Genomic DNA, 55040 nt, shown 5'->3' with positions numbered 1-55040 from the left:
CTGCATATCCTTGATGTTCATCTTCATGCCGCCCGGCATGATGATGTCGCCGGGCTTCTGGTCGCTCTTGCAGGCGCCGAGCCATTTCGCCTCGACGGTCGTGGTGGCGTCGCGGGGGCCTGAGGGGCGGCCTTCGGAATGCGAGGTGCTCTTGACCGTATAGGCCGAATTGAAGTCGCCGGTGATCTCGGTATGCGACGTCACCGACACGCCCGCCACGCCACAGACGCTATCGCCGACATAACCGGTCGCGGTCTTCTGGATATCCTGCTTCGAGCAGATCTCCTTCGCCAATGGCGAGGCCGCCGTGCTCATGTCCTTGTCGGTGGTCTCGTCGGTGCAATGCTGCATGGTGATTTCCGGCATTGGGCCGCCGGTCCTGACCATCTTCATTTCCCACAGGCCCGGCTTGCGGATCGGCAGGTCGACCGCACTGGCAGCGCCGGCCGACAACACGAGGCAAACGGCCGAACCAAGCAAAGCAAGCTGTCGCGTCATGGCGATTGGCTCCCGGCTGAACGATTGCAGGATTCGAGACCGCTCTCAGTAGAGCGTGCGCAAGGGCCGGCCTGCGGCGCCGTAGGGGACCCAGCGACAGGCAAACGAGATGTAACCGCCCGGATAGGCCTGCACGGCGAGGAATTTCACCACCTTGCCGTAGGAGGCGCAATGGTCGACGGCAAGCTGCCGTGCATCGCTCTGGACCGCCAGCGTATAGGCGATGATCCCGCCGGTATCATTGGCCTTGAACGGTGGCACCGGCTGCAGCCAGTCGGCCCGTGCCGGGGCAACGGCCAGCATCCCGCAAACGGCAACCAGGCACGCGGCCAATTTCCTTCGCATCGCAGACTCCATTTCGCTTGACGCCAACATAGAGTGCGCCGCCGGCCATGGAAAGAACGAGCCACCTCCGAAAGTGGACTTCTCTGCAGGTGTTGCCGCGCTGCACTTGACCTCGCCCGGGCTTCACGGCACCGTTCGCCGCATCAGACCATCGGGCGGATTCCCATGCGCAACCTGTTCATCTCTCCCAAGAAACTCGGCGTTGGTGCCGCGCTCATGTTCGGCCTGCTGGCTTTTGGGGGCACGGCGCAGGCCGCAAATCCGCTTGAGCTGAACTTCTGGCTGTCCGGTCCGCGCTATGACGGCCGCGTGCCCGACTGCGAGACGGCCTTGCCCACCATCAGCTCGCAGTTCCACGAGAAGGAAGCCACCTTCTGGAATTCGCCGCTGGAGATCACCGGCTACGACCGGATTCACGAGACCGCATTCCGTCCCTGGCAGTCAGACAATATTCCGCGCCGCTATTGTGCCGGCGACGTGATGCTGAGCGACGGCAAGAAGCGCTCCGTACATTATTCGATCATCGAGGATGGCGGCTTCGCCGGCTTCGGCAAGGGCGTCGAATGGTGCGTCACGGGCCTCGACCGCAACTGGGCCTACAACCCTTCCTGTAGGGCCGCGCGACCCTGATCTGATCTCCTGCTAGACTGGCGAGCCGTCGTTTGCGCCCTGCCCTCCGAAGCGGGGCAGGCGGCATTTTTGTTCTCGAAATGTTCCAACCTCCTGCTAGGTTCGCCATGGTCAAGTTAGGGAGCGTTTGATGCCTCGGTTGGTCACAATTTCCCGATTTCTGATTTCTCTTGCAGCTTTGGTTCTGGTTTCCGGCGGCTTGGCGTCAGCCCAGGACCAGCGGCAGAACGCGCCGGGCGAGTTCGATTTCTATGTGCTGTCGCTGTCTTGGTCGCCCTCCTTCTGCGAGTCGGCGAGCGAACGCGGCAACAACGGCCGTGGCACGCAGGCACAGTGCGGCGGACGGCCGTTCTCCTTCGTGGTGCACGGCCTGTGGCCGCAATATGAACGTGGCTTCCCGGAATACTGCCAGCGGCCTTCGCCGCGCCTTGCCCGCAACATCATGACCTCGATGCTCGATCTGATGCCGGCGCCCGGGCTGATCTTCAATGAATGGGACAAGCACGGCACCTGCTCCGGCCTCGGCGAGCGCGCCTATTTCGAAGCCATCCGCAAGGCACGCGCCGCGGTGAAGATCCCTGAGGAATTCCTGCAATTGTCGGAGCCGAAGACGATCGCGCCCAACGACCTGGAAGCGGCGTTCATCAAGGCCAATCCGGGGCTCAGCAGCACAGCCATCTCGGTCACCTGCGACCGCAATCGGCTCAGCGAGGTGCGGATCTGCCTCTCCAAGGACCTGCAATTCCGCTCCTGCGAGGAGATCGACCGTCGCGCCTGCCGCCGCGACGAGGTGGTAATGCCGCCGATGCGCGGCGGATAGGTCTCGCTTCGGCGTTGTCGCGAGGGGCGCGAGCGACGACCGGGTTCGCTGAAGCTCCATGAGCGAAGCTGGACAGGTCGCTACGCGCGCAATGACGTGGTAACTGCTACCTGATGAACTACCGTCACGCCTTTCATGCCGGCAGCTTCGCCGATGTCATCAAACACATCGTGCTGGTGCGCATGCTCAGCTACCTGCAGGAAAAGCAGGCGCCGTTCCGCGTCATCGACACCCATGCCGGCGCCGGGCTCTACGATCTGGCATCGAACGAAGCGCAGCGCAGCGGCGAATGGCTCACCGGCATCGCCCGGGTCATGCAGGCGCGACTCTCCGACAAGGCGTTGCCGCTGATCGCGCCCTATCTCGATATCGTCAGAGCGTTCAATCCGAAGGCCGAGTTGAAAGCCTATCCGGGCTCGCCCTTGATCGCGCGGGCGCTGTTGCGACCGCAGGATCGCCTCACTGCCTGCGAGATCGAACAGACCGCGCGCAAGCAACTGATCGACGCGCTGCGGCGCGACACCCAGGCCCGCGTTGTCGATCTTGATGGCTGGACGGCGCTGCCGGCCTTCGTGCCGCCGAACGAGCGGCGCGGTCTGGTGCTGATCGATCCGCCGTTCGAGGCGAAGAATGAGTTCGAGCGGCTGGCCAAGGGTTTTTCGGAAGCGTTCGCAAAATGGCCGACCGGCATGTACTTGATCTGGTATCCCGTAAAAACACGGAGGGCCACCGAGGAACTCGCGCGCAGCGTGGCCGCCACAGCAGCAACGAGTCGGCCGCCTGGCAAATGTTTGCGTTTGGAATTCAGTGTGGCGCCGCAAGAAACCGGCAGCGGCCTCGTTTCCACCGGCCTTTTGATAGTGAATCCGCCGTGGACGCTTGCCAACGAGCTGAAGATCATCCTGCCCGAACTGGAGAAGCCGCTGGGCCAGGGCGGAGCCGCCCGCTTCAGACTCGATACTCCCAAACCCTAATCCGGCGCGCCCACTGAAAAGTTCGATTGAAGCGTAGGCAATCCGCGCGGAACCGTATTATGCTCATCCTGTTACGACTGGCTTTACGTTCCGCTTCCGCGAATGGTTGCGGCGGAGTGACGAGGCCGAAATAAAATCCAGGCAAACCGGCGGCGTGACGCCGGCCTGCTCAGGTGGCCAGGCTCCCGACAAGCGAATGTCGGTCAACTGCTACGCGGCGTGCGCGTAGCGGTGGAGCAATACGGGGGAGGAGTTTCCCGATGGCCATGACTGGGACCGTCAAGTTCTTCAATGGAGAGCGCGGCTACGGCTTCATCAAACCTGATGATGGCGGCCGCGACGTGTTCGTTCACATCACCGCCGTCGAGCGGGCAGGATTGAAGGACTTGACTGAAGGACAGCGCATTACGTTCGAGGTCGAGCCGGACAAGAAGGGCAAGGGCCCCAAGGCGGTCAACCTGGTGATTTCTTCGTGAGTGCGCGCGTGATCCGGACAACCGGAAGCCGGGTTTCCGAATGGATCATGCGCGAATGAAGAACCTGAGGCTGTGTCGCGGTTGCTTGCGATCGCGTCATGACCCCGGGCTCACGGCGAAAGCGGAATGAAGCGTTTCGTGTAAGCCGCCTGCCGAGCGCTTGATGCGTGCTCGCTGCGTGATCGGCTGCATGATGTGGTCGCCAACTGGCTAATTCCGCAGAGTTGCAATGTGCGGCCGATTGAACAATCGCTCCAAGCCGTCAGCACAAAAAGAAACCCGGCCGCGCGAGGCGCAGCCGGGAGTTGGTGGTCGAAATTTTCTTGTTCTCAGAAGTGATAGTTGACGCCGGCGCGAACCAGGCCGAAGCTGTAGCCGTTCGCCGCACCACCGGTGAGCGCGAAGTTGCTGTTGGCGAGATCGACGTAGAGATATTCGATCTTGGCGCTCCAGTTCGGGGCAAAGCCCATTTCGGCGCCGACGCCGACGGTCCAGCCCGCATTGGTGTGCGACTCCGACACACCGAAGGTCTCGCCGCGCAGTTCGCCGAAGGCCAGACCGCCGGTCCCGTAGAACAGCACGTTGTTGAAGGCATAACCGACGCGGCCGCGCAGGGTGCCGAACCAGGGATTGGAGAACTTCCAGGGCGCGAACGTATCGTCCGCGGCCGAGGCCTGGATATCGGCCTCGATGCCGAACACCCAGGGGGTGCCGTTCTGGAAGTTGTAGCCGGCCTGGGCGCCGCCGGCGAAACCGGAGGGCTTGGTCGGATTGTTGGCGACCGAGCCCCAATTGTAGCCGATATTGCCGCCGAGATAGGGGCCGGCCCAGCTATAGGCATTGAGCGGCTGGGGGACGGTGTAGGGCGATCCATAATTGAGGTCGGCGGCCGCCGCCGAGGTCGTCCAGGCTGCCGCGATCAGTGCCAGCGCACGCAAAACCAACCGGGTCATCGGTACTCTCCACCACGCAACTGCCGTGACCGGCCGGCTCGCGGCCGGCATGGTTACGGATTTCCACTTTATTTCGCTAAGGTTTATCGAGAGTTTTAAGTTAAAGGGCTGTTAAGACCGGTTACCGCCCCGCTCATCAGTCTTAACAATGTGTTACCTGTCCTCCCCGGCGGCTGCGTGGGGCCGGAAACCGCCTGCAATCGCCCCCTCTTCCCGGCGTCGCCGACGCTGGCGACCGCCGCGTCCAACGCTTAATTTACAGCCATGGTTCACGATTCTCCCGAGCGTCCAACGCCGCCCCCGCGACCGGCCCGGCGCGGTTCAAAATCCGATCTGCCGCAAGACGACCTGACGCTCGACGCGGGCGACGTCGATCCCGCAAGCTCTGTCACCGACGAGGATGACGAGGCGCGCCTGCCCGATGCGACGGAGGACGCGGCCGAGACGATCGCTGAAGGGCGGCTGGCAAGCGGGCACGCCACGATCGAGAACGCGGTCCGCCTCGCGCCGACGTCGCCCGGCGTTTACCGCATGCTCAACGCCGCCAACGACGTGCTCTATGTCGGCAAGGCGAAGAACGTCCGCAAACGGCTGTCGTCCTATGCGCGGGCGAACGCGCCCTTACCGGCGCGCATCCTGCGCATGATCGCGGCGACCACGCATGTCGAGATCATCTCGACCACGACCGAGACCGAGGCGCTGCTGCTCGAAGCCAATCTGATCAAGCAGTTGCGCCCGCGCTTCAACGTGCAGCTGCGCGACGACAAGTCGTTTCCCTATATCCTGATATCAGGTGATCATTGGGCACCGCAGATCCTCAAGCATCGCGGCGCGCAGTCGCGGCCTGGACGCTATTTCGGTCCGTTCGCCAACGCGGGCGCCGTCAACCGCACCATCACGGCGCTGCAGCGCGCGTTCCTGATCCGCTCATGCACCGACGGATTCTTCGAGAGCCGGACGCGGCCCTGCCTGCTCTACCAGATCCGGCGCTGCGCCGGTCCCTGCACGCGCGAGATCGATTTCCCCGGCTACACCGAGCTGGTGCGCGAGGCGACCGAATTCCTGTCGGGCCGCAGCCACGCCGTGAAGCAATTGCTCGCCACCGAGATGGAGAAAGCGTCCGGCGAACTGGAATTCGAGACCGCAGCGCTCTACCGCGACCGTCTCGCGGCGCTGTCGGCGATCCAGTCGCAGCAGGGCATCAATCCGCGCACGGTCGAAGAGGCCGACGTGTTCGCGATCCACCAGGACGGCGGCTATTCCTGCGTCGAAGTGTTCTTCTTCCGCACCGGCCAGAACTGGGGCAACCGCGCCTATTTCCCGAAGGCGGAGAAGACCTTCACACCCGAGGAGGTGCTGTCCTCGTTCCTCGCGCAATTCTACGACGACAAGCCGCCGCCGAAACTGATCCTGCTGTCGCACGAGATCGAGGAGAGCACGCTGCTCGCCGACGCACTCTCGGTCAAGGCCGGGTACAAGGTCGAAGTCTCCGTGCCGAAGCGCGGCGAGAAGAAGGAGCTGGTCGGCCACGCGCTCACCAATGCGCGCGAGGCGCTCGGCCGCAAGCTCGCCGATACAGCGACCCAGAGCCGGCTGCTGCAGGCCATGGTCAGCACGCTCGGCCTGCCGCACACGCCAAAGCGCGTCGAGGTCTACGACAACAGCCACATCCAGGGCACCAACGCGGTCGGTGCGATGATCGTTGCCGGGGCCGACGGGTTCATGAAGAACCAGTACCGCAAGTTCAACATCAAGTCCGAGGGGCTGACGCCCGGCGACGATTACGGGATGATGCGCGAGATGCTGGAACGGCGTTTCAAGCGCCTGCTGAAGCCTCCCGAGGGCGATGCTGCCAAGGACGGCGCCAAGGAGAGCTTGAAGCCCAAGCCGGATGACGATTCGTTCCCGCAATGGCCCGACCTCGTGATCATCGACGGCGGCCGCGGCCAGCTCAACGCCGTCAGGGATATCTTCCAGACCCTCGGGCTGACCCAGGTCTCGCTGATGGCGGTCGCCAAGGGACCGGACCGCGACGCCGGCCGCGAAACCCTGTTCATGCCGGATCGCGAGGCCATCAAACTCGAGCCGCGAGACCCGGTGCTCTATTTCATCCAGCGGCTGCGCGACGAGGCCCACCGCTTCGTCATCGGCTCGCACCGCAAGCTGCGCAAAAAGGACATAAGGGAGGCCGGCTTGCAGGAGATTCCGGGCATCGGCCCGTCGCGCAAACGTGCATTGCTGCATCATTTCGGAACGCTCAAGGAGATCGAGCGGGCCTCAATCGCCGACCTCGGCAAGGTTCCCGGCGTCAGCGCCGAGAGTGCCCGCAAGATTTTCGAGTTTTTCCACGCCCAGCCGGGTTAAAGGGAAAATCGAGTCATCACGGCGTTGCCTGCGACGGGCCATCTTGGGTACGCATAGTTGACCTTCTCGCCTCAGCGGTATTGGTAAGACGGATGAACATCGCCACGACCCGGGGACAGGGCAAGACCCTGTCCCTCCCGAATATCCTGACCTACGCCCGGATCGCCGCCATCCCGGTGGTGATCGGCTGTGTTTACTGGCAGTCGATCCTCGACGGCCCGTTGTGGCTGCGCTGGGTGGCACTGGCCGTGTTCATCGCGGCCGGGGTGACCGATTACCTCGACGGCTACTACGCGCGGATTTGGGACCAGCAATCCGCCTTCGGCCGGATGCTCGACCCGATCGCCGACAAGCTTCTGGTCGCCTCCTGCCTTTTGATGCTGGCTGCCGACAACTCAATCCATGGCTGGACGCTGTGGGCCGCGATCGTGATCCTGTGCCGCGAGATCCTGGTCTCGGGCTTGCGCGAATATCTCGCGGGCTTAAGGGTCAGCGTTCCCGTTACCAAGCTGGCGAAATGGAAGACCACGATCCAGCTGGTGGCGATCGGCTTCCTAATCGCGGGCGAAGCCGGCGAGCAGATTTTTTCGCCGACCACCATGATCGGCATCGTGCTGTTGTGGATGTCGGCGATCTTCACGATCTACACTGGCTGGGACTATTTCCGCGCCGGCATCCATCACCTCATCAAGGAGGATGAGGGATGAAGGTGAAGTATTTCGCCTGGGTCCGCGAGCGGGTCGGCAAAGCCGAGGAGACCGTCGAGCCGCCGGCCGAGGTGCGCACCGTCGGCGACCTGATCGGCTGGCTCGCCGCGCGCGGCGAGACGTATGCCTACGCCTTCGAAAAACCCAAGGTGATCCGCGCCGCGATCGACCAGACCCATGTCAAGGCGGACGCGGCGATCTCGGGCGCCCGCGAGATCGCATTTTTTCCGCCGATGACCGGCGGCTGAATCCTTAGCATGACCGTTGCTGCGACCATTCGTATCCAGGACGCCGACTTCGATGTCGCGCGGGAAATCGCTGACCTGAGCAAGGGCCGCATCGACATCGGTGCAGTCGTCAGCTTCAGCGGAATCTGCCGCGGCAGCGAACAAGGCGAACCGATCGCGGCGCTGACGCTCGAACACTACCCGGGCATGGCGGAAGCCGAGATCCAGCGCCACGCCGACGAGGCGCTGTCGCGCTGGCCGCTGCAGGGCCTCACCGTGATCCATCGCGTCGGGCGCATCGCGCCGGGCGAGAACATCGTGCTGGTCGTGACCGCGTCAGCGCACCGGCAGGCCGCGTTCGAGGCCGCCGAATTCCTGATGGACTATCTGAAATCCAGCGCGCCGTTCTGGAAGCGCGAGGAAAGCGCGCGCGGCACGAGCTGGATCGAGGCGCGCGGGCATGACGACGCGGCTGCCGCGCGCTGGACCAAATCCTGATGGCCAAACGCAGCAAAGTGCCGGCAAAGCGCAGCCCCGCCGTGCCGAAGGTTGCAAAGGCCGCGCCCGGCGAACTCCAGACCTTGTTCGATTTCGTGCGTTATGCGGTCAGCCGCTTCAACGCCGCAAAACTCGTGTTCGCGCACGGCACCACCGATCCGGTGGCGGAGGCCGCCTTCCTGGTCAGCGAGACACTGCATCTGCATCCCGACCAGTTCGAGACCTTTGCGACCGCGCGGGTGACCGTGGCCGAGCGCAAGCAGATCCTCGATCTGATCGAGCGCCGCATCGCGACGCGAAAACCGGCCGCCTATCTCGTCAACAAGGTCTATATGCGCGGACTGCCGTTCTATGTCGACGAGCGCACCATCGTGCCGCGCTCCTTCATCGGCGAGTTGCTGGATTCGCATTTCAGCGGCGACGAAGATAGCACCTCGCTGATCGGCGATCCCGCCGAGGTCGAACGCGTGCTCGATCTCTGCACGGGCTCCGGCTGCCTCGCGATCCTGGCCAGCCGGAATTTTCCCAACGCCGCGGTCGATGCGGTGGACATTTCAAAAGACGCGCTCGCGGTCGCCGCGCGCAACGTCGCCGACCACGGCCTCGAAGATCGCCTGACGCTGCATCGCGGCGACCTGTTCAGGCCGCTCGGCGGGACGCGTTACGACCTCATTATCTCCAACCCGCCCTATGTCGACGCTGAGGGCATGGCGGCGCTGCCGCGCGAGTGCCGCGCCGAGCCCAAGCTCGCCTTCGACGGCGGCGCCGACGGGCTCGATATCGTCCGCCGCATCATCGATCAAGCCAGGCAACATCTGACCCCGCAGGGCGGATTGCTCTGCGAGATCGGCCGCGGCCGCGACCATCTCGAGGCCGCCTATCCGAACCTGCCGCTGCTCTGGCTCGACACCGAGGCGTCCGAGGGCGAGGTGTTCTGGATCGCTGCCGCGGATCTCTGATCCGGCGCCGTCCGGGCCCAGCCCCGACGAATACGGGCAGGACTCGAGACGAGGCGAAAATCGTGTGCAGTTCCAGCCGGTTCCAAAGAACGCTGGCCCGTCGAATCAACATTGATGCTAAGATTGTGCGGCTTGGAGGGCATAGCGCGCGACATGATTCGCATTTCGACGATTTTCATCGCCATCTGCATGGTGCTGGTCGCAGCCTCGCTCGGCTTCGTCCTGTATTCGGTGGCGGGTATCAGCGGATCGGAATCGGCGATCGTGGCGCTCACCGCCCTCACCTTCCTGATCCTCTACAACGCGGTCTCGATGCGGCTGCGCGACCGCAGCGACGTCGGCGGCCAGATCGCGGATCTGTCGCGCGGCACCGCCGACCTCGCCCGTCAGGTCGCCGAATTCGGCCGCCGGCTGGCTGCCGTCGAGGGCCGCGTGACGTCGGCCAATTCCACTGGCGCCGACCGGATGCAGGCGATGGCCGGCGAGATCAACGAGCTTGGCGTGCTGGTCAAGCAGCTCGCGGCCTCCGTGGCCAGTCAGGAAGACCAGCTCGCGGCAAGCCCAGTGGTAGCGGCCCCCGCATTGCCGCGGGACGACCTGCTGCAGGCGGCCGCGCCGATCCCGACCGTCACTGCGGCACCTCAGCCGGTGCCGGTCGCCGCGATCGCACGCAACGGGAGCCAGCTCCTGGGCGCGGTGAAGGCCGCCATCGAGGACAACCGTCTCGACATCTACCTGCAGCCGATGGTGACGCTGCCGCAGCGCAAGGTGCGCTACTACGAGGCGGTGACGCGGTTGCGCGACGAGCGCGACCAGATCCTCGCCGCCGACGACTTCATCGGCGTCGCCGAGGCCGGCGGCTTGATCGGCCGCATCGACCACATGGTGATGCTGCGTTGTATCCAGGTGCTGCGCCGCCTGATGGTGCGCAACAAGGACGTCGGCGTGTTCTGCAACGTCTCGGCCGCGACGCTCGCAAGTCCGGCGAATTTCACCCAGTGCCTGGATTTCCTCGAAGCCAACCGCGCGCTGGCGCCCTCCTTCGTGCTCGAGTTCAAGCAGGCGACGTTCCGCAATCTTGGCCCCACCGAGAGCGACAATCTCGCCGCGCTGACGCAGCGCGGTTACCGCTTCTCGATCGACCATGTCAGCGATCTTCGTATCGAGCCGCGCGAGCTCGCCGACCGCGGCGTCCGCTTCATCAAGGTGCCCGCGTCGCTTTTGCTCGATCCCAGGCAGAGCGCGGCCACCGACATCCACCCGTCCGACCTCTCCGACCTGCTCGGCCGCTACGGCATCGACCTGATCGCCGAAAAGATCGAGGGCGAGCGTGCCGTGGTCGACCTGCTCGACTACGATGTCCGGTTCGGCCAGGGCTTCCTGTTCGCGCCGCCGCGGCCGTTGCGGCCGGAGGGGGCATCTGCTACCGCCGAGGTTCCCCAGACCAAGCCGCAGGACCTCAATGGCGCCAGCAATCCAGCCCCTGTCCCCAGCTCCGCAATGGAGCAGCCGACGCGCACAACCGGCAATGCCGCACTGGCGCGCCGCGCCGTCGGTCCGAGCTAACGGGCGTTTCCAGTCATGACCTCGCTTCGATTTGTGGAGCGGTTGCGCGATCTCGTCGACGGCGTCGACGTCGTGCTGTCGGACATTTGGGGCGTCGTGCATAACGGGCTGGAATCCTTCCCGGAGGCCTGCGAGGCGCTGCACACATTCCGTCAACAGGGCGGCACCGTCATCCTGATCACCAATGCGCCGCGGCCGGCCGATTCCGTGCAGCGGCAGCTGCGCAAGCTCGGCGTCGCCAACGAGACCTATGACGCCATCGTCTCGTCGGGCGACCTGACCCGTCATTTCGTGGCCGATCATCCCGGCCAGAAAATCTTCTGGGTCGGCCCGGAGCGCGACAGCTCGATCCATCGCGGCCTCGATGCGACGATGGTGCCGCTGGAGCAGGCGGACTACATCATCTGCACCGGCCTGTTCGACGACGAGACCGAATCCGCCGAAGACTATCGCGACATGCTGATGAAGGCACTCGCGCGCAAGCTTCCGCTGGTCTGCGCCAATCCGGACATCGTGGTCGAGCGCGGCGACCGGCTGATCTATTGCGCCGGCGCGATCGCCGAACTCTATCGTGAGCTCGGCGGCGAGGTGATCTTCTACGGCAAGCCGCACCGGCCGATCTATCAGCGCGCCATGGCGCTGGCCACCGAACGCCGCGGCCGACCGGCCGAGCTGAGCCGCGTGCTGGCGATCGGCGATTCCGTGCGGACCGATCTCGCCGGCGCCCATGGCTTCGGCATCGACCTCCTGTTCATCACCCGAGGCATCCATTCCGAGGAATTCGAGGGCATCGACCAGCTCGACCCGGCTTCGGTGAAGGAATTGTTCGGCCACCCGCCCCGCGCGCTAATGCGCGAGCTGAAGTGGTAGAGACAAGCGCTACCGCGCTCCGCAAGCCGACCGTCGCAGGGGCGCGCTGCCAAAATATCGAAAACAACCCCATGCAAAGTAGCCGGCAGCAGCCGACGTCCGACCAGGCAACTTGACACGTCGGGCAACTCAGGAATATTCTTCCAATATTCCGAAATTGTGCGCACGCCCCCTCGCCGTACCCCAAAGACGCGTATGCCCGGGACAACCCCGGGCATGAGGAGAATTTCTGTCGATGTGAGGGGCGCGTTACGCCGTCGCCATGTCCGGGAACACTGCCTCGATCTTGGTCTTCAGCGTCGCCGCGTTGAACGGCTTGACGATGTAGTTGTTCACACCGGCCTTCTTGGCCGCGATCACGTTCTCGGTCTTGGATTCCGCCGTGATCATGATGAAGGGCGTGGTGGCGAGATTGGGATCGGCGCGGACTTCCTTGAGCAGGTCGTAGCCGGTCATCGGCTCCATATTCCAGTCGGAAATCACCAGGCCATACTTCTTGACGCGCATCTTGTTCAGCGCCGCCGAGCCGTCGGAGGCGTCATCGATGTTCTCGAAGCCAAGCTGCTTGAGAAGATTCCGGATGATGCGGATCATGGTGCTGTAGTCATCAACCACCAGAACCGACATGGACAAATCAACCGCCATCTTCTTCCCCCACACGACACTAACGCAATTACGCTTCTGCGCGACCCGCAGCTCTCCGCCAAGGACTAACAGCAGGCGTTAAACAGCGCGTTAACCGGCGGGAACCGGATTGTTACGGATTTGACGCGATTTTGGCCCGCTTGACTTCCAAGCCGTCGACACGTCACCGTCCGACCGCAACAATCATGCTTAAGAATCCTTGAAGAACCCCTGACATGAGCACTGGTTTTACCGTTATCCGCGACAACACCCCCGCGAGTGCGATCCCGAAAGGCGCCGTGGTCGCGATGGGCAATTTCGACGGCGTCCATCTCGGCCACCGCGCCGTGATCGGCGCAGCCCTGGCGATGGGCAACGCGCGTGGCAGGCCCGCGCTGGCAGTCACCTTCGAGCCGCATCCGCGCAGCTTCTTCAGCCCGAACAGCCCGCAATTCCGGCTGACGGACGAGAGCAACAAGCTGCGGCTTCTCGCGGCCACCGGGCTCGCCGGTGCCGTGGTCATGACCTTCGACAAGGCGCGTGCCGGCACCACGGCGCAGGATTTCATTCATCATGATCTGATCGGCCGGCTCGGCATCAGCGGGATCGCGGTCGGCTACGACTTCCATTTCGGCAAGGGCAGGGTCGGCTCGCCGAGCCTCCTCGTCAGCGAAGCGCCGCGGCTTGGCATCGAGGTCGACGTGCAGGCCCATGTCGACATCGAAGAGCGACCGGTGTCCTCCAGCGCGATCCGCATGGCGCTCGCCGAAGGCCAGATCGCCGATGCCACCACCATGCTGGGTGGGCCGTGGTTCGCCACCGGCGAGGTGATCCACGGCGAGAAGCGCGGCCGCGATCTCGGCTATCCCACCGCCAATATGCGGCTCGAGAAGACTTGCGGGCTGAAGCACGGCATCTATGCGGTGCGGGTCGGTCTCGGCCAGGGAAGCGACCAAATGCGGGTCGACGGTGTCGCAAGCTTCGGCCGCCGCCCGACCTTCGACAACGGCGCGCCGCTGCTCGAGGTGTTCCTGTTCGATTTCAAGGGCGACCTCTACGGCAAGGTCCTCGACGTCGCCTTCATCAGCTTCATTCGCGACGAGCTGAAATTCGACGCCATCGAGGCGTTGATACGCCAGATGGATGACGACAGCGCCACCGCGCGTGCGGCACTGGCCGCGGCGCCGGACGCGTTCCCGAGGCTCGGAGTGATTGGTTGAACAAGACCGAGAAGCAGAAGATGCTCGCGGGCGAACTCTATCGCCCGGATGCCGAGCTCGCCGCCGACCACACGGCGGCAGAACAATGGATGGCGCGCTACAACAGATCGGGCGCAGCTCGGGCGAGCGAATTGCACGCGCTGCTCGGCGAGCGCTTCCGCCGGGTCGGCAAGGATGCCGTGATACGGCCGCCATTCTTCTGTGATTACGGCAGCAATATCAGCCTCGGCGACGGCGTCTTCCTCAACTTCAATTGCGTGATCCTCGACGTCGTCGAGGTCACGATCGGCGATCGCACCCAGATCGGACCCGCCGTGCAGATCTATACCGCCGACCATCCCCGCGATGCCGAAACCCGGCGAGCCGGGCTGGAATTCGGCCGTCCGATCCGGATCGGCAGCGACGTCTGGATCGGCGGCGGTGCCATCATCCTGCCCGGCGTCAGCATTGGTGACGGCGCACTGATCGGCGCCGGCAGCGTGGTCACGCGGGACGTCGCGTCAGGTGTGACCGTAACGGGAAATCCGGCCCGGCCACGCCCGGGTTAACGGGTGCCGCGGGGCCGGCCTGCGGGCAGCCGGAGGGCTTTGCGATTTCCCCGTCCGGCTGCTATGGAAACCCCATGTTTTCGCGGCGCATCATACGGATTAGCGGCCCGGCTTCCGCCTGAGCCTCACGGCTCGGCGCAAGACCGGGATGTCCTCGTTTCACCGCGTTTGATCGCGTTTCTGCGCCCTCACCTGCCAAAATCAGAGCATTTATGTCCGACAAGCCGCAAAAGACCGACGCCAGCGACTATTCCAAGACCCTTTACCTGCCGCAGACGGATTTCCCGATGCGCGCCGGCCTGCCCCAGCGCGAGCCGGAAATCCTGAAGCACTGGACCGAGATCGACCTCTACGGGAAGCTGCGCCAGTCCGCCGAGGGCCGCGCCAAATTCGTGCTGCATGACGGCCCGCCCTACGCCAACGGCCATATCCATATCGGGCATGCGCTGAACAAGATCCTCAAGGACGTCGTGACCAAGAGCCAGCAGATGCTGGGCTTCGACTCCAACTACGTGCCGGGCTGGGACTGCCACGGCCTGCCGATCGAATGGAAGATCGAGGAGGAGAATTACCGGTCCAAGGGCAAGCAGAAGCCCGACTTCCGCGACTCCGCCGCGATGGTGGCGTTCCGCAAGGAGTGTCGCGCCTATGCGACGCACTGGATCAACGTGCAGCGCGAGGAGTTCAAGCGGCTCGGCATCATCGGCGACTGGGACCATCCCTACGAGACGATGAGCTATCCGGCGGAGGCCCAGATCGCGCGGGAACTGATGAAGTTCGCGGCCAACGGCACGCTCTATCGCGGCTCCAAGCCGGTGATGTGGAGCGTGGTCGAGAAGACCGCGCTCGCCGAGGCCGAGGTCGAGTATGAGGATTACACCTCCGATACGGTATGGGTGAAATTCCCGGTCACCTCGCCGGCGCATGGCGTGCTCGCCAATGCCTCGGTGGTGATCTGGACCACCACGCCGTGGACGCTGCCCGGTAACCGCGCCATCTCCTTCTCGCCGAAGATCGCCTATGGCCTCTACAAGGTCACCGACGCGCCCGCCGACAATTGGGCCCGCAACGGCGATCTTCTGATCCTCGCCGACGCGCTGGCGGAGAGCGTGTTCAAGCAGGCACGCGTCACCGCTTACGAGAAGGTGCGCGATATCCCGGGAGACACCTTGGATGCGGTCGAATGCGCGCATCCATTGAAGGGTCTCGCGGGCTATGAATTCACCGTACCGCTGCTGGCCGGTGACCACGTCACCGACGACACCGGTACCGGCTTCGTGCACACCGCGCCCGGTCATGGCCGCGAAGACTTTGACGTCTGGATGGCGAACGCGCGCGAGCTGGAGAGCCGCGGCATCAACACCACGATCCCCTACACCGTCGATGAGAATGGCGCCTTCACCGATCACGCGCCCGGCTTCACCGGAAAGCGCGTGATCAACGACAAGGGCGAAAAGGGCGATGCCAACGAGGCCGTAATCAAGGCGCTGGTCGAGCGTGGCATGCTGCTCGCGCGCGGCCGCCTCAAGCATCAGTATCCGCACTCCTGGCGCTCCAAGAAGCCGGTGATCTTCCGCAACACGCCGCAATGGTTCATCGCGATGGACAAGCCCATCGTCGATGATGGCCACGCCAAGAAGGGCGACACGCTGCGCGCCCGCGCGCTGCATGCGATCTCGGTGGCGCAATGGGTGCCGCCGGCAGGCAAGAACCGCATCAACGGCATGATCGACAGCAAGCCCGATTGGGTGATCTCGCGCCAGCGCGCCTGGGGCGTGCCGATCGCGGTATTCGTGCGCGAGAAGAGCGACGGCTCGGCCGAGATCCTGCAGGACGAAATCGTCAATCAGCGCATCGCCGAGGCGTTCATGGAGGAAGGCGCCGACGCCTGGTACATGGACGGCGCGCGCGAACGCTTTCTGGGTTCGCGCTCGGCCGAGGACTGGAAGAAAGTCGACGATATCTGCGACGTCTGGTTCGATTCCGGCTCGACCCACGCCTTCGTGCTGGAGGACCGCCAGCATTTTCCGCAACTCGGCCATATCGTCCGCAAGGTCGATGGCGGCCTGGACACGGTGATGTATCTGGAAGGAAGCGACCAGCATCGTGGCTGGTTCCAATCCTCCCTGCTGGAGAGCAGCGGCACGCGCGGCCGCGCACCGTTCGACATCGTGCTCACCCACGGTTTCACGCTCGACGAAAACGGCCGCAAGATGTCGAAATCGGTCGGCAACACCGTCGAGCCGCAAAAGGTGATGAAGGATTCCGGCGCAGATATTTTGCGGCTGTGGGTCTGCGCCACCGACTATGCCGACGACCAGCGCATCGGGTCGGAGATCCTGAAGAACACCATCGAGACCTATCGCAAGCTGCGCAACTCGATCCGCTGGATGCTCGGGACGCTGCACCACTTCAAACCGAGCGATAAGGTCGCCACGGCCGACATGCCCGAACTCGAGCGGCTGATGCTGCACGGGCTTGCCGGACAGGCCGAGACCATCCGCAAGGCCTACGCCGAATTCGACTACAAGACCGTGGTCGCAAGCCTCTCCGCCTTCATGAACACCGAGCTGTCGGCGTTCTACTTCGATATCCGCAAGGACACGCTGTATTGCGACCCGCCGTCCTCGGTGGCGCGCAAGGCGGCGCTGACCACGATCGACATGGTGTGCGACGCGATCCTGCGCTGGCTCGCGCCGGTGCTGAGCTTCACCACCGACGAGGCATGGCGGATGTACCGGCCGGACGCCGAGCCGTCGGTGCACCTGACGCTGTTCCTGGACGGGCTCGAGCAGTTCCGCGACGACGCCCTCGCCGCGAAATGGGAGACGATCCGCAACGTGCGCCGCGTCGTCACCGGCGCGCTCGAGCTCGAACGTGCCGCCAAGAACATCGGCTCGTCGCTGGAGGCCTCGCCGGTCATCTACATCGCTGACAGGGACACATTGGCTGTTTTGTTCGACGTCGACCTCGCCGAGGTCTGCATCACCTCGAACTACGAGGTGCGTGAGGGCGCAGCGCCCGCCAATGCATTCCGTCTGGATGCCGTGCCCGGAGTGGCCGTGGTGGTCGAGAAGGCGCTCGGGACGAAATGCGCACGCTCGTGGAAAATCCTGCCCACGGTCGGCGCGGACCCGGAATATCCCGACGTCTCGCCGCGCGACGCGCAGGCGCTGCGCGAGTGGAAGGCGCTGGGGGGCACCGCTTGACGACGTCGTCCCGGCGCAGGCCGGGACCCATAGCCACCGCTGTTCAGAGTGGGCAAAGGCAGATGACCACCGGTCGTTCAAACAACATCCAACACGGCGTATGGGTCCCGGCCTTCGCCGGGACGACACCGCTGGTGCCCTGCCGATGACCTCACCGCTCCGCGCCGGCGTGCTCGCCGCCATCGCGACGCTGATCGTCGATCAGGCCTCCAAGCTGTGGCTGCTGTACGTCTTCGATATCGTCCGTCGTGGCGCGGTGCGGGTGACGCCGTTCTTCGACCTGGTGCTGGCCTGGAATCCCGGGATCAGCTTCGGCTGGTTCCAGAGCGAGAGCCCGGCGGCACAGATCCTGCTGATGGTGGTCAAGGCGGCCGCGGTGATTGCGCTGGCCATCTGGATGGCACGGTCCCGGACCTGGCTTGCCACGGTGGCGCTCGGCCTGATCATCGGTGGCGCCATCGGTAACGGGATCGACCGCTTCGCCTATGGGGCAGTGGTCGATTTTGCCTTGTTTCACGTTCAGATCGGCGAAAAAACCTTCAATTGGTATGTGTTTAACCTCGCCGATACGGCCATCGTTGCTGGGGTCGCGACCCTGTTGTATGATTCCTTCCTGGGGGTACCCGCCGCAAAAGCGCCCTGATCCCGGCCGATACGAGCCGGTCGGCAGTAGACAGGCTGCATGCAGCGGGACTGTGCCTAAGCCAGTGATCGCTTTGCCGAAATTTGAGATGGGAAGAGCGCGATGCGCAACACCGATATTAGCGGTTACCTGACCTGGACCTCCCGCCTGACGCTGATGCGCGGCCTTCGCCTGGCGCTGGTTGCGGCCGGCATCGGCCTTGTCATGTCGGCTAGCCCGGTACGCGCCGGCGACGATGACGAAGACGATGACGGCCTGACCTTCGAAGAGCGGATCGTCGATAATCTGATGAGCGGGCTCGGCGCCAAGAGCGCGGCAAGCAAGGGCATCGACTACCGCGAGCGCTCCCCGCTGGTGGTGCCGCCGAAACTTGACCTGCCCCCGCCGGCCTCCGCCGTCCAGGCCAATGCACCGAACTGGCCGAAGGATCCCGATATCGCCAAGCGCAAGGCTGCGATCGAGGCACGGAAGAAGGAAGTCAAGAAGCAGCCGTGGCAGGAGTCTGCTCCGCTTACGCCAGCCGAGATCGAGGCCGGCAGGAAGCAACAGACCGCCGTCGACAGCAACAAGGAGCCGATTGAACCCGGCGTGACCAAGAATCCTTCGCTGCTGCCGGACCAGCTCGGCTACACCGGCGGCCTGCTCGGCGTCTTCAAGGGAAACAGCAGCGAGTCGGCACCGTTCAAGGGTGAGCCGCCGCGCGAGTCCCTGACCGCGCCCCCTGCGGGCTACCAGACACCATCGTCGAACTTTGCCTATGGCACCGGACCGCAGAAGCCAATGTCGAAAGAGGGCCAATACGACGTCATGAGCGGCAAACCGATCCAGTAGTTTGCGTGACATCTGCCGGCCGGGCCTGACATGAGCAAAGCTTAATTCGGGGTGGCCCGCGTCTCTCCGCTTCGTGACATCAGGCACGGCCAGTCCCGTGTAGCATGCCGTGCTTTCGCGCCCCGACCGCGTGTCCGGGCTTCCATAAGGATCATGATGCCCTCACGCCGAGCGACTGCCCTTTTCGCTGCCGCACTTGTTTCCACGATCCTGCTGTCGAGCAGCGGCCTCCGCGCCCAGACCACGGTCACCTCCGAACGCCCCGCCAGCTTCACACTCGATAACGGCCTGCAGGTCGTGGTGATCCCCGATCACCGCACGCCTGTCGTGACGCAGATGATCTGGTACAAGGTCGGCTCCGCGGACGAGACGCCGGGCAAATCCGGGCTCGCGCATTTCCTTGAGCATCTGATGTTCAAGGGCACCGCCAAGCACCCGGCCGGCGAGTTCTCGCAGACCGTGCTGCGGGTCGGCGGCAACGAGAATGCCTTCACCTCGGTCGACTACACCGGCTACTTCCAGCGCGTGCCGCGCGAGCAGCTCGCCTCGATGATGGAGTTCGAGGCCGACCGCATGACCGGCCTGATCCTCAAGGATGAGAATGTGCTGCCCGAACGCGATGTCGTACTCGAAGAGTACAACATGCGCGTCGCCAACAATCCGGATGCGCGGCTGACCGAGCAGATCATGGCCGCGCTCTACCTCAACCATCCCTACGGCCGCCCGGTGATCGGCTGGCACCAGGAGATCGAGAAGCTCGACCGCGAGGATGCACTCGCGTTCTACAGGCGCTTCTACGCGCCGAACAACGCGATCATGGTCATCGCCGGCGACGTCGACGTCAAGGATATCCGCCCGCTGGTGGAGAAGAATTTCGCGCCGATCCCGGCGCAACGCTCGATCGCTGAAAAACGTATCCGGCCGCAGGAGCCGACGCCGGTGGCGCCGCGCACCGTGACGCTGGCAGATCCGCGCGTCGAGCAGCCCGGCCTGCGCCGCTATTATCTGGTGCCATCGGCCTCGACCGCGGCTTCAGGCGAAAGTCCCGCGCTCGATGTGCTCGCGCAATTGATGGGCGGCGGCGCCAACTCCTATCTTTACCGCGCGCTGGTGATCGACAAGGGGCTGGCGATCAGCGCCGGCGCCGGCTACCAGGGCACGTCCCTCGATCCGTCGCAGTTTTCGATCTCGGTGACGCCGAAGCAAGGCGTCGAGTTTGCGCCGATCGAGGACGCCGTCGACAAGGTAATCGCCGACCTCGCGCAGAACACCGCGCGCGCCGAGGACCTCGAGCGGGTCAAGACCCAGCTGATTGCCGAAGCGATCTACGCCCAGGACAATCAGGCGACGCTGGCGCGGTGGTATGGCGGTGCCCTGACCACCGGACTCAGCATCGACGACATCAGGAGCTGGCCGGATCGCATCCGCGCCGTCACCGCCGAGCAGGTGCGCGACGCCGCGGCCAAATGGCTCGACAAGAACCGGTCGGTGACCGGCTATCTGATCAAGGATACCGCGCCGAAACGCGAGGAGAAGCGCTCGTGACCTATTCCCTCACCCGCCGCGTGGCGCTGATCGGCGGCGCCTGCGCTGCGATGCTGACGCTGTCATCCGCGCCCTCGCAGGCTGCGGCCAAGATCCAGAAGCTGGTGTCGCCCGGCGGCATCGAGGCCTGGTTCGTGCAGGACGCGACCGTGCCCTTGATCGCGATGGAGTATGCCTTCAGCGGCGGCGCGAGCCAGGATCCGGCCGGCAAACCCGGCGTCGGCAATTTGGTCGCCGACCTGCTCGACGAAGGCTCCGGCGATCTCGATTCCAATGCCTATCATGAGCGGCTCGACCGCCGTGCCATCGAACTGAGCTTCGCCGTGGCACGCGATCACTTCCGCGGCTCGCTTCGGATGCTCAAGGACAACAAGGACGAAGCCTACGAGTTGTTGCGGATCGCACTGACCTCGGCGCATTTCGAGCCTGTAGATGTCGAACGCATCCGCGGCCAGGTGATCTCGACCCTGCGCCGTGAATCGACCAACCCGTCCTCGCTGGCCGGCCGCAAGTTCCTCGAAGTCGCGTTCGGCGATCATCCCTATGGCAGATCGGCCACCGGCACGCTGGAGACCGTACCGAAGATCGAGATCGCTGACCTGAAGGACTACACGCGTCGGGTCATCGCCAAGGATACGCTGCGCATCGCCGTGGTCGGCGACATCGACCCCGACACGCTCGGCAAACTGCTCGACAAGACCTTCGGCGGCCTACCGGCCAAGGCCGAACTGACGCCGGTCCCCGACGCCGTCGTGACCAAGCCGCCACAGCGCGCCTTCATCCCGCTCGACGTGCCGCAGACCGTCGTCACCTTCGGCGGCCCCGGCATCAACAGGCATGACCCGGACTTCATGACCGCCTATGTACTGAACCACATTCTCGGCGGCGGCGGCCTGTCGTCGCGGCTCTATAAGGAAGTGCGCGAGAAACGGGGACTGGCCTATTCGATCTACGAAGCGCTGATCTGGATGGATCACTCTTCGCTGTTCATCGGCAACACCGGCACCCGCGCCGATCGCGCCGGCGAGACCGTCGATGCGATCGACAAGGAAATCCGCCGCATCGCCGAGGAGGGCCCAACGCAGCAGGAGCTCGACGAGGCGAAGTCCTATCTGAAGGGCTCCCAGATGCTGGCGCTCGACACCTCCTCCAAGCTGGCGCAGGCGATGCTGCAATACCAGCTCGACAGACTGCCGATCGACTACATCGAGAAGCGCAGCGCCATCGTCGACGCGGTGACGCTTGACGACACCAGGCGGGTTGCGAAGAAGCTCTGGGGCGACGGCCTGCTCACCGTGATCGTCGGCCGCGCGCCGCAGGCAGCCGCCCAACCGGCGTCGGCTCCGCCGAAGTCGAACTGACGCGGTTCTATAAAAGCAGACCTCCATCGCGGCTTACCCCTCTCCCCCAAACCCTCCCCCACAACGGGGGGAGGGTTGGGGAGAGGGGTAGCCACGCGATCTGATCGCAGACGTGGTCGACCTCAACACGCCCCAAGCACACGCAACACAAACCCGCTATCTTGCATCTGCCGATTCTTTTCCCCTGGTGATGCCATGCTGCGGGTTTCCCGCGACCTTGTAATCGACGAGAACGACATCGAGATCGTTTTTGTCCGCGCCTCCGGTCCGGGCGGGCAAAACGTCAACAAGGTCTCGACCGCAGCGCAGCTCCGCTTCGACACCAACAAGATCAATTTGCCGGCGGACGCCGCGCAACGCCTCGCCCGCCTGGCCGGCAGCCGCATGACCAAGGACGGCGTGATCGTGATCCAGGCCGTTCGCTTTCGTTCCCAGGAGCGGAATCGGGCCGATGCGACCGAGCGGCTGCTCGAGATGTTGAAGGAGGCGATGGTACGGCCGACGCCGCGGCGGCCGACCAAGCCCACCTTCGGCTCCAAGCAGCGCCGTCTCGAAGGCAAGAAGCGCCGCGGCGACATCAAGGCCGGGCGCGGCGGCCCCAGCTTCGACGATTGAGGTCCGAGGTCCGGATGCGGTGCGAAACACCGCATCCGGACTTTGCGGAATCAGTCGCGCTTGCTGCCGGACTCCGTACCGATCGCCTTCGGCGGCGTGGCGTGGCCGGACCCGACGGTGTTCTTGCTGCCCGCCTTGGCGTTGACGCTGCCTTTTTGCGCCGGTGCGGCCGATTGCGACTCGAGTTCCTCGTCGCCGCTGCCTGACATTCCCCCGGGCGCGGTGGTTTTACCCTGTGCGCCGCCGCGCATCTGCGTGTCGGACGACGCGCCTTGCGCGAGGACGGGGCTGGCCAGCGCGGCTGAGACGGCAAAGGCGAGCACGGTGGTCTTCGCAAACTTCATCGATTTCTCCTGGGATGTTGATTCGCGATGGACGGCGCGGCGCGTGTGTGCGCCGTTTGCGGCACCGAGCCTGACCCATCGCACGAGTTTGAATTCACGCAAACGACACGCGTGCGATGCAAGCCGCGTCGTGTGGTCATCGTGTAGGGATTTCGCGGTCATTTTGCGAAATTCTCGTTCGCATATGCGGCAACGCCGGTTCCGCTCTCAGCTCCGCGCCCGCTTTTGTTCTGCGTTGAAACAGCCCGCTACTACCACCGGCAGTTTTGCGCGCCCTACAGTCGTTGCACGCCAACGGTGATGTATATGACAAAGCTGCGCGCTGGATGGACGATCGGGCTGGGATGTTGCGGCGCGATGCTTGCAGCGCAAATGACGGCAGCGCAAATGCCCTTGCCTGCCGCCAAGCCACCCGATGGTCCTACGCTGTTCAAGCAGCAATGCGCGACCTGCCACACCACCAACATGTCGGATCCGGTTCGGCAAGGGCCGTCGCTTGACAAGATCGTCGGCCGGCCCGCCGGCAAGGCTGACGGCTTCAAATATTCCGCGGGCTTCGCCAAGGCCGACTTCGTCTGGGACGAGACGAAGCTGGATGCCTGGCTGACCAATCCGCAAGAGGTCATTCCCGGCGCCGTGATGGCTTACCGGCAGGCCAAGCCGGAAACCCGCGCCCTGATCATCGCCTATCTGAAGGAGCTGAGCTGAATGGCGAAACCCGTTCATTCCATGATCCGCGTATTCGACGAGGCCAAGGCGCTCGACTTCTACCAGCGCGCGTTCGGCCTCGAGATCGCGGACAATCTGAGATTTTCCGATTTCGCGCTGATCTATCTGCGCCATCCTTCCTCGCCGTTCGAGGTCGAGCTCACGGTCAATTTCGATCGCAAGGAGGCTTATGCGCTTGGCGATGGCTACGGCCACCTCGCCGTCGTCGTCGATGACGTCGATGGCGAGCACACGCGTTTCGAAAGAGAGAAGCTGTCGCCCGGACCGCTGCGCGAGTTCAAGCATGACGGCAAGACGCTGGCGCGCTTCTTCTTCGTCTCCGATCCCGACGGCTACAAGATCGAGGTGATCCAGCGCGGCGGGCGCTTTGGGTAGAGCATGATCCGGAAAAGTGGGAACCGGTTTTCCGAAGAGATCATGCTCAAACAATAAGGCAATCAAACAATAATTTTACGGAGGAAACCTATGAGAGAAGTCGATCGTCGCAGTAAATTTGACCGCCGAGTCTTCCTGAAGGGCGCCGCCGCGACCGCCCCTGCGGTCGCAATCGCGACCAACACAGGGCTCGGCGTCACCGACGCCTGGGCCGATGAGGCGAGCACGCTGCCGCCGGCCACGCTGAAGACGCTGTTGAAGATGGCGCGCGACATCTACCCGCACGATTTCCTCGGCGACAGCTACTACATATCAGCGATCAAGCCGTGGGACGACAAGGCGGCCAAGGATCCGGCGGTGAAATCGCTGATCACTGACGGCGTTGCGCGCCTCGATCAGGAGGCCAACGACCGTCACAAGATGCCTTACGTCCAGCTTGCCTGGGAGAACGACCGCGTCGCGCTGCTGCAACGAATCGAACAGAGCGCCTTCTTCCAGAAGATCCGCGGCGACCTCATCGTGTCGCTCTACAACAACAAGGAGGTTTGGCCGAAGTTCGGCTACGAGGGCTCCTCCGCCGAGCATGGCGGCTACATCAAGCGCGGCTTCGCCGACATCGACTGGCTGCCGAAAGCCTGAACCAGGCAACGAACGCTCAGGAGGAAACACCATGGCTAAATTCGATCTGAATGACAGCGGCGTTGTCGTCATCGTCGGCTCCGGTGCCGGCGGCGGAACGCTTGGCAATGAACTGGCGCAGAAGGGCATCAAGGTCGTGATCCTGGAAGCCGGCAGCCGCATCGAGAACCAGGATTTCATCAACGACGAGTGGGACAGCTTCACCCAGCTCGCCTGGTCCGACATGCGCACCACGTCGGGAAGCTGGCGCGTTGCCAAGGATTTCGCGAACCTGCCGGCCTGGATCGTGAAGGCGGTCGGCGGTTCGACCACGCACTGGGCCGGCGCCTCGCTGCGCTTCGACGAGCACGAGTTCAAGGCCAAGTCGACCTACGGCAATTTGCCCGGCGCCAACCTTCTGGATTGGCCGATCACGCTCGCCGATATGGAGCCATACTACGCCAAGGCCGAGAACAAGATGGGCGTGACGCGTACCAACGGGATCCCTGGGCTACCCGGCAACAACAATTTCAAGGTGCTGGAGGCCGGCGCCAAGAAGCTCGGCTACAAGGAGGTGCATACCGGGCGGATGGCGATCAACTCTGAGCCGCGCGACGGCCGCGGAGCCTGTCAGCAAATCGGCTTCTGCTTCCAGGGCTGCAAGTCCGGCGCCAAATGGTCGACGCTCTACACGGAAATCCCGAAGGGCGAAGCCACCGGCAATCTCGAAGTGCGCCCCAACAGCATGGTGATCAAGATCGAGCACGATCAATCCGGCAAGGTGACCGGAGTGGTCTATGCCGACGCTGCGGGCGCGACGCAGCGCCAGAAGGCGCGTGTGGTCGCGGTCGCCGGCAATTCGATCGAGAGCCCGCGACTGCTGCTGAACAGCGCCTCGACCATGTTCCCGGACGGCCTTGCCAATTCATCGGGCCAGGTTGGACGCAACTACATGCGGCACATGACCGGCAGCGTGTATGCCGTGTTCGAGCAATCGGTGCACATGTATCGCGGCACCACGATGGCCGGCATCGTCCGTGACGAGGCAAAGAACGATCCGAAGCGCGGCTTCGTCGGCGGCTACGAGATGGAGACGCTGTCGCTCGGCCTGCCGTTCATGGCGGCGTTCCTCAATCCCGGCGCGTGGGGGCGCACCTTCACCGGCGCGATGGAAGGCTATCCGCGGATGGCGGGCATGTGGCTGGTCGGCGAAGACATGCCGCAGGAGACCAACCGCATCACGCTTGACCCGGTGGCCAAGGACAAGTTCGGCATGCCGGTCGCGAGCGTGCATTTCGACGATCATCCGAATGACCTTGCGATGCGCGAGCACGCCTACAAGCAGGGGTCTGCCGTCTACGAGGCAGTCGGCGCCACGGTGACCTACCCCACGCCGCCCTATCCCAGCACCCACAACATGGGCACCAACCGGATGAGCGAGAAGCCGCGGGACGGCGTGGTCAACAAGTTCGGCCAGACACACGACATCAAGAACCTGTTCGTCTCCGACGGCAGCCAGTTCACCTCGGGTGCAGCCTGCAATCCGACGCTGACGATCGTGTCGTTGGCAATCCGGCAGGCCGACACCATCGCCGGCGCGATGCAACGCAAGGAAATCTAGGTCCGGCAGTCCCAAACGAACGCGGCTCTACCCGGAACGGGCGGAGCCGCTTTTCATTGCCGTCAGGGCCGCCTAGCCTATTCGGCGGCGTCCAGGATGGCCTCGCGGTGAAACACGGCCGGCGCACTCTGTGAGCGGTAGATCAGGCAGCAGCAGCGCAACAGCGACGCGAAATTATTGACTTCGCCATGGTGGTCGAGGACCTCGCCGTACAGCGTGGTGAGGAACTTGGCCAGTGTCATGCCTTCCTTGGCCGCGATCTCCTCCAGCGTATCCCAGAACGACATTTCCAGCCGAATCGAGGTGCAATGGCCGCCGATCCGCAGCGATCGGGTCTGCGATTCATAGTTGCGTTGCGGCTGGTGCGCGAACAAATGGCACATGGCGATCCTCCGGCAAGATTATAATTTTTCTAAACGATATACCTGCGCGTCGGGCCTCACAATCACCACGTAGGAACTAGCGCGGTCCGTGCCGAAGATGAGTATCTTCAAGGCGATAAGCCGGCTCCATCCCCAGTTAACGGGTGACATTCCCGGGCCACCCGATGCATTTGCCCGCCCGGCGCTCTAGAATGGCCCAAGCCTCGAATCTCCTCAAAACGTAGCGCCATGCCCGTCCGCCAGCTTCCCGAACAGGTCGTCAACCGCATCGCCGCCGGCGAGGTGGTCGAGCGTCCCGCGAGCGTAGTCAAGGAACTCGTGGAAAATGCGATCGACGCCGGTGCGAGCCGGATCGACGTCTTCACCGATGGCGGCGGCCGGCGCCGGATCGGCATTACCGATGACGGCAGCGGCATGACGCGCAGCGATCTCGCGCTGGCGGTCGACCGCCATGCCACCTCCAAGCTCGACGACGAAGACCTGCTGCGTATCCGGACGCTCGGGTTCCGTGGCGAGGCGCTGCCGTCGATCGGCGCGGTGGCAAAACTCGGCATTACCACGCGCCACGCCGGCGAGCCGCATGCCTGGTCGCTGTCAGTCGAAGGCGGCGCGAAATCGGACGTGATGCCGGCCGCGCTCGGCCACGGCACCCGCGTCGAGGTCAATGACCTGTTCTATGCGACGCCGGCGCGGCTCAAGTTCCTGAAGACCGACCGCACCGAAGCCGAGGCGATCCGCGAGGTGGTGCGGCGCCTTGCCATGGCGCGTCCCGACATCGCCTTCACGCTGGCCGGCGAGGAGCGCGCGCCGGTCACCTGGGCCGCCGCCCTGCCCGGCGCTGCCGGCCGGCTGACGCGGCTTGGCGATATCCTGGGCGCCGATTTTCGCAGTTGCGCGATCGAGGTCCATTCCGAACGCGAGGGTGTCGCGGTCGACGGCTTTGCCGCCGCGCCGTCGCTGACCCGCGCCAATGCACTCGGGCAATATCTGTTCGTCAACGGCCGTCCGGTCCGCGACAAGCTGATCCTGGGCGCGGTGCGCGCGGCCTATTCCGACTACCTGCCGCGCGATCGTCATCCCGTAGTGGCGCTGTTCGTGACCTGCGACCCGCAAGAGGTCGACGCCAATGTGCATCCAGCCAAGACCGAGGTCCGGTTCCGCAATGCCGGCCTGGTCCGCGCGTTGATCGTGCACGCATTGAAGGACGGCCTGGCGCGCGAGGGCAAGCGCACCGCGGCCAACGCCGTCGACGGCACCACGTTGCAGGCGTTCCGTCCGTCGTTTGCGCCGCCGCGCCCGGGCAATTGGGACTGGCGGGGTTCGCCGTCCTTTCCGGTCAACCCGATGCGCGCGTTCGAGGGCGCGGCGGCAGCGGCGTTCGCCGAACCCGGGCAGGCTGCCTTCGATGTCGGCACGCCGACCGCCGATGTGCGTTTCGAGGCGGACCTCGCGCCCGACATGCTCGACCGCCCGCTCGGTGCGGCGCGCACCCAGATCCACGAGACCTATATCGTCTCGCAGACCCGCGACGGGCTGATCGTGGTGGATCAGCACGCCGCCCATGAGCGCATCGTCTACGAGAAGTTGAAGGCCTCGCTGGCGAAGAACGGCGTGCAGCGGCAGATCCTGCTGATCCCCGAAATCGTCGAACTCGATGAAGCGACCGTCGAGAGGCTGCTCGATCGCGCCGAAGAGCTGGCGTCATTTGGCCTGGCGATCGAATCCTTCGGCCCCGGCGCGGTCGCGGTGCGTGAAACACCCTCGCTGCTCGGCAAGGCCAATGCGGCCGGCCTGTTGCGCGATCTCGCCGAGCACATGGCGGAATGGGATGAGGCGCTGCCGCTCGAGCGTCGCCTGATGCATGTCGCCGCCACCATGGCCTGCCACGGCTCGGTCCGCGCCGGTCGCCGCCTCAAGCCGGAAGAGATGAACGCGCTGCTCCGCGAAATGGAAGACACGCCGAACTCCGGCCAGTGCAACCATGGCCGCCCGACCTATGTCGAATTGAAGCTGAGTGATATCGAGAAGCTGTTCGGGCGGAGGTAGTAGCCGTGTACACAGCTGTCATCGCCCGGCTTGACCGGGCGACCCAGTACGCCGCGGCGGACGTGATTGGACGAGAGGCCTCGGCGTACTGGATCACCCGCATGCGCGGGTGACGACAAGAGAGCACGCGGAAGCACTACGTCCTCTGCAAAAACACAAACTCCGTATCGTCATACGCGCGGCGCTCGAGCTCTTCGAATCCTTCAGGCGCCGCGAACGCCGCGGCCTTTGCTTCCTCGACGACGACCAGCGCGCCCGGCGTCAGCCAGCCGCCGTCGCGCAGCGAGGCGAGCGCCTTGTCGGCGAGACCCTTGCCGTAGGGCGGATCGAGGAACGCCAGCGAGAACGGCTCCATCGGGTGCGCGGGGCCGAGATCGGTGGCATCGCGGCGATAGACTTTTGTCACGCCGCCGAGGCCCAGTGACTCCACGTTGTTGCGCAACAGCGCACGTGCCTCTGCACCGTTGTCGACGAACAGCGTGAATTTTGCGCCGCGCGAGACGGCTTCGATTCCCAGCGCGCCGGTGCCGGCGAACAGATCCAGCACGCGTGCGTCCGCGATCGGGTTGTCGTACGCGTGGATCAGGATGTTGAACACGGATTCGCGCAGCCGATCCGCGGTCGGCCTGATCTCGCGACCTGACGGCGACGCGAGATTGCGCCCCTTCAGTCGACCCCCGACGACGCGCATCGCGTATTACTCGTCCTTCGGCGTGAGATCGCGCTTGCCGTGATAGCCGCGCTTGGGGCGGCGCGGCGGGCCGTAGCCATTGGCTTCGTCCTCGTTGCGCGCGCGCGCCTCGTCGCTGCCGGTGCGCTGCACCAGCACGCGGCGGCCCTTGCGGTCGTTGATCAGCGCGCTCTTGCCCGCGGGCTTGAACGGCTTCTTGCCGTCAGGTGCATCGCCCGAATCGTCGGCCTCGACCTCGGCCTTGCGCTGCTCCGGCCGGTTGAAATCCGCGCCGGCAAGCTTTGCGATCTTCTCGCCGAGCTGCTCGCGCAGCACGCGCGTCTTGACCTCCTCGACCTTGCCCTCCTCGAGCTCGCCGAGTTGGAACGGACCGTAGGAGACCCGGATCAGACGGTTCACTTCGAGGCCGAGATGCGCCATCACGTTACGAACCTCGCGGTTCTTGCCCTCGCGGATCGCGAACACCACCCAGACATTGGCGCCCTGGTCGCGCTCCAGCGTCGCATCGATCGGGCCATATTTGACGCCGTCGACCTCGATGCCGTTCTTCAACTGGTCGAGCTGTTCCTGCGTCACCTCGCCATGCGCGCGGACGCGGTAGCGGCGCAGCCAGCCGGTGTCGGGATGCTCCAGCGTGCGAGCGACCCCGCCGTCATTGGTGAGCAGCAGCAGGCCCTCGGTGTTGAAATCGAGTCGGCCGATCGAGATCAGCCGCGGCAGGCCCTCCGGCAGATTATCGAACACGGTCGGCCGCCCTTCCGGGTCGGCATGCGTCGTCATCAGCCCGCGCGGCTTGTGATACATGAACAACCGCGTTCGCTCGCGCGGCGGCAATTGCTTGCCGTTGACGGCCACGACATCGTTCTCGGTGACATCAAGCGCCGGCGAGTTGATCACGCGGCCGTTAACGGTGACGCGGCCCTGCGTGACCATCTCCTCGGCATCACGGCGCGAGGCGAGACCGGCGCGTGCCAGAACTTTTGCGATGCGCTCGCCTGCCTTCTTCGGCTTCGGTTCGGGACGCTCGCGCCGATCGAAGTCGGGCCGTTCGCGATAGGCGCCGCGGCCTCCAAAGGCCGGGCGCTTCGCGAAGACCTTGCTGTCGTCCTCGTTCTCGCGGCGCGGACGATCGCCGAAACCGCCTTCACTGCGCGGATGTTCCTGCCAGCCCGTGCGGCCTTCGGGCCGCTCACGACGGTCGCCGCCTTCCTCTTTGCGATCCCCGGAGCGATCCCAGCGCGGACGGCTGAATTTCGGACGATCGCCCTGTTCGCGATCCTCGCGCGGCTTATCGGAGCGCGGCCTGTCGAAACTCCGTGCGCCATCGCGCGGCGGGCGCGAATCGCGGTCGCCCCGGTCATCGCGCTTCTGCCACGGCTTGGATTCGCCGCGCTGCGGCCGATCGCCGAAATCTTTACGCGGACCACGGTCCGCCCTGTCGCCGAAATCCTTGCGCGGACCACGATCTGGCGCGCCCCGCGGCGAGAATTTCCGCTCCCCGCCGAATTTCCGTTCCGGCCGGTCGCCATCGCGCGGCGGGCGCGGACTGTAAGGGCGATCACCCCGCGGCCGGTCACCATCCTTGCGGAAACCTTCGCCGCGCGGCGTGTAGGGGCGTTTCTCGCCATCACGGTCGCGCGGCGTGTAAGGCTTCTTGTCGCCGAACTTCCGATCAGAGGACCGTGCGGCCGGGCGAGCGTCATCGCGATCACGGCGCGGTGGGCGATCGTCGCGGTTAAAGTTCGGGCGGTCGCCACGCGGGGTGTAGGGGCGCTTTTCGCCACCGCGATCTTCGCGTGGCTTGAACGAACGCTTCTCGCCATCCCCGTCGCGGGCCGGACGTGCGCTGAAGGGCCTATCGCCACGCGGCTTGAACGGGCGCTTCTCGCCATCGCCATCGCGCGGAGGACGAGGGCTGAATGGCCGATCGCCGCGCGGGCGATCCTCACGATTGAACTTCGGCTTGTCGCCGAACTCGCGGCGCGGCGGACGATCACCGCCGAACGCGCGCTTCTCGCCATCACCCTTGCCGGCCGAATCCTTGCCCCCAAAGCCACGCTTGGCGAACTTCTTGTCCGGGCCGCGGGCGGCACCGGAGCGGCCTTTGCTGCCGCCGGGACGGCCTTTTCCACCGCCAGGACGATCACGCCGGCCGCCGGAATCGTTGTTTTTATCGCTGTCGCGGGGCATGAATAATCTCGCTGGACGTTCAATTGAGGTGCAAGGGTGACCGGCCGTACGCGCCCTGTTGGCGGCGCGTTTGACGCAAAACCGGCATCCACTTTTGCTGAAGGCGAGCTAGTAGCAGGTTTCTTCCGATGATACGAGGTATGACAGCCCCCTCTTTTATGGATTTGGCGCTGAAAACGGCCAAAAATGCCGGAAAATCGGGCGAGGTCCCGATCGGATGCGTGATTGTGCGGGGTTATGAGGTGATCGCCACCGCCAGCAACCGCACGCTGACCGACCGCGACCCCACCGCCCATGCCGAGATTCTGGCGCTCCGGCAGGCCGCCGAAACCATCGGCACCGAGCGGCTGGTCGATTGCGACCTCTACGTCACCCTCGAGCCCTGCACCATGTGCGCCGGCGCAATCTCGCTGGCGCGCATCCGACGGCTCTATTACGGCGCGGCCGACCCCAAGGGCGGCGCGGTGGAATCAGGCGTGCGGTTCTTTGCGCAGCCGACATGCCACCATGTGCCAGAGGTCTACGGCGCAGTCGGCGAGCGCGAGTCGGCGACGCTGCTGAAGGATTTTTTCAAGGAACGGAGGTAGGGGCAGGCCCGCGCCTCCCCACCGCGGTCATCATCCGCGAAAGCGGATGATCCAGTATTCCAGAGACAGCAGTGATCAATCGATAAGCCGCGGCGTACTACCCGCATGCGCGGGTATGACAGGTTACCTTGTGGCTACGCCGCCAGGAAAAACTCCCGCAACAGCTTCGCGGTCACACCCGGATTCTCCTCGGTCAAAAAATGTCCGGAATCCACCGACGCGCCAGACACATTGGTCGCCCATGTCTTCCAGGTATCGAGCGGCGTGGTCGCGGCGTTGGCAACGCCGGCATCACCCCATAACGCCAGCATCGGAATCGTGATCTTGTTGCCCGCATTGACATCGGCCTTGTCGATCTCGTAGTCGGCATAGGCGCCGGCGCGGTAGTCCTCGCACATCGCATGGATGCGCGCGGGATCGCGGAACGGCGCCAGGTAATGCTCCAGCGCGCGCGGATCGATGGGAGCGAGCGTCTTGCTCTTGGTCTGGCTCGCCATCTTCTCCTTCAGGAAGAACTCGCCATGCCCCGAGATCAGCGTTTCCGGCAGTGGATATGGCTGCGCCAGAAACGCCCAGTGGTAGATCTTCAGCGCGGACAGCCGGTTCAGCCGCTCCCAGTAATCATATGTCGGTGCGATATCGAGCACCGCGAGCTTTGACAACCGGCCGGGATGATCGAGCGCCAGCCGGTACGACACGCGACCGCCGCGATCGTGGCCGGCGAGCGCGAAATGCACATGACCGAGCTGCCCCATGGCCTCGATCATGGTCTTTGCCCACGCGCGCTTGGTGTAGGGCGTGTGGTTCTCGTCGCTATCGGGCATGTCGGACCGGCCGTAGCCCGGCAGGTCGGGGATGATCAGCGTGAATCTGTCGTCGAGTTGCGGCGCCACCTGATGCCACATCACATGCGTCGACGAGAATCCGTGCAGCAGCAACAGCGGCGGCCCTTTGCCGCCGACGCGGGCGAAGATGCGGCCCTGCGAGGTATTGATCCATTCGGAGGCGTAGCCGGGAAAAAGATCAGCGAGATCAGGCATCGTGGCGTCCTTCCCTGTCGCGGCGTGGCTGCTTCAAACTTTGTTTGTCGTTGCCGCTGGCAGATCGCAGGTTTATGCCATTCCCAAGCCGCGCCAACAACAAACCGAAATGAGGAAGTGCCATGTCGATCGATTTCGAGATTCCGGCCGAAGCCAAGGCGATCCGCGAGAAGGTCCGCAAGTTCGTGCACGACGAGTGCATCCCCGCGGAGAAGGAACTCGACACCAAGCCGCTCGCCGAGGTGCTGAGCCCGCTGCGAAAGAAGGCCCGCGCGCAGGGCCTGTGGTGCCCGTTCGTGCCCAAGGAATACGGCGGTATGGGGCTCGGCCCATTGGCCAACGCGCTGGTGCAGATGGAGCTCGGCGAAAGCATGCTCGGCGCGCTGTCGATGAACACGCAGGGGCCCGACGACGCCTCGATGATGACCATCCTGGCGCACGGCACGGAATATCAGAAGGAGAAGTTCCTCAAGCCGCTGCTCAACGGCGAGAAGCGCATCTGCTTCTCGATGACGGAAAAGGCCGCCGGCGCCGACGCCACCGGCATGCAGACCACCGCCGTGAAGGACGGCAACGAGAATTACGTCCTCAACGGCGAGAAATGGTTCTCCTCGTCCGCGAGCGTCGCCGACATGGCGCTGGTGATGGCCAAGACCGATCCGAATGCGCCGCGCCACAAGCAATACTCGACATTCATCGTCGAGCTGCCGAACCCCGGCTATCGTATCAAGCGCAACATCGCGAACATGGCAATCGAGGGCCCGCACGACGACGTCATCCATGGCGGCCATTCCGAGATCGAGATCAAGGACCTGAAGGTATCAGCGGACAATCTGCTCGGCGGCGAGGGCAACGGCTTCAACATGGGCCAGCATCGTCTTGCCTATGGCCGGCTGCGTCACGGCATGCACAACGTCGCCAAGGCGCAGCGCGCGCTCGACATGGCCGTCGCCCACATCACCAAACGCTCGACCTTCGGCCATTTGCTGGCCGACCGCCAGGGGGTGCAGTTCATGCTCGCCGACTGCGCAAGTGAGCTCTATATCGGCCGGCTGATGCTGCTGCACATCGCCTACAAGGCGGAGAAGGGCCTCGACATCAGGCAGGAGAACTCGATCGCGAAGATCTTCCATGCGCATATGGTGCACAAGGTGATCGACACCGCGATCCAGCTCCACGGCGCGCTCGGCTTCAGCCAGGATACGCCGCTCGCGAAATGGTACACCCAGGTGCGCTCGCAGCGGCTGGTCGACGGTCCCGACGAGGTGCACAAGTGGAAGATCGGCAAGAACGTCATCAAGGCGTTCCGCGAACACGGGACGACGGCATCAGCGGCGGGCGGGGATTTGCTCTGACACCACGCGGTCATTCCGGGGGGCGGCGCAGAGCGCCGAACCCGGAATCTCGAGATGAGGGGAAGACGCGCAAGCAACATCGGGATTCCGGATCGACGCGCAATGCGCGTCGTCCGGAATGACGTACTAGCTCTTCTCCTGCTCCACCGCCTGCCACGCAATGTCGCGGCGACAGAAACCGTCGGGCCATTTGATCCGGTCGACCGCCTGATAGGCACGATCTCTGGCCTCGGTGACGGTCTTCCCCATCGCAGACACATTCAGCACGCGCCCGCCATTGGCGAGGATCGCGCCGTCCTTGGCCACCGTGCCGGCGTGGAAGATCTCGACGCCCTCGACCTTGGCGGCGTCATCCAACCCGTCGATCCGCGTGCCCTTGGCGTAATCGCCGGGATAGCCCTTCGCCGCCATCACCACCGTCAGCGCTGGCTCCGGATACCAGCGCAGATCGAAATGCTTCAGTTGTCCGTCGCAGGCAGCGAGGAAGGCCGGCACGATGTCCGACATCATCCGCAGCATCAGCACCTGGCATTCGGGATCGCCGAAGCGAACGTTGTACTCGAACAGTTTTGGGCCCTGCTCCGTCAGCATCACGCCGGCATAAAGTACGCCCGCGAACGGCGTGCCGCGGCTTTTCATTCCGGCGACCGTCGGCAGGATGATCCACGCCATGATATGGTCGTAGATCTCTGGCGTCACGAACGGCGTCGGCGAATAGGCGCCCATGCCGCCAGTGTTCGGGCCCTCGTCGTGATCAAACACGCGCTTGTGGTCCTGGGCGGTCGCCAGCGGGATCGCGGTCTCGCCATCACAGAGCGCGAAGAAACTGATCTCGCGGCCCGACAGGAACTCCTCGATCACCACCTCGGCGCCAGCCGAGCCGAACGCGCCGTCGAACATCATGGCGATCGCGGCCTCGGCTTCAGCCAGCGTCATTGCCACCACGACGCCCTTGCCGGCGGCAAGCCCGTCGGCCTTGACCACGATCGGCGCGCCCTGCGCACGGACATAGGCCAGCGCGTCGTGGGCGTTGTCGAACCGGCGATAGGCGCCGGTCGGAATGTTGAATTCGCTGCAGAGGTCTTTTGTAAATCCCTTGGAGCCCTCGAGCTGAGCGGCGTACTTGCGCGGCCCAAATGCCTTGATACCGGCGACTGTGAGATCGTCGACGATGCCGGCCGCGAGCGGCGTCTCAGGCCCGACCACCACAAGATCGACCGCGTTGCGCTTGCAGAAGTCGATCACCGCCGGATGGTCGGCGACATCGAGCGCGACGCATTCGGCCTCGCGCGCAATCCCGGCATTGCCCGGCGCGCACCACAGTTTCGTCAGCAGCGGAGACGCCGCGATCTTCCACGCAAGAGCGTGTTCGCGGCCGCCGGAACCGAGCAGGAGGATGTTCATGAATACAGCCAATTTAGGGGTGCGACGCGGTTTGGCACGGTGTAGCACGGCTCCGGACCGCCGCAATCGAGCAGTCCGGCCCCATGTGGATATGTGAACCGGTGCCCGAAATGGGCCGCTCGGACCTTGCACATGGGGGCGAAAACCCCGATTCTATAAGTCGAATGACCGCTACCCCGAATCTCGTCAACGCGCCCGAATTTACCGTCTCGGAACTCTCCTCCGCCCTGAAGCGGACCGTGGAGGACCGCTTCGGCCATGTCCGCGTCCGCGGCGAGATCTCCGGCTTCCGCGGCCCGCATTCCTCCGGGCACTGTTACTTCGCGCTCAAGGACGAGAACGCCAAGATCGAGGCTGTCGTCTGGAAGTTCGCCCACGCCCGGATGCGCTTCAAGCCGCAGGAAGGGCTCGAGGTCATCGCAACCGGCAAGCTGACGACCTATCCAAACTCCTCGAAATACCAGATCGTCATCGAGTCGCTGGAACCGGCCGGCGTCGGCGCGTTGATGGCGCTGATGGAGGAGCGCAAGAAGAAGCTCGCCGCCGAAGGCCTGTTCGACGAAGCCCGCAAGCAGCTTTTGCCGTGGCTGCCCGAAGTCATCGGCGTCGTCACCTCGCCGACCGGCGCCGTGATCCGGGACATCCTGCACCGGCTCGAGGACCGCTTTCCCCGCCACGTGCTGGTGTGGCCAGTCAAGGTCCAGGGCGAAGGCTCGGCCGAACAGGTGGCCGCCGCGATCCGCGGCTTCAACGCGCTGCCGGAAGGCGGCCGGATTCCGCGCCCTGATTTGCTGATCGTCGCGCGAGGCGGCGGCTCGCTGGAGGATCTCTGGTCGTTCAACGAGGAGATCGTGGTCCGCGCCGCGGCCGAAAGCCACATCCCGCTGATCTCGGCGGTCGGCCACGAGACCGATATCACGCTGATCGACTTTGTCGCCGACAAGCGCGCGCCGACGCCGACCGCCGCCGCCGAAATGGCGGTGCCGGTGCGCAGCGAGCTGATGGTCGAGGTCGCGGGGCTAGCCCGCCGCACCATGGTATGCTGGCAGCGCAGCCAGGAGGCGCGCCGCAACGAACTGCGCGCCGCGGCACGTGCGCTGCCTGCGGCGAGCGAGTTGCTCGCGATCCCGCGGCAACGGTTCGATCATCTCGGTGCGGCGCTGCCGCGTGGGTTGAAGGCCAACACGCACGCGCATTTCCGCCGCTTCGCCGCCAGCAGCGCGCGGCTGACCATCGGCGTGCTGCGCGGCCAGGTCGCGCATGCGCGGCAACGGCTGACCGTCTCCGGTGAACGCATCAATCTGTCGGCGCGCGCCCTGCTGCACCGCCGGCGCGAACGCTTTGCCGGGCTCGAGATCCGGCTGAAGGCCTCGAAGCTCGCCAATGCCAAGGCCCAGCGCAACGCGATCGCGCGCGATCTGGAGCGCACCCACCGCCTCGCCGAACGCGCCCGCCGCGCGCTGAAAACCGCGATGCAGCGGCTCGAGGCCCGCGTCGCGCATAGCGGACAGCTGCTGTCGGCGCTGTCCTATCGCGGCGTACTGGCGCGCGGCTTTGCGCTGGTGCGCGACGAGCGCGGCCATGCGGTCCACGCGGCGACCGCCATCGGCCCCGGTGCCAGCCTCTCGATCGAATTCGCCGACGGCCGCGTGGCAGCCACCGCCGACGCCGATCGGCCGCCGCCTACGGCGACGCCCGCGAGCGAGCCCAGGCCGCAGCCGCCACGTGAGGCGAAGACTGCGGTCGCACCCAAGCGCATCGCAAAGCCGATCGATCAGGGCAGCCTGTTTTAGCGCGCCAGCCATTCGGCAACGCGCTTTTGCGCATCCTTGCGCGCGTCGGTGTCGGTGCCGACGTGACCGCGCTCATCGATCGCAACATCGGACGAGGCCGCGATCACATGGAGCGGCAAATTGGCGCGATCGAAGCCATGATAGGCATCCGGATAAACCACGATCCTGGCAAGCGCGCTGCGGCCGCGGGCGCCGTCGACCATCTGGTGACAGGCCGACGGTGACGCGACATCGTCGCGTCCACCGATCAGGACCAGCGTCGGCACCCGCGCGCTCCAGCCAAGACCGGAGGACGAGCGGCAATCCGGATAGAACGCGATCGCCGAACGGAAATCCGGCTCAACGTTGCGCGACCACATTTGCGGCCGCACCGCCCACAGCAGGGCGGCGGCGCCGTTGCCCCAGCCGACCAGGCTGATGCGATCATGTGCCACCCATTTCTGCTGCACCAGCCACTGCCGCGCGGCGTTGATGTCGGCCACCCGCTCGCGCCGGATCTGGACCTGATGCTCCTTCGTGCGGCATTGCGGACCCAGCTCGCGCGAGCCGTAGCTGTCCGGCAGCAGCACCGCGTGCCCCGTCGTCAGCAGCTCCTCGGCCCAGTCGCGATAACGCGGCAGCACCGGCTCGGAGCGGCTGGCGAGGCCGCCGCAGCCATGCAATGCAATAACAACCGGAAACGGTCCATCGCCGTCAGGCCGGAACAGCTGCGCGTGCAGGGTGACATTGCCATCGGAGATCTCGACCTGTTGCGGGGCCGGCAGAGGTGCTGCGGCCGCAAGCGGCGCGGCGAGCATCAGAAAAATCAACGCTGACTTGAGGCGCATCCGGTCCGGCCGTCTCGCTATGGTGCTGGATCCACCGCGAACCATTTGTGCAACGCTATCATGTGCTTCCGCCGCCAAATCATCACAAGTCGGTGGTTTAACGGGCGGACACGACACCCTATCTGTGATAGACGGTTTCATGAACATCCAGTAAGCCTCGCACGAGGCAAGTGTCGTAAGAGGACAATCGGAGCTCCATCGTGCTGAACAAGTTCGGTCCCTCGGGCCATGGCGAAGCGCAGGTGCAATATCTCGACGGTGATTTCCGCGTGATCTCGCCCGGCACCTATGTGCGCTGCGCGATCACGGATGCGCGGATTCCGCTCGACGAACTGAAATACTGGAGCGTCGACCTGCAGGAGGCCTACGCCGTTCCGACCGCGGTGCTGCAGCGCCATTTTCCTGGCGCGCTCAAGCCGCAGACCTAGGGTCAACAAGGGCTGGCTTACTTGCGCCATCTCCCGTCCCTCGCCTTGAACAGCTGATCGGTCACGAAACGCCGCAACGCGGCGGTGTCCTCGAATTGCAGCGTCACCGCGAAAGGCACGATCGCCTGTGCCCAGGCTGACATGCCGTCCGCGCCACGCAATCGCGCAAGGTCCTTTTCCGTCGTCACCAGCGTCAAGCCGTCACGCGCAGCCTCCGTGACGAGATCTTCGATCTCACCTTTCGTAAAGGCATGATGATCGGCGAAGGCCTTGCCGCGCACGACCTCGAGGCCGCTCGCCCGTAGCGTGTTGAAAAAGCGCACGGGATCGCCGATGCCGGCAAACGCAAGGACGCGCTTGCCGCGCAGCGCGGCGAGCGAGGTCTCGTCGGGTTTCAGATGCGCCGACAGCACGGGCTTGCCGCGCGCCGCGATCTCGGCCGCGACCTTCTGCGCGGCCGGCCCCTCGCCGACGACGATCAGCGCGTCAGTGCGCTCGAGCTGCGGCCGCAACGGCGCGCGCAACGGCCCCGCCGGAATCACCCGGCCATTGCCGAGCCCGCGCGTGCCGTCGATCACGATCAGCGAGGCATCCTTGACGACGGCTGGATTCTGGAAGCCGTCATCCATCAGGATCACACTTGCGCCTTGCGATCGCGCCAGCGCGACGCCCTCGGCGCGATCGCGCGAAATCACGACCGGCAGCCCAGCCGCCATCATCAGGGGCTCGTCGCCGACATCTGATGCGGTGTGTCTGTCAAGATCGACCTTGACCGGCCCACGCAGTCTACCGCCATAGCCGCGGCTGAGCACGACCGGCCGTTCCTCGAGCTCGCGCAACAGCTTTGCCAGCGCCAGCACCGTCGGCGTCTTGCCGGCGCCGCCGACGTGATAATTGCCGACGCAAAGCACGGGAATCCCGGCATCGACGCCGACGCGCTGCAGGCGCTGCGCGGCGACCGCGCCGTAAAGCGCGGCAAGTGGTCTCAACAGTTGCGATGTCCAAGACGACGGCCGGTGCCAGAAGGCCGGCTCACGCATTGGCGGCTCCCATCTCGAGCCGCAACTGCAACAAATAGGGCTCCAGTGCCGCAAGCGTGCGCTCCAGCGCACCGCCGAGCTGCTCGACGACACGTTCCGATGCCGCCAGCGATACCTCACGCGCCGCAGGATCGGCGAGGAACTGGCCGAGCTGCTTGACCAGCGCTTCCTGGCCATCGGCGCGCCTGGCGCCGCCAGCCCGATCGAGCGCGTCATAGACGTCGGTGAAATTGAAGACATGCGGACCATGCACGATCGCGGCGCCGAGCTTCACCGCCTCGATCGGATTTTGTCCGCCATGCTCGACCAGCGAGCCGCCCATGAACACGATCGGGGCCAGCCGGTAGAACAGGCCGAGCTCGCCCATGGTATCGGCGACATAGATGTCGGTGGTCGCGACCGGCAGGTCCTCGCGCGAGCGCAGGCCGGGGCGCAACCCGGCATCCGTCACCAGCCGCGCGACCGCTTCGCCGCGATCGGCATGGCGCGGCACGATCACGGTCAGCAATCCCGGGAAGAACCCCGAGAGCGTCTTGTGCGCCTCGATCAGGATCTCTTCCTCGCCCGGATGGGTGGACGCCGCGACCACGATCGGGCGGCCGCGCGTCACCGACATCAGCCGCTCCAGCTTGGCTGGATCGGCGGGCGGTGCCGCGACGTCGAGCTTGAGATTGCCCGTGGTGATGACGTTGCGGCCGCCGAGCGTGGCAAAGCGCTCGCCATCGGTATTCGACTGCGCGAGGCACAGCTCGAAGCGTCCGAGCAACGCGGAGATCGTGTTGGAGACCCGGCGCCAGCGCGGGAACGAGCGCTGCGACATCCGCCCATTGATCAGCACCATCGGCAGCCGCCGCGCGGCGCTCGACAGGATCAGGTTCGGCCACAAATCGGACTCGATGAACAGCGCCAGCGATGGCTGCCAGTGATCGAGGAACCGCGCAACATAGCGCGGCGAGTCATATGGCACGTATTGGTGGATCACGTCGGGCGGGAAACGTTTGGCAACGATCGCAGCCGAAGTCACCGTGCCTGACGTGACGAGGATACGCAGATTGAGCGCGCGCAAGCGTTCGATCAGCGCTGCGGCCGCCAGCACTTCGCCGACGCTCGCGCCGTGGATCCAGACCAGCGGACCATGCGGCCGGACATCGTCGCTCATGCCGCGCCGCTCGCCGACCCGTTCGGGATCTTCCTTGCCGAGCTTGAGCCGTCGCTTGATCAAGGCAGGCGCCAGCGGCACCATCGCGAACGACAGCTTGCGGTAAACGCGCAACGTCATCGGGAGCGAGCTAGTCAAGCGCTGCCTCCGGTCGCCCGACGGCTGCATAGGCACGCCGGGTCGCCTCGTTCAGAAGGAACTCAACGTGCTGCCGAAGCTTTTCCATGGTTTCGGAATCGGCATCGGCTGGCACGTGAACCGGCTCAATACCTACCACTGCGCCGCGTCCGAATGGCAAATTGATGGTGGTGGAGTCCCAGTTTTTCAACCGGACGAACCGGCTGGTGACCATCGCAAGAGCCAGGATCGGCCGGCCGGTCTCCCGCGCCAGCATGATGGCGCCCAACCCAGCCACCCGCGCCCGCTTCGGCACGTCGGCGGTGGTCGCAACGTTCCAGCCATCTTCCAGCGCCCGGCCCATCTCCATGAAGGCGCCGACGCCGCCCTTGCGATGGAACGCGCCGGAATGGTCGCCGGAACCTCTGATAGTGCCGATGCCGAGCCGCTCGGCCGCGATGGCGTTGAACTCACCGTCGCGGTGGCGGGAGATCAGCACCTTGGCGCGATAGCTCTCCTTGATCCTGATGAACGGCGTCATGAAGTGCTGGCCGTGCCAGAACACGAAGATCGCCGGCATCATCGGCTCGACCTGCGCGTAGACATCCGGCGGGTCGTAGACAAAGCGGTTGGTCAGCCAGACCAACCGCAAATACTCGGCCGCAAGCACACCCAGCGCGCGCTGCACAAAGCGGCTGCGCAGCAAATCGCGAAACAGGCGTTTCAATGGGAGTGCTTTGCGTCCTGCTCGGGGTCGAGCAACCGGTGGAGGTGGACGACGAAATAGCGCATCTGGGCGTTATCGACGGTCTGCTGCGCCTTCGCCTTCCAGGCCGCATGGGCGGTCGCATAATTCGGATACACACCGACGATCTCGACCTCGTCGAGATTCTTGAAGGTGTTGTGTTCCAGATCGGTCAACTCGCCGCCGATCACGAGGTGGAGCAATTGCGGCTGGGCATTGTCTGACATGATGGATCTTTCCTAACGAGATGCCCGGCAAGCAAGTTGGGTCACGGTGTTCGCAGTTCTGGTCGCAAGAGTTCTGGTCGTAAGAGTTCTGGTCGCAGCAGTCGGATGCGCGGCGCGGATCGGGGTGGCCTCATGGCAGTGGACGGTTGCGAAAATGCTCGACAATGCGTGCATGACGATCGCGTCCCGCTGCCACCAGCACCCCATGCGTCACCTCCCGGCGATTGTACTCAATCGCATCCCCCGAGAGCGCAGTCATCTTACCATCCGCTTCCTGCACGATCAAATTCGCGGCGGCAAGGTCCCAGTCGCGGCTTTGCCCGCCGGCAAAGGCGGCGTCAAGGCTGCCTTGCGCGACCCGGCACAGCCGCAGCGCCAGCGATCCGATCCGCGGGAACAGCGTGATCTCGTCCGATGTGTCGCTTAGCCGCTGCACCAGCGGCTTCGGCCCCGCCATGCGCGGGAAATCGAAACCGGTCCCTGCGGTGGCGTGCACGGCGAGGTCGTTGCGGGTGGCGCCCTGCCCGCGCGCGGCGAAGAAGAACTCTTCGGTCGCGGGCGCATAAACCGCCGCGAGCACCGGCACTGCATTTTCAACCAGCGCCACACTAACGCACCAGTCCTCACGGCCCGCGAGGTAGGCGCGGGTGCCATCGATCGGATCGACGATCCAGGTCAGCCGTTTGCGAAGCCGCGCCTCGTCGTCCGCGCTCTCCTCCGACAACCAGCCGTAATCCGGCGTCGCGGACCGCAGCCGTGCCTCGAGCAAATCGTTGACCGCGATATCGGCTTCGGAGACCGGCGACGACGCGCCCTTGATCCAGTTCTTCAGCTCGGTACGGAACAGCGACAGCCCGAGCCGGCCCGCCTCCTGCACCGATCTGGTCAGCAAAGCGGCGTCGCGCGCCTTGGTCCAGTCGTCCGTATCAGCGTCCGCCAAGCGTCAGTCCCTCGATGCGCAACGTCGGCGCGTTGACGCCGTAGCGGAATTCCAAATCATTGGCTGCGACCAGCGACTTGAACATCGGCAGCAGATGGCCCGCGATCGTCACCTCGCTGACCGGATAGGTGATCTCGCCGTTCTCGATCCAGAACCCCGACGCGCCGCGGCTGTAGTCGCCGGTCACACCGTTGACCCCGGATCCGATCAGATCGGTGACATAGAATCCCTGCTTGATGTCGGAGATCAATTCCTTCGGCGTCGCCGTGCCGGGCTCGAGATGCAGATTGTAGGTTCCCGGCGACGGCGAGGAGGACACGCCGCGATGGGCATGCCCGGTCGTGACCAGGCCGAGCTCGCGTGCCGTCGCGGAGTCCAGAACCCACGTCGTCAGCACGCCCTCGTCGATCAGCGCAATCTTCTTCACCTTGACGCCCTCGGCGTCGAAGGTCTGCGAACGCAGGCCGCGCAGGCGCAACGGATCGTCGATGATGCGGATATCCTTCGAGAACAGCTGTTCGCCGAGCCGGTCCTTCAGGAAAGAGGTCTTGCGCGCGATCGAGGCGCCGTTGATGGCGCCGACCAGATGGCCGACGATCGATCCCGCAGCCCGCGGATCGAACACCACAGGCACCTTGCAGGTCTCGACCTTGCGTGGGTTCGACCGTGCCACCGCGCGCTCACCGGCACTGCGGCCGACGGACGTGGGTGAATCGAGATCGGAGGCATGCGGCGCGCTGGTGAAATCGTAATCGCGCTCCATGCCGGTCCCCTCACCGGAGATCGCGCTCGTCGAGATGCCGTGGCTGGACCGCAAATAAGAGCCGTGGAAGCCGGTCGATGTCACCAGCACCATGCCGCCAATTCCGGTCGAAGCCGATGCGCCGCCGGACTTGCTGACGCCCTTGACCGCGAGCGCTGCGGTCTCCGCCTCCATGGCGCGCTGCTCCAGTTCGGCTGTGGTGGGAACCTTGCGGTCGAGCAGATCGAGATCGGGGAAATCACGCGCATGGAGCGCCGCATCGGCGAGGCCGACATATTTGTCGTCGGGCGCCACGCGCGCCATCGCGACTGCGCGCTCGGCGAGCTTGGCGACCCCGTCGCCGCTGACGTCATTGGTCGAGACCACCGCCTGGCGCTGGCCGACGAACACCCGCAGCCCGACATCGTCGCCTTCCGACCGCTCGGTCTCCTCGACGCGACCGTCGCGCACCTCGACGCCCTGCGAGACGCCGCGCACCGCGACCGCGTCAGCCGCATCGGCACCGGCGCGCCTGGCGGCTTCGACCAGGCGCTGCGCGAGCTCGCTTAAGGCGGATTGGTCGAACAGATCGGAGGGATCGCCGTGTCGCGACGACGATGCAGATGGTGAAGGGTTCACGAACAAATTCCTGCGGATTGGACGGGGGAGCGGAATGAGGCCGACAGACCCACCAGATGTGCCGGATTCACAAGGATTTCAAGCGCTTTACTCGGGCAATTGGCAAACATTCTCGGCATCACGTCAAGGCTTCGTCAATCATGCGGGCCAACGCCTTGTCAATCATGCCTGCAGACACAGCGCCGGTGACATCGGGTTAACCAGGCTTTTTAAGCCGAAACGGAAATCGCTCGGCTAAGATCTCACGCATCGACCGGGAACATAATCCCGGCGGGGAGATAAATCGGTGAGGCGTCAAACACCAACAAGCGGAATCAATTCCGCCGGGTCGAGCTGCGCGTTGCGGCTCGACCCTCTTTCCCTTCCGCTCAGCTTCCATGCGCAGGATTTGCGCGCGGATGGCGGGACGCGGCAGATCGAGCTTCATCGCGAACGCGTCGTGCTGCGCCGTGCCATCAAGGGCATGCGGATGGCCGTCAATGTTCGCGTCAGCGATTTCCTCGGCATCGCGGTGCGCAGCATCGACGATGCGCAGATGCTGGTGCTGGTTCACCGCGATCCCTCGCTCGCCATTCCGCTCGGCACCAGCTCCGACGCCGAGGAGCTCGCGCAGGCATGGCAAATGTGGAGCGACATCTTCCGTCTTCCGCAACTGACCGAGCAAGCGCCGCGCGAACCGGCCCCGCGCCGCCGCCGCCGCAACGCCATCCGTGCCCGCCGCCCGAGATTCCTGGTCCGCCGCCGCGCCGGCTTTCGCCTCAATGAGGCGAGCGTGCATCGCGACGAGCGCGAGATCATCGCGCGGGATTGAGCTTGCTCGAGCCAACATAACGGTCGTCGTCCCGGCGAAAGCCGGGACGACACCGAATTTGTTGAACCGCTTTCGAGTCACACATTCGCGTTCTCGCGACATGATTCGTCCGAGACGGCATAGTCGTCACGCAGCGCGCATCACCGCGTCGATTACCAGGGCTGCGAACAGGATCAACCCTGCCACGCGATTGGACCAGAAGATGCGCCCGCAGAGCGCGGGATCGCTGATGTCGAGCCGCCGGATCTGCCAGGCGAGATGCAGCGCGAACGCCGCGAGGCCGATCCAGGCCGGCCAGCGTACGCCGGCGAGCGCGAACGCCACGCCGATCAGCAGCACCGCAAGGCCGTAGAACACCACGAGCGCGCGATGGGTGCGGGCACCGAACAGACGCGCGGTGGATTTGACACCGATCAGCGCATCGTCTTCGGTGTCCTGATGGGCATAGATGGTGTCGTAGCCGATCACCCAGGCGATCGATCCGGCATAGAGCGCCAGCGCGGTTACATCGATCCGTTCGAGCGTCACCGCAAATCCCATCAGCGCACCGTAGGAAAAGGCGAGGCCGAGCACGACCTGCGGCCACCAGGTGATGCGCTTCATGAAGGGATAGATCGCGACGATCACCAGCGAGGCGAGGCCGGTCAGGACAGCAAAGCGGTTGAACTGCAGCAGCACCACGAGACCGAGCAATGCCTGCAGGACCATGAAGGCCAACGCCTGCATCACGGTCACCTGCCCGGCCGGGATCGGCCGCGATCGCGTGCGCTCGACCTTGGCATCGAGATCGCGATCGGTGATGTCGTTCCAGGTGCAGCCTGCACCGCGCATCACGAAGGCACCGATGAAGAACAACAGGACGACCAGCGGCAACGACCTGACGTCATGCGCGACGCCGGCGGCGAGTGCCGCCGACCACCAGCATGGCATCAGCAACAGCCACGATCCGATCGAGCGATCGAACCGCGCGAGCCGCAGATAAGGCCGCGACCATGCCGGCGCGTGCGTATCGACCCAGTTGCCTGTGGAATCGGCAACGCGGGTGGAGACGTCGCTCATAGCATACAGGTCATCGGGTAACCGGTCATCGAGTGAGAACGTTGCCGTTGAGCGTATCGAAGGTGCTGCCGCCCTTCTTCGTCGCCGTCGCCTCGGGCAGCGCGGCGGACGACCCCAGCACGTCGCTCAGCGACGGACCTGCCGGCCCGCGCGGCTGCGACGCCGCCTGCTGCGCGACGGTGCAAACCTTCTTCTGCAGGGCTTCCGTATTCTTGTGACCGGCCTTGAGCTGGTCGCCGATCTGCGGCGGGATCCCGCATTTGCTCGAGTTGGTCTCGACATACTTGATCATCTTGACTTCGGCCTGGCTGTAATTGCCGATCAGCTTGCAGGCCTCGTCCGGACCGGCATGCCTATCGCTGGCCGCCTTGATCGCCTTGCCGCGCTTTTCAGTCTCCTCGCGCAGCGGAACGAAGTTTTTCATGCAGGCCTCGTCGGGGCCACCTGCCGCAGGTCCTGGCGGAGGCGGCGGCGACGAGAGGGCGCCGCCGGCGATGGGCGCGGCACCGTTGGTCGGAAACGCCGAGGGCGTCGTGCCGACTCTGGACGCAGGCGTGCCGTTGACCGGCGGAAACGCGGGGTCGGCGGCAGCGGCGGTCGAGGCCCTGGCGGCCGGTGCGCCTTTGACCGGTGGAAACGCAGGATCGGCGGCGGTGCCGGCCTGACCGGGCAACGGGGCCGGAAATGCGCTCTGGGCGGCGGCCTGGCCTGCGGACAGGGCGGTCGCGGCAATGGTCAGCACGAGCAGGCGGCGGATCATCGAGGGTGGTTCTCCGGCAAAGGTTCAGGCAACCCCGGCGGCTTCCAAACGAAGCAACGAAATTTGAGGGGGCGTTTTACGATTCCTGCGAACCCTTAACAACCCGTCGATTTGGGCGACAGCGCGGCGTAGCGCCACGTCGCCACATTAAATTGTTCCCGGATTGTAAGCCTTTAGGCTACGAACGACGGGAAAACGGACCATTATATGCCTGAATTCGACTTTCGCGCTCCACGGCTGTTCGTCGACGCGCCCTTGGGCGCCGGCCAGACGGTCGAGCTTGACCGCAACCAGAGCAACTATCTCGGCAACGTGCTGCGGCTGGCCGCAGGCGACACGGTGCTGGTGTTCAACGGCCGCGACGGCGAGTGGCGCGCAGAGATCGGCGGCCGCAAGCGGGCCGATACGCTCGCAATCATCGCGCAGACCCGCGCGCAGGATCATCTTCCCGATATCACCTATCTGTTCGCGCCGCTGAAGCACGCGCGGCTCGATTACATGGTGCAGAAGGCGGTCGAGATGGGGTGCGCGCGGCTACAGCCGGTGCTGACGCGGTTCACCCAGGTGTCGCGGGTCAATGGCGAACGGATGCGCGCCAATGTGATCGAGGCGGCCGAGCAATGTGGCATCATCTCGCTCGCCGAGATGGCCGATCCTGTGCCGCTCGGCCGCTTGCTGGCGAGCCGGGACCCGGCGCGGCTGCTGGTGTTCTGCGACGAGGCCGCCGAGGTCACCGATCCGGTGCAGGCCTTGCGGGCCGCAACGGCTGCCAATGCCGGGATCGATGTCCTGATCGGCCCGGAAGGCGGCTTTGCCGAGGAGGAGCGCGCACTGCTGACGCGCCAGCCGAACATCCTCCGGCTCGCGCTCGGTCCGCGGATCCTGCGGGCGGACACGGCAGCGGTGGCGGCGTTGGCACTGGTGCAGGCGGCGCTGGGGGATTGGCGGAAGTGTCAGTAGCCCGGATGCAGCGAAGCGAAATCCGGGACACTTCGTGCCGTCGACCGACCCGGATTGCGCTGCGCTCCATCCGGGCTACGGGTCCGGGGCGACATCTTCCCCTAGCCAAGCCGTCGTAAAATCGTTAACGAACCCAATCATTAAGCCACTTGGCCGTTCCCTGTCGAAACCCCGGTATGGCCATGGTATTGGCTGCGCCAAACCAACCTGGAACCCGGCCCTGGAACCCGATTTCGGGGCCAATTGGACGTCGAGATGACCGAAGCTGCCGCAACACGCATGCCTCAATCCGCCGGGGGGTCAGCCAACGGATCGGCTTCCTGGGCGGATGCGCTGCTGCTGTCGTTCGCGCAGGCCGGTTACATCAGGGCTGAGCCCGGCATCCTGCAGCCGGCCGAGCCGTTCCTCGACCTCTCCGGCGAGGACATCCGCAAGAGCCTTTACCTGACGACGGACGCCACCGGCGAGGAACTCTGCCTGCGCCCGGACCTCACGATTCCCGTGGCGCGCGACTACCTCGCCTCCATCAGGGCAGGCCAGCCGGCCGGCTTCAGCTATCTCGGTCCGGTGTTCCGCTATCGCGGCGGCGCCGCGAGCGAGTTCCTGCAGGCCGGCGTCGAATCGTTCGGCCGCCAGGATCGCGCTGCGGCCGATGCCGAGATGCTGGCGCTGGCGTTGGAAGCGACCACGGCGTTCGGGGTGACCGATGTCGAGATCCGCACCGGCGACGTCGCGCTGTTCAATGCGCTGATCGATGCGCTCGAGCTCTATCCGGTATGGCGGCGGCGGCTGATCAAGGATTTCAATCGCAAGGTCTCGCTGACCGACGACATCGAGCGGCTGACGCTCAAAACCGCGCCCGGCCGCAACGAATATGAGGGCGTGCTCGCAGCCCTCGCTGGCTCCGACCGCAAGGCGGCGCTGGCGCTGGTCACCGACCTGATGTCGATCGCGGGCACCACCAATGTCGGCGGACGAACGGTTGCCGAGATCGCCGATCGCTTCCTCGAGCAATCCACTCTGAAGGCCGGCGCGCTACCGCGCGATGCGGTCGATATCATCAAGCGCTTCCTTGCGATCGCAGGCGATCCTGACGATGCGATCGCGCAGCTGCGCGCGCTCGCCGGGGACGCCAAGCTCAATCTCGGCGCCGCGATCGACCAGTTCGAAAGCCGCGTCGGCTTCATGGCCGCGCGCGGCATCGACACCCATCGGACGCGGTTCTCGACCTCGTTCGGCCGCGGCCTCGACTATTACACCGGCTTCGAGTTCGAGCTGCACGCCAAAGGCAACGGCGCCGAGCCGCTGGTCGCGGGCGGCCGCTATGATGGATTGATGACCCAGCTCGGCTCGGCAACCCCGATCCCCGCGGTCGGCTTCTCGGTCTGGATCGAAGCCTTGACGCAACATGGCAAGCCCGCGACCAAGGGAGGCGCGGCATGAGCGCGCCCTTCGTCGTCGCCGTTCCCTCCAAGGGGCGGCTGCAGGAAAATGCCGAAGGCTTCTTTGCCCGCGCCGGGCTGACGCTGGCAAAGCCGGGCGGCGCGCGCGACTATCGCGGCACCATCGCCGGCCTCGACAATGTCGAGATCGCCTATCTCTCGGCGAGCGAGATCGCGGCCAATCTGGCGCGCGGCGCCGTGCATCTCGGCGTCACCGGCGAGGATCTGGTGCGCGAGAGCATTACCGATGCCGACAAGCGCGTGCTGTTGATCGAGAGCCTCGGCTTCGGCAGCGCCAATGTCGTGGTCGCGGTGCCGCAGGCCTGGATCGACGTCCGTACCATGGCCGATCTCGACGACGTCGCCTCCGGCTTCCGCGAGCAGCATAATCACCGCATGCGGGTCGCGACCAAATACATCAATTTGACGCGCGGCTTCTTCGCCAAGCACGGCGTCGGCGACTACCGCATCGTCGAGAGCACCGGTGCGACCGAAGGCGCGCCCGCGGCCGGCACCGCCGAATTGATCGTCGACATCACCACGACCGGCGCCACACTGGCGGCGAACGGGCTGAAGGTGCTCGACGACGGCATGATCCTGCGCAGCCAGGCCAATCTGGTCGCTTCCCGGGATGCCGACTGGTCGAACGGCGCGCGCGAGACCGCACGCGTCATCCTCGACCACATCGCCGCGCGCGCCCGCGCCAGCAAGCATCGCGAGGTCCGCACCCGCTTTGCCGGCTGCAACGACGCGCTGCTGTCGGAGGCGCATAACCGCTTCGGCGTGGTCGCCCCGTTCGGCGGGCCGACCTCGTCGGGCATGCTCACGCTGCACTGCCCACCCGGCAAGCTCTACGCGCTCGGCAGCTTCCTGCGCGACCACGGCGCCGACACGGTGTCGGTGGTGTCGCTCGACTACGTGTTCGACCGCGAGAATCCGCTGTTCGCCAGGCTCGAGACGTTCCTGCGACAATGAGTCGTCAGTGCCGTTCATCCTGGCGACAGATGGCGCCCGGTACCATATTCTGTCCCGAAGCGTTTTCGAGCGAAGTGGACACCGGTTCGCGTGAAGAAAACGCGTTAAAACAAGAATCGAGCACTTTTGGTTCTGATTCAATCAGAACCGAAAGTGCTCTAGAGTACTGATGAGACCTGACCGATGACGCTCGGCTCCGATGTTTCCGGCCTGACCACGACCGCTGCCAATGCTGCGGCGCGAGGGCTGTCGATTGTCGTGCCTGTCTACAACGAGGCCGCCGGGCTTGTCGCGCTGCACCAGCGGCTGGTCGAGCTCGCCAAAACTCTGCGTAACCGCTACGGCCTTGCCTGCGAAGTGGTCTATGTCGACGACGGCAGCGTCGACTCGACGCTTTCGATCGCGCGCAGCCTTCCTGCAGAAGCGCTCGACGTCCAGGTGGTGTCGCTGTCGCGCAATTTCGGCAAGGAGGCGGCGCTGATGGCCGGCCTCGACCACGCCCACCGCGGCGCGGTGCTGTTCATGGACGGCGACGGCCAGCATCCGCCTGATCTGGTGGAGCGGCTGGTCGCGCACTGGATCGATGACGGCTACGACGTGGTCTACACCGCGAAGGCCAACCGCGACAATGAATCGGCGACACGGCGGCTTGCGGTGCGCGGTTTCTATTCGCTGATCAATTGGGGTGCGCGGCAGAAGATCCCGGCGGATGCCGGCGACTTCCGCCTGCTGTCGCCGCGCGCGGCCGCGGCGTTGCGGCAATTGCCGGAGCGCAACCGCTTCTTCAAGGGCCTGGCAAGCTGGATCGGCTTCAAGCAGATCCGCGTCGACTACGAGCCGGCGGCGCGCGCGCATGGCGTCACCAACTTCAATGCCGGCCGGCTGATCGGCCTGTCGATCGAGGGCCTGACCTCGTTCTCGGTGGCGCCGCTGCGCTTCGCCAGCCTGCTCGGCGCGCTGCTCGCGGGCGCGGCGTTCCTGTTCGGTCTCTCGATCCTCTGGGAGGTCTGGACCACCGGCAAGCAGGTCCCTGGTTATCCGTCGCTGATGATCGGCGTGATGACGATCGGCGGTGTGCAGCTGATCATGATCGGCATCGTCGGCGAATATATCGGCAAGATCCTCTCCGAGTTGAAGGCGCGGCCGATCTACTTCGTCGCCGAGCATAGCGAGAAGCGCGCCGGCGAGGAGACCGCTGCAACCGCCACCGAGCGGACCGCCGCCGAATGAACGGCGCAGCACCGCCATGCCGGATCTGGCTGTGTGCTGACGATTACGGCTTGAGTGACGGCGTCAACCGCGCGATCCGCGACCTGATCGAACGCGGCCGGCTCAACGCGACGTCGGTGATGATGGTGACGCCTGCGATCGGCCGCGATGCCGCGGCCGCGCTGCAGGCTTCAGTCGCAAAGAGCCCGCGTTGCGCGATCGGCCTGCATGTGACGCTGACCGCGCCGTTCCGGCCGCTGACGCTGCATTTCCGCCCGCTCGATGGCGACATGTTCCTGCCCTTCCCGAAGCTGCTGCGCAGCGGGCTGTTGCGGCGGCTCGATGCCGAGCGTGTGCATGTCGAGGTGCTGGCGCAGCTCGACACCTTCACGGAGCTGTTCGGCCGCGCGCCCGATTTCGTCGACGGCCATCAGCACGCACAACTCTTCCCGCAGGTGCGCGACGGATTTCTGCGCGCGGTGAAGGAGCGCGCGCCGGAGGCGTGGGTGCGCCAGGGCGGGCTCAATTTGCCGCTCACGCAGCGGATCACCGGGCTCAAGACGCTGCTGCTTGATGTGCTCAGCACGCAATTCCGCAACAAGGCGAGAAGACTCGGCTTGCGCTTCAATCCAACCTTTGCGGGCGCCTATGACTACACCAGGGAGCCCGATTTCGGTCCGCTGATACGCGGCTTTCTGAAGGGCCTGCCGGAGGACGGGCTGGTGATGTGCCACCCCGGATTCGTCGACGAGACGCTCAGAAGTCTCGATCCGCTGACGACGCAGCGCGAGAAGGAACATGCCTATCTCGCAAGCGACGATTTCGCCGCGCTGCTCGCCCTGAACAATGTTACACTGGCCTGAATTCGTTCATAAAAATCGTCCGGTCGTTTTGTCGCATACATAAATTTAATTCGCCCGCCCACTCCTTGCGCCACAAAGCGGCCCTACATGTGCGGCGCGCCGATGAGATCGACGCGATGGAGAACGTCATGACACCGCAAGAACGCCAACTGATCGACGATCTGTTCGACCGGCTCGCCAAGCTGGAGAATGCCCCGCGCGACAACGAAGCCATGTCCGCGATCATGCAGGGCCTGCGCACCGCGCCGAATGCGGTCTACGCGCTGGTGCAGACGGCGCTGGTGCAGGACGAGGCGCTGAAGCGAGCTCACGATCATATCCAGGAGCTGGAAGCGGAGCTCGGCCCGCAGCAGGGCGGGCAACAGCAATCGGGCGGCTTCCTCGATTCGATGCGCGACGCGATCTTCGGGCAGGGCCAGCCGCAAGGACAGTCACACGGCTCGGTGCCGCCGGTGCGCGCCCCTGACGTCGGCGGCCGCCCGGTCTGGAACTCGGGCCAGACGCTGCAGCAGGGGCAAGGCGGCGGCTATGGCCAACCTTACGGGCAGTCGCAAGGTTACGGGCAGTCCCAACCTTACGGCCAGTCCTATGGCGGGCCGCAGCAGCCGGCGTTCGGCGGCGGCGGTGGCGGTTCGTTCCTCGGCACCGCGGCAGCAGCGGCGGCCGGTGTCGTCGGCGGCTCAATGTTGTTGAGCAGCATCCGCGGCATGATGGGCGGCGGCAGCCATCAGTCGCTTGCCGATGCGGGCGGCCTCGGCGGCGGTTCGCGCCCGTGGGGCGGCGACCAGTCGTCAAGCAACCTTGCCCGTGACGCCGGGATCAACGACGTCAGCTCGTCCGGCCGTGACAATGATTCCGGCTCGCGCGCCGGCGCGTTCGACCAGGCGCAGGCCGACCAGGACCAAGACGATGATCAGGACGCCGACGATCTCGATGATAACGGCGGCGGCGACAACAGCGACTACGCCTGATCGCGATGAAACGAAAAACGGCCGCTCGATCGAGCGGCCGTTTTGATTCCGGCGTGAAGGATATCACATCACCACGACCTTGGCGCCGACATTGACGCGGCCGTAGAGGTCGATCACGTCCTCGTTGCGCATCCGGATGCAGCCGGAGGAGACGTTGGTGCCGATGGTCCAGGGCTCGTTGGAGCCGTGGATGCGGTAGAGCGAGGAGCCGAGATACATCGCGCGCGCGCCGAGCGGATTTTCCGGCCCGCCCACCATGTGCCGCGGCAAATCGGGACGGCGCACCAGCATTTCTGCCGGCGGGGTCCAGTCCGGCCATTCCTTCTTGGCCGAGACCGTCTTGACGCCGGCCCAGGTGAAGCCGGGCTTGCCGACGCCGATACCATAGCGCAGCGCGCGGCCGTCGCCCTGCACCAGATAGAGGAACTTGTTCGGGGTATCGACGACAATGGTGCCGACGCCTTCCCTGCCGTGATACTCGACCTGCTGCTTTTCATATTTCGGGTCGAACGGACGCTGCGTCGGATCGGCCGCCGACTCCTGCTGCTGATAGATCATCTGCTGTTGCGGATCCATCGGCGGCAGCCCGCGGCGATTGCCGTAATAGTCCGGCTGCTGCTGATACATCGGCTGCTGGGTGCCCTGCGACGACGGGCCGTCGCCGAACAGGAATTCGATGAAGCCGCCGCCCATGTTGGAGCGCTGCGGCTGCTGCACATAGGCTGTGCGCATCGGCGGTTGCGGCGCCGGCTGGCCGGCGTAGATCACGGTCGGCTCGGCTGATGCCGCGTCGATCGCCAGGGCGTGATGAGGGAACGCAATCAGGGACGCGCCGGCGAGCAGCGCAAGCGTGGTTTTCTGGAACATCGACGTACTCTGTACTGTTTCGTCGTGACGTGTTTCGCAGCCGGCACGGACTGCGCCGCTGCACGTGGTCAATAAGCAATGAAAACCGCATCGGTTTGGTAAACAGATCAGGCGTTTCGATTCACCACGTCGGAAACGCTGCGCGCTTTTGCCGGACAGCGTTTATTTTGGATGAACGCGCGACCGACATGGTTAACCGCGATTTGACGGCGCGTTGCATCATGTGCGCCAAAATGTTCCCGCGTGAACCTCACGTTAAATCGCCGCCGTCTAGATGTGGCTGATGTGAAGGGGTGGGAATGAAATCATGTCGGTTAGTCGCAAGCGTTTTCGTGTCGAGCAGGCCTTGATGGGCGATGTGCCGGTGCCGGAGTCCGTAGCTGCGGACGGCGTCGACATCGGTCCGATGCATCGCGAGATCATGGCGGAGCTTCGCGCCCTCCGCGCCCAGATGGCCGGCGGCTCCGCGCCGCGCGCCGCCGTCATCGAATCCGCCGAAGCCTCGGTCGCACGCGAAGTCGCCGATGCCAATGCGCTGCTCGAAACCTACCGCGCCCAGATCGAACAGTGCGAGAAGCTCAAGGTCGAGCTCGATTTGAT

Annotated in this window: 56 protein-coding genes (2 of these 56 cut by a window edge); 36 read left to right on the top strand and 20 right to left on the bottom strand. The window is 64.9% G+C overall.

The window, feature by feature from the left end; genetic code table 11:
• On the bottom strand, positions 1-498 hold the 5' portion of the coding sequence (locus tag UP10_RS25615) for a DUF3617 domain-containing protein (RefSeq protein ID WP_044589952.1). The gene continues 33 nt to the left of window position 1, outside the view; the window shows 498 of its 531 coding nt (coding positions 1-498); it begins with the start codon at positions 496-498; the stop codon falls past the left edge of the window.
• Positions 499-543: 45 nt separating this feature from the next.
• Entirely contained in the window at positions 544-843 is a 300-nt protein-coding gene (locus UP10_RS25610; protein WP_044539187.1) for a hypothetical protein, read from the bottom strand.
• Positions 844-1008: 165 nt separating this feature from the next.
• On the opposite strand from UP10_RS25610, the gene UP10_RS25605 reads away from it, so the two are divergent.
• The 4 genes from UP10_RS25605 (at position 1009) to UP10_RS25590 (ending at position 3743) form a co-directional block, all read left to right on the top strand.
• Positions 1009-1473 carry a hypothetical protein gene (locus tag UP10_RS25605; protein ID WP_044589951.1) on the top strand — a complete coding sequence of 155 codons (465 nt, stop codon included), beginning with the start codon at positions 1009-1011 and terminating at the stop codon, positions 1471-1473.
• A gap of 130 nt (positions 1474-1603) precedes the next feature.
• On the top strand, positions 1604-2293 hold the full coding sequence (locus tag UP10_RS25600) for a ribonuclease T2 family protein (RefSeq protein ID WP_044589950.1): 690 nt from the start codon (positions 1604-1606) through the stop codon (positions 2291-2293).
• Between the two features lie 113 nt (positions 2294-2406).
• Positions 2407-3267 (top strand): 23S rRNA (adenine(2030)-N(6))-methyltransferase RlmJ, encoded by an 861-nt coding sequence (locus UP10_RS25595; RefSeq protein WP_044589949.1) that lies wholly within the window; start codon positions 2407-2409, stop codon positions 3265-3267.
• Positions 3268-3527: 260 nt separating this feature from the next.
• Positions 3528-3743 carry a cold-shock protein gene (locus UP10_RS25590; RefSeq protein ID WP_028350729.1) on the top strand — a complete coding sequence of 72 codons (216 nt, stop codon included), beginning with the start codon at positions 3528-3530 and terminating at the stop codon, positions 3741-3743.
• 329 nt (positions 3744-4072) lie between these two features.
• Here the strand turns inward: UP10_RS25590 and UP10_RS25585 are convergent, their stop codons facing one another.
• Positions 4073-4696, bottom strand: a complete 624-nt coding sequence (locus UP10_RS25585) for an outer membrane protein (RefSeq protein WP_044589948.1) — start codon at positions 4694-4696, stop codon at positions 4073-4075.
• 264 nt (positions 4697-4960) lie between these two features.
• Between UP10_RS25585 and uvrC the strand changes: the two genes are divergently transcribed.
• The 7 genes from uvrC (at position 4961) to UP10_RS25550 (ending at position 11887) form a co-directional block, all read left to right on the top strand.
• A complete protein-coding gene (uvrC, locus tag UP10_RS25580) occupies positions 4961-7060 on the top strand; it encodes an excinuclease ABC subunit UvrC (protein ID WP_044589947.1) in 2100 nt (699 codons plus the stop codon).
• Between the two features lie 92 nt (positions 7061-7152).
• Positions 7153-7767, top strand: coding sequence for a CDP-diacylglycerol--glycerol-3-phosphate 3-phosphatidyltransferase (pgsA, locus tag UP10_RS25575; RefSeq protein WP_044538943.1), 615 nt, complete (start codon positions 7153-7155; stop codon positions 7765-7767).
• Positions 7764-8015: a molybdopterin converting factor subunit 1 gene (gene moaD, locus UP10_RS25570; protein ID WP_044589946.1), complete on the top strand. Its 252-nt coding sequence runs from the start codon at positions 7764-7766 to the stop codon at positions 8013-8015. The genes pgsA and moaD overlap by 4 nt, the downstream gene beginning before the upstream one ends.
• Positions 8016-8024: 9 nt before the next feature.
• Entirely contained in the window at positions 8025-8492 is a 468-nt protein-coding gene (locus tag UP10_RS25565) for a molybdenum cofactor biosynthesis protein MoaE (protein WP_044589945.1), read from the top strand.
• Complete coding sequence (gene prmB, locus UP10_RS25560; RefSeq protein WP_044589944.1) at positions 8492-9451, top strand: 50S ribosomal protein L3 N(5)-glutamine methyltransferase; 960 nt, start codon at positions 8492-8494, stop codon at positions 9449-9451. The genes UP10_RS25565 and prmB overlap by 1 nt, the downstream gene beginning before the upstream one ends.
• A 153-nt stretch (positions 9452-9604) precedes the next feature.
• Positions 9605-11017, top strand: a complete 1413-nt coding sequence (locus UP10_RS25555; protein WP_044589943.1) for an EAL domain-containing protein — start codon at positions 9605-9607, stop codon at positions 11015-11017.
• A gap of 15 nt (positions 11018-11032) precedes the next feature.
• The gene (locus UP10_RS25550) at positions 11033-11887 is read left to right on the top strand and encodes a TIGR01459 family HAD-type hydrolase (protein WP_044589942.1); all 855 of its coding nucleotides are present in this window, start codon (positions 11033-11035) and stop codon (positions 11885-11887) included.
• A 249-nt stretch (positions 11888-12136) separates the two neighbouring features.
• Here UP10_RS25550 and UP10_RS25545 read toward each other — a convergent pair whose 3' ends face one another.
• The gene (locus tag UP10_RS25545) at positions 12137-12532 is read right to left on the bottom strand and encodes a response regulator (protein ID WP_044538937.1); all 396 of its coding nucleotides are present in this window, start codon (positions 12530-12532) and stop codon (positions 12137-12139) included.
• A 215-nt stretch (positions 12533-12747) separates the two neighbouring features.
• Here UP10_RS25545 and UP10_RS25540 point away from each other — a divergent pair, with 215 nt between their 5' ends.
• From UP10_RS25540 to arfB, 8 genes are all read left to right on the top strand, one after another.
• Positions 12748-13731, top strand: coding sequence for a bifunctional riboflavin kinase/FAD synthetase (locus UP10_RS25540; RefSeq protein WP_044589941.1), 984 nt, complete (start codon positions 12748-12750; stop codon positions 13729-13731).
• Positions 13728-14279 carry a sugar O-acetyltransferase gene (locus UP10_RS25535; protein ID WP_044589940.1) on the top strand — a complete coding sequence of 184 codons (552 nt, stop codon included), beginning with the start codon at positions 13728-13730 and terminating at the stop codon, positions 14277-14279. Before UP10_RS25540 ends, UP10_RS25535 begins: the two co-directional genes overlap by 4 nt.
• Positions 14280-14491: 212 nt before the next feature.
• Positions 14492-17488 (top strand): isoleucine--tRNA ligase, encoded by a 2997-nt coding sequence (ileS, locus tag UP10_RS25530; protein ID WP_044589939.1) that lies wholly within the window; start codon positions 14492-14494, stop codon positions 17486-17488.
• Positions 17489-17633: 145 nt separating this feature from the next.
• Positions 17634-18131 carry a signal peptidase II gene (lspA, locus tag UP10_RS25525; RefSeq protein WP_044590122.1) on the top strand — a complete coding sequence of 166 codons (498 nt, stop codon included), beginning with the start codon at positions 17634-17636 and terminating at the stop codon, positions 18129-18131.
• Positions 18132-18233: 102 nt separating this feature from the next.
• Positions 18234-18962: a hypothetical protein gene (locus tag UP10_RS25520; RefSeq protein WP_044589938.1), complete on the top strand. Its 729-nt coding sequence runs from the start codon at positions 18234-18236 to the stop codon at positions 18960-18962.
• 153 nt (positions 18963-19115) lie between these two features.
• A complete protein-coding gene (locus tag UP10_RS25515) occupies positions 19116-20507 on the top strand; it encodes a M16 family metallopeptidase (RefSeq protein WP_197086897.1) in 1392 nt (463 codons plus the stop codon).
• A complete protein-coding gene (locus tag UP10_RS25510) occupies positions 20504-21868 on the top strand; it encodes a M16 family metallopeptidase (protein ID WP_044589936.1) in 1365 nt (454 codons plus the stop codon). Before UP10_RS25515 ends, UP10_RS25510 begins: the two co-directional genes overlap by 4 nt.
• A 195-nt stretch (positions 21869-22063) precedes the next feature.
• Entirely contained in the window at positions 22064-22483 is a 420-nt protein-coding gene (gene arfB / locus UP10_RS25505; RefSeq protein WP_044538930.1) for an alternative ribosome rescue aminoacyl-tRNA hydrolase ArfB, read from the top strand.
• A 50-nt stretch (positions 22484-22533) separates the two neighbouring features.
• Here arfB and UP10_RS25500 read toward each other — a convergent pair whose 3' ends face one another.
• Positions 22534-22827: a hypothetical protein gene (locus tag UP10_RS25500; RefSeq protein WP_044590121.1), complete on the bottom strand. Its 294-nt coding sequence runs from the start codon at positions 22825-22827 to the stop codon at positions 22534-22536.
• A 387-nt stretch (positions 22828-23214) separates the two neighbouring features.
• Between UP10_RS25500 and UP10_RS25495 the strand changes: the two genes are divergently transcribed.
• The 4 genes from UP10_RS25495 to UP10_RS25480 all read left to right on the top strand — a co-directional run bounded on the left by UP10_RS25495 (position 23215) and on the right by UP10_RS25480 (position 26170).
• The gene (locus UP10_RS25495) at positions 23215-23535 is read left to right on the top strand and encodes a c-type cytochrome (RefSeq protein WP_044590120.1); all 321 of its coding nucleotides are present in this window, start codon (positions 23215-23217) and stop codon (positions 23533-23535) included.
• Positions 23536-23931: a VOC family protein gene (locus UP10_RS25490; RefSeq protein ID WP_044589935.1), complete on the top strand. Its 396-nt coding sequence runs from the start codon at positions 23536-23538 to the stop codon at positions 23929-23931.
• A gap of 90 nt (positions 23932-24021) precedes the next feature.
• Positions 24022-24570: a twin-arginine translocation pathway signal gene (locus tag UP10_RS25485; protein ID WP_044589934.1), complete on the top strand. Its 549-nt coding sequence runs from the start codon at positions 24022-24024 to the stop codon at positions 24568-24570.
• Positions 24571-24601: 31 nt separating this feature from the next.
• Complete coding sequence (locus tag UP10_RS25480; RefSeq protein ID WP_044589933.1) at positions 24602-26170, top strand: GMC family oxidoreductase; 1569 nt, start codon at positions 24602-24604, stop codon at positions 26168-26170.
• 77 nt (positions 26171-26247) lie between these two features.
• Here the strand turns inward: UP10_RS25480 and UP10_RS25475 are convergent, their stop codons facing one another.
• A complete protein-coding gene (locus tag UP10_RS25475; RefSeq protein WP_044589932.1) occupies positions 26248-26553 on the bottom strand; it encodes a ribbon-helix-helix domain-containing protein in 306 nt (101 codons plus the stop codon).
• Positions 26554-26781: 228 nt separating this feature from the next.
• On the opposite strand from UP10_RS25475, the gene mutL reads away from it, so the two are divergent.
• A complete protein-coding gene (gene mutL / locus UP10_RS25470; protein WP_044589931.1) occupies positions 26782-28599 on the top strand; it encodes a DNA mismatch repair endonuclease MutL in 1818 nt (605 codons plus the stop codon).
• Between the two features lie 136 nt (positions 28600-28735).
• Here the strand turns inward: mutL and rsmD are convergent, their stop codons facing one another.
• Both rsmD and UP10_RS25460 read right to left on the bottom strand, forming a co-directional pair.
• Positions 28736-29290, bottom strand: coding sequence for a 16S rRNA (guanine(966)-N(2))-methyltransferase RsmD (gene rsmD, locus UP10_RS25465; protein ID WP_044589930.1), 555 nt, complete (start codon positions 29288-29290; stop codon positions 28736-28738).
• A 6-nt stretch (positions 29291-29296) separates the two neighbouring features.
• Positions 29297-31480, bottom strand: coding sequence for a pseudouridine synthase (locus tag UP10_RS25460; RefSeq protein WP_044589929.1), 2184 nt, complete (start codon positions 31478-31480; stop codon positions 29297-29299).
• Positions 31481-31608: 128 nt separating this feature from the next.
• Between UP10_RS25460 and UP10_RS25455 the strand changes: the two genes are divergently transcribed.
• Positions 31609-32067, top strand: a complete 459-nt coding sequence (locus UP10_RS25455; RefSeq protein ID WP_044589928.1) for a nucleoside deaminase — start codon at positions 31609-31611, stop codon at positions 32065-32067.
• A 134-nt stretch (positions 32068-32201) separates the two neighbouring features.
• On the opposite strand, the gene UP10_RS25450 is transcribed toward UP10_RS25455, so the two are convergent.
• A complete protein-coding gene (locus UP10_RS25450; protein WP_044589927.1) occupies positions 32202-33107 on the bottom strand; it encodes an alpha/beta fold hydrolase in 906 nt (301 codons plus the stop codon).
• Positions 33108-33229: 122 nt separating this feature from the next.
• On the opposite strand from UP10_RS25450, the gene UP10_RS25445 reads away from it, so the two are divergent.
• Positions 33230-34462, top strand: a complete 1233-nt coding sequence (locus tag UP10_RS25445) for an acyl-CoA dehydrogenase family protein (protein WP_044589926.1) — start codon at positions 33230-33232, stop codon at positions 34460-34462.
• A 126-nt stretch (positions 34463-34588) separates the two neighbouring features.
• Here the strand turns inward: UP10_RS25445 and purD are convergent, their stop codons facing one another.
• Positions 34589-35866, bottom strand: a complete 1278-nt coding sequence (purD, locus tag UP10_RS25440; RefSeq protein WP_044589925.1) for a phosphoribosylamine--glycine ligase — start codon at positions 35864-35866, stop codon at positions 34589-34591.
• A 164-nt stretch (positions 35867-36030) separates the two neighbouring features.
• Here purD and xseA point away from each other — a divergent pair, with 164 nt between their 5' ends.
• Positions 36031-37659, top strand: coding sequence for an exodeoxyribonuclease VII large subunit (gene xseA, locus UP10_RS25435; protein WP_044589924.1), 1629 nt, complete (start codon positions 36031-36033; stop codon positions 37657-37659).
• Here xseA and UP10_RS25430 read toward each other — a convergent pair.
• Entirely contained in the window at positions 37656-38486 is an 831-nt protein-coding gene (locus tag UP10_RS25430) for a dienelactone hydrolase family protein (protein ID WP_044589923.1), read from the bottom strand. The two genes, xseA and UP10_RS25430, sit on opposite strands and share 4 nt — an antisense overlap.
• A 200-nt stretch (positions 38487-38686) precedes the next feature.
• Between UP10_RS25430 and UP10_RS25425 the strand changes: the two genes are divergently transcribed.
• Positions 38687-38914 carry a DUF2093 domain-containing protein gene (locus UP10_RS25425; RefSeq protein WP_044589922.1) on the top strand — a complete coding sequence of 76 codons (228 nt, stop codon included), beginning with the start codon at positions 38687-38689 and terminating at the stop codon, positions 38912-38914.
• Between the two features lie 17 nt (positions 38915-38931).
• On the opposite strand, the gene lpxK is transcribed toward UP10_RS25425, so the two are convergent.
• The 6 genes from lpxK to UP10_RS25395 all read right to left on the bottom strand — a co-directional run bounded on the left by lpxK (position 38932) and on the right by UP10_RS25395 (position 44523).
• Positions 38932-39954: a tetraacyldisaccharide 4'-kinase gene (gene lpxK, locus UP10_RS25420; RefSeq protein WP_044589921.1), complete on the bottom strand. Its 1023-nt coding sequence runs from the start codon at positions 39952-39954 to the stop codon at positions 38932-38934.
• Positions 39947-41281 (bottom strand): 3-deoxy-D-manno-octulosonic acid transferase, encoded by a 1335-nt coding sequence (locus UP10_RS25415; protein ID WP_044589920.1) that lies wholly within the window; start codon positions 41279-41281, stop codon positions 39947-39949. The genes lpxK and UP10_RS25415 overlap by 8 nt, the downstream gene beginning before the upstream one ends.
• Positions 41244-41957, bottom strand: a complete 714-nt coding sequence (locus tag UP10_RS25410; protein ID WP_044589919.1) for a lysophospholipid acyltransferase family protein — start codon at positions 41955-41957, stop codon at positions 41244-41246. Before UP10_RS25410 ends, UP10_RS25415 begins: the two co-directional genes overlap by 38 nt.
• Positions 41954-42202, bottom strand: coding sequence for a DUF4170 domain-containing protein (locus tag UP10_RS25405; RefSeq protein WP_029079221.1), 249 nt, complete (start codon positions 42200-42202; stop codon positions 41954-41956). The genes UP10_RS25410 and UP10_RS25405 overlap by 4 nt, the downstream gene beginning before the upstream one ends.
• A gap of 130 nt (positions 42203-42332) precedes the next feature.
• On the bottom strand, positions 42333-43142 hold the full coding sequence (locus UP10_RS25400) for a 3'(2'),5'-bisphosphate nucleotidase CysQ (RefSeq protein WP_044589918.1): 810 nt from the start codon (positions 43140-43142) through the stop codon (positions 42333-42335).
• Positions 43129-44523 (bottom strand): TldD/PmbA family protein, encoded by a 1395-nt coding sequence (locus UP10_RS25395; RefSeq protein WP_044590119.1) that lies wholly within the window; start codon positions 44521-44523, stop codon positions 43129-43131. Before UP10_RS25395 ends, UP10_RS25400 begins: the two co-directional genes overlap by 14 nt.
• 286 nt (positions 44524-44809) lie before the next feature.
• On the opposite strand from UP10_RS25395, the gene UP10_RS25390 reads away from it, so the two are divergent.
• A complete protein-coding gene (locus UP10_RS25390; RefSeq protein ID WP_044589917.1) occupies positions 44810-45334 on the top strand; it encodes a DUF6101 family protein in 525 nt (174 codons plus the stop codon).
• Positions 45335-45460: 126 nt separating this feature from the next.
• On the opposite strand, the gene ubiA is transcribed toward UP10_RS25390, so the two are convergent.
• Together ubiA and UP10_RS25380 are read right to left on the bottom strand one after the other, a co-directional pair.
• On the bottom strand, positions 45461-46393 hold the full coding sequence (gene ubiA, locus UP10_RS25385) for a 4-hydroxybenzoate octaprenyltransferase (protein ID WP_044589916.1): 933 nt from the start codon (positions 46391-46393) through the stop codon (positions 45461-45463).
• A gap of 25 nt (positions 46394-46418) precedes the next feature.
• Positions 46419-47153, bottom strand: a complete 735-nt coding sequence (locus UP10_RS25380; RefSeq protein ID WP_044589915.1) for a hypothetical protein — start codon at positions 47151-47153, stop codon at positions 46419-46421.
• A 207-nt stretch (positions 47154-47360) separates the two neighbouring features.
• Here UP10_RS25380 and UP10_RS25375 point away from each other — a divergent pair, with 207 nt between their 5' ends.
• The 6 genes from UP10_RS25375 to UP10_RS25350 all read left to right on the top strand — a co-directional run bounded on the left by UP10_RS25375 (position 47361) and on the right by UP10_RS25350 (position 53573).
• On the top strand, positions 47361-48113 hold the full coding sequence (locus tag UP10_RS25375) for a 16S rRNA (uracil(1498)-N(3))-methyltransferase (RefSeq protein ID WP_044589914.1): 753 nt from the start codon (positions 47361-47363) through the stop codon (positions 48111-48113).
• 255 nt (positions 48114-48368) lie between these two features.
• Complete coding sequence (locus UP10_RS25370; protein WP_502692257.1) at positions 48369-49556, top strand: ATP phosphoribosyltransferase regulatory subunit; 1188 nt, start codon at positions 48369-48371, stop codon at positions 49554-49556.
• Positions 49553-50530 carry an ATP phosphoribosyltransferase gene (gene hisG / locus UP10_RS25365; protein ID WP_044589913.1) on the top strand — a complete coding sequence of 326 codons (978 nt, stop codon included), beginning with the start codon at positions 49553-49555 and terminating at the stop codon, positions 50528-50530. The genes UP10_RS25370 and hisG overlap by 4 nt, the downstream gene beginning before the upstream one ends.
• A 183-nt stretch (positions 50531-50713) precedes the next feature.
• Positions 50714-51760: a glycosyltransferase family 2 protein gene (locus tag UP10_RS25360; RefSeq protein WP_044589912.1), complete on the top strand. Its 1047-nt coding sequence runs from the start codon at positions 50714-50716 to the stop codon at positions 51758-51760.
• A complete protein-coding gene (locus UP10_RS25355) occupies positions 51757-52602 on the top strand; it encodes a ChbG/HpnK family deacetylase (RefSeq protein ID WP_044589911.1) in 846 nt (281 codons plus the stop codon). The genes UP10_RS25360 and UP10_RS25355 overlap by 4 nt, the downstream gene beginning before the upstream one ends.
• A 128-nt stretch (positions 52603-52730) precedes the next feature.
• Entirely contained in the window at positions 52731-53573 is an 843-nt protein-coding gene (locus UP10_RS25350; protein ID WP_044590117.1) for a DUF2076 domain-containing protein, read from the top strand.
• Between the two features lie 63 nt (positions 53574-53636).
• Here UP10_RS25350 and UP10_RS25345 read toward each other — a convergent pair whose 3' ends face one another.
• Positions 53637-54440 carry a L,D-transpeptidase gene (locus UP10_RS25345; protein WP_044589910.1) on the bottom strand — a complete coding sequence of 268 codons (804 nt, stop codon included), beginning with the start codon at positions 54438-54440 and terminating at the stop codon, positions 53637-53639.
• A 307-nt stretch (positions 54441-54747) separates the two neighbouring features.
• Here UP10_RS25345 and UP10_RS25340 point away from each other — a divergent pair, with 307 nt between their 5' ends.
• On the top strand, positions 54748-55040 hold the start of the coding sequence (locus tag UP10_RS25340; protein ID WP_044538899.1) for a protein phosphatase CheZ. It continues 493 nt past the right edge of the window; the window shows 293 of its 786 coding nt (coding positions 1-293); the start codon lies at positions 54748-54750; the stop codon falls past the right edge of the window.

It is taken from the genome of Bradyrhizobium sp. LTSPM299 (assembly GCF_000938235.1).
Classification (GTDB): Bacteria; Pseudomonadota; Alphaproteobacteria; order Rhizobiales; family Xanthobacteraceae; genus Bradyrhizobium.
The sequence above is the reverse complement of the archived record's forward strand: the minus strand, read 5'-3'. Positions and strand labels throughout refer to the sequence as shown.

What these genes read in the sequence shown, in the direction of transcription:
- UP10_RS25500 (WP_044590121.1), bottom strand. Translation starts at nt 22,827, where the DNA reads ATGAAGTTTGCGAAGACCACCGTGCTCGCCTTTGCCGTCTCAGCCGCG.
- UP10_RS25460 (WP_044589929.1), bottom strand. Translation starts at nt 31,480, where the DNA reads ATGCCCCGCGACAGCGATAAAAACAACGATTCCGGCGGCCGGCGTGAT.
- purD (WP_044589925.1), bottom strand. Translation starts at nt 35,866, where the DNA reads ATGAACATCCTCCTGCTCGGTTCCGGCGGCCGCGAACACGCTCTTGCG.
- UP10_RS25545 (WP_044538937.1), bottom strand. Translation starts at nt 12,532, where the DNA reads ATGGCGGTTGATTTGTCCATGTCGGTTCTGGTGGTTGATGACTACAGC.
- UP10_RS25380 (WP_044589915.1), bottom strand. Translation starts at nt 47,153, where the DNA reads ATGATCCGCCGCCTGCTCGTGCTGACCATTGCCGCGACCGCCCTGTCC.
- UP10_RS25375 (WP_044589914.1), top strand. Translation starts at nt 47,361, where the DNA reads ATGCCTGAATTCGACTTTCGCGCTCCACGGCTGTTCGTCGACGCGCCC.
- UP10_RS25445 (WP_044589926.1), top strand. Translation starts at nt 33,230, where the DNA reads ATGTCGATCGATTTCGAGATTCCGGCCGAAGCCAAGGCGATCCGCGAG.
- UP10_RS25610 (WP_044539187.1), bottom strand. Translation starts at nt 843, where the DNA reads ATGCGAAGGAAATTGGCCGCGTGCCTGGTTGCCGTTTGCGGGATGCTG.
- UP10_RS25585 (WP_044589948.1), bottom strand. Translation starts at nt 4,696, where the DNA reads ATGACCCGGTTGGTTTTGCGTGCGCTGGCACTGATCGCGGCAGCCTGG.
- UP10_RS25565 (WP_044589945.1), top strand. Translation starts at nt 8,025, where the DNA reads ATGACCGTTGCTGCGACCATTCGTATCCAGGACGCCGACTTCGATGTC.
- lspA (WP_044590122.1), top strand. Translation starts at nt 17,634, where the DNA reads ATGACCTCACCGCTCCGCGCCGGCGTGCTCGCCGCCATCGCGACGCTG.
- hisG (WP_044589913.1), top strand. Translation starts at nt 49,553, where the DNA reads ATGAGCGCGCCCTTCGTCGTCGCCGTTCCCTCCAAGGGGCGGCTGCAG.
- UP10_RS25595 (WP_044589949.1), top strand. Translation starts at nt 2,407, where the DNA reads ATGAACTACCGTCACGCCTTTCATGCCGGCAGCTTCGCCGATGTCATC.
- UP10_RS25415 (WP_044589920.1), bottom strand. Translation starts at nt 41,281, where the DNA reads ATGCAGCCGTCGGGCGACCGGAGGCAGCGCTTGACTAGCTCGCTCCCG.
- UP10_RS25475 (WP_044589932.1), bottom strand. Translation starts at nt 26,553, where the DNA reads ATGTGCCATTTGTTCGCGCACCAGCCGCAACGCAACTATGAATCGCAG.
- UP10_RS25540 (WP_044589941.1), top strand. Translation starts at nt 12,748, where the DNA reads ATGAGCACTGGTTTTACCGTTATCCGCGACAACACCCCCGCGAGTGCG.
- UP10_RS25455 (WP_044589928.1), top strand. Translation starts at nt 31,609, where the DNA reads ATGATACGAGGTATGACAGCCCCCTCTTTTATGGATTTGGCGCTGAAA.
- UP10_RS25480 (WP_044589933.1), top strand. Translation starts at nt 24,602, where the DNA reads ATGGCTAAATTCGATCTGAATGACAGCGGCGTTGTCGTCATCGTCGGC.
- UP10_RS25405 (WP_029079221.1), bottom strand. Translation starts at nt 42,202, where the DNA reads ATGTCAGACAATGCCCAGCCGCAATTGCTCCACCTCGTGATCGGCGGC.
- UP10_RS25485 (WP_044589934.1), top strand. Translation starts at nt 24,022, where the DNA reads ATGAGAGAAGTCGATCGTCGCAGTAAATTTGACCGCCGAGTCTTCCTG.
- UP10_RS25350 (WP_044590117.1), top strand. Translation starts at nt 52,731, where the DNA reads ATGACACCGCAAGAACGCCAACTGATCGACGATCTGTTCGACCGGCTC.
- lpxK (WP_044589921.1), bottom strand. Translation starts at nt 39,954, where the DNA reads ATGCGTGAGCCGGCCTTCTGGCACCGGCCGTCGTCTTGGACATCGCAA.
- UP10_RS25360 (WP_044589912.1), top strand. Translation starts at nt 50,714, where the DNA reads ATGACGCTCGGCTCCGATGTTTCCGGCCTGACCACGACCGCTGCCAAT.
- uvrC (WP_044589947.1), top strand. Translation starts at nt 4,961, where the DNA reads ATGGTTCACGATTCTCCCGAGCGTCCAACGCCGCCCCCGCGACCGGCC.
- UP10_RS25555 (WP_044589943.1), top strand. Translation starts at nt 9,605, where the DNA reads ATGATTCGCATTTCGACGATTTTCATCGCCATCTGCATGGTGCTGGTC.
- moaD (WP_044589946.1), top strand. Translation starts at nt 7,764, where the DNA reads ATGAAGGTGAAGTATTTCGCCTGGGTCCGCGAGCGGGTCGGCAAAGCC.
- UP10_RS25600 (WP_044589950.1), top strand. Translation starts at nt 1,604, where the DNA reads ATGCCTCGGTTGGTCACAATTTCCCGATTTCTGATTTCTCTTGCAGCT.
- UP10_RS25370 (WP_502692257.1), top strand. Translation starts at nt 48,369, where the DNA reads ATGACCGAAGCTGCCGCAACACGCATGCCTCAATCCGCCGGGGGGTCA.
- UP10_RS25520 (WP_044589938.1), top strand. Translation starts at nt 18,234, where the DNA reads ATGCGCAACACCGATATTAGCGGTTACCTGACCTGGACCTCCCGCCTG.
- ileS (WP_044589939.1), top strand. Translation starts at nt 14,492, where the DNA reads ATGTCCGACAAGCCGCAAAAGACCGACGCCAGCGACTATTCCAAGACC.
- pgsA (WP_044538943.1), top strand. Translation starts at nt 7,153, where the DNA reads ATGAACATCGCCACGACCCGGGGACAGGGCAAGACCCTGTCCCTCCCG.
- UP10_RS25550 (WP_044589942.1), top strand. Translation starts at nt 11,033, where the DNA reads ATGACCTCGCTTCGATTTGTGGAGCGGTTGCGCGATCTCGTCGACGGC.
- UP10_RS25490 (WP_044589935.1), top strand. Translation starts at nt 23,536, where the DNA reads ATGGCGAAACCCGTTCATTCCATGATCCGCGTATTCGACGAGGCCAAG.
- UP10_RS25515 (WP_197086897.1), top strand. Translation starts at nt 19,116, where the DNA reads ATGATGCCCTCACGCCGAGCGACTGCCCTTTTCGCTGCCGCACTTGTT.
- UP10_RS25450 (WP_044589927.1), bottom strand. Translation starts at nt 33,107, where the DNA reads ATGCCTGATCTCGCTGATCTTTTTCCCGGCTACGCCTCCGAATGGATC.
- UP10_RS25605 (WP_044589951.1), top strand. Translation starts at nt 1,009, where the DNA reads ATGCGCAACCTGTTCATCTCTCCCAAGAAACTCGGCGTTGGTGCCGCG.
- prmB (WP_044589944.1), top strand. Translation starts at nt 8,492, where the DNA reads ATGGCCAAACGCAGCAAAGTGCCGGCAAAGCGCAGCCCCGCCGTGCCG.
- UP10_RS25355 (WP_044589911.1), top strand. Translation starts at nt 51,757, where the DNA reads ATGAACGGCGCAGCACCGCCATGCCGGATCTGGCTGTGTGCTGACGAT.
- UP10_RS25430 (WP_044589923.1), bottom strand. Translation starts at nt 38,486, where the DNA reads ATGCGCCTCAAGTCAGCGTTGATTTTTCTGATGCTCGCCGCGCCGCTT.
- ubiA (WP_044589916.1), bottom strand. Translation starts at nt 46,393, where the DNA reads ATGAGCGACGTCTCCACCCGCGTTGCCGATTCCACAGGCAACTGGGTC.
- arfB (WP_044538930.1), top strand. Translation starts at nt 22,064, where the DNA reads ATGCTGCGGGTTTCCCGCGACCTTGTAATCGACGAGAACGACATCGAG.
- rsmD (WP_044589930.1), bottom strand. Translation starts at nt 29,290, where the DNA reads ATGCGCGTCGTCGGGGGTCGACTGAAGGGGCGCAATCTCGCGTCGCCG.
- UP10_RS25590 (WP_028350729.1), top strand. Translation starts at nt 3,528, where the DNA reads ATGGCCATGACTGGGACCGTCAAGTTCTTCAATGGAGAGCGCGGCTAC.
- xseA (WP_044589924.1), top strand. Translation starts at nt 36,031, where the DNA reads ATGACCGCTACCCCGAATCTCGTCAACGCGCCCGAATTTACCGTCTCG.
- mutL (WP_044589931.1), top strand. Translation starts at nt 26,782, where the DNA reads ATGCCCGTCCGCCAGCTTCCCGAACAGGTCGTCAACCGCATCGCCGCC.
- UP10_RS25345 (WP_044589910.1), bottom strand. Translation starts at nt 54,440, where the DNA reads ATGTTCCAGAAAACCACGCTTGCGCTGCTCGCCGGCGCGTCCCTGATT.
- UP10_RS25495 (WP_044590120.1), top strand. Translation starts at nt 23,215, where the DNA reads ATGCCCTTGCCTGCCGCCAAGCCACCCGATGGTCCTACGCTGTTCAAG.